The organism is Serratia sp. 22278 (genome assembly GCF_052045405.1).
In the GTDB taxonomy this organism is placed as follows: domain Bacteria; phylum Pseudomonadota; class Gammaproteobacteria; order Enterobacterales; family Enterobacteriaceae; genus Serratia; species Serratia marcescens.
In genome coordinates this window covers 1-56,352 of record NZ_JBQEOW010000014.1, presented here as the reverse complement: position 1 = coordinate 56,352, position 56,352 = coordinate 1, and the positions used below count along the sequence as shown (strand labels likewise).

Here is a 56,352-nt window from a genome sequence, read left to right as displayed (position 1 = left end):
TGGAGCGCACGCGCGAACTGTTCGCCAAAAGCCTTGGCTACGACAAGCCAGGCAGCTACGGCGATTACGCCATCGCCGCACGCTTTCTCAGCCGCCCGCCGGCCGATGCCGGGCAGTATTTGGTGTTTTTGCACGCGACAACCCGTGACGATAAGCATTGGCCGGAGCAAAACTGGCGTGAGCTGATCTCACTGACGGCGGACAGCGGGCTGAAGATCAAACTGCCGTGGGGAGCAGAGCATGAACATCAGCGCGCGCTGCGCTTGGCGGAAGGTTTTTCACATGTCGAAGTGCTGCCGAAGCTCAGCCTGCAGCAGGTGGCCGAGGTGCTGGCCGGCGCCAGGGGCGTGGTCTCGGTCGACACCGGGCTCAGCCATTTGACCGCCGCGCTCGACAAACCGAACATCACGCTGTTCGGGCCGACCGATCCCGGTCTGATCGGCGGCTACGGGCAAAATCAATACGCCTGTCGGCCAGAGCAGAGCAACAGCATGGCAGACATTTCCGCTCAGAAGGTGATGACGCTGATTCACGACAGGGTGCCGGTATAATGGGAACATTCTTCAAGCAAATATATCGTTATACGCATGCGCGCCCTTATAGGCATAACGAAAACCTCTGGCCTTACGTCAAGATAAAACGTGCCGCCAGCGGAGAGATCGTCGAGTTGAATTACCGTCGGCAGCGCGTGCCGCTCGTGAAATTGGCCGATCTGAAAGCGCGTTTCTCTGGCGATATATTGCTGACTGCCACCGGCCCCTCGGTGAAGAATCTCCACCTGGAAAAATTCCCGGCCATGCCTGCCATGGGCGTTAACGGCGCCTATTATCTGCATGATCAGGTAGATTTTAGATTCTATGTCATTGTTGATATGGGTTTTATCGATAAAAAGGCGGAAATAATCGGCGATATCATCACCGACTCTCGCCTGACGCTTTTCACGACGGTGCACGGCGTGGCTAAAATCATCGACAGATTCAGCCTGGAGAAAGTGAAGTGCCGTTTGGCAGTGATTGAAGATGCCGCCTTTAAAATCTACCAAGCCAGAATAGTCAACAAAGAACTGTGGGCGGCCTATCACGATAACAATAACGTCACGTTTGCCGCCGACAGACAGGATATCGCTTTTAGCCACGACATTCGCCACGGCGTCTTCGATGCTGGCACTGTCGCCTACTGGGCGCTGCAAATTCTAACGTTCTTGGGTTTCGAACAGGTGTATATCATTGGGTTGGATATGAACAACTTTCACCAACCCCGTTTTTATGAAGCAGCGGAAAATAAGCTGCCAACCGAGTTGGAGGACAAAATCACCAGTCTGATCATGCCGTCGCTGAGCCATGCCAGCAAAATGATGAAAGCCAAGAACATCATGGTAAAGAACCTTTCTGTCGCCAGCGCAGTCAGCAATGACATTTTCGACAAGATCAATCCCGATGAAATTTTCAAATAACGCTTTTCAGCCACGGCAACTTTATGTCGTGTTCCTGTTTCTGTTTTCTTTTTTCAGCGCTATTTTTTGTGGCTATACAAAAGTGAATAATCTGTTTCACCTTGCCGCAATTTTTTTCACGATCGCGCTGTATCGCAATGCAGATCTTCGGCTAACCTTTTCGCTGAATCATGAAGTCCGCCGCGGGCTGGGTCTGATTGCAGCGATGTTATGCTACTTCGCTTTCAGCAATCTTTGGTCTAACGATCCGGCCAATATCGAATCAACCCTGACGCACAGCGTTTACCTGCTGCTTTATCTGTCCATGCTGATCAGAGTGCTTAACGGCGCAAAACGCGATTTGCTGTTTACCGTCATCACGCTGGGGCTCACTCTCCTGTGCCTGTATTCGCTCGTTTTTGATCACCAAGAAATTCTAGTCAGCCGGCAGGTCTCGAAAAGCAATCCGGGTCCCGGAAACGTCATTGATTTAGCGGGAATGGCAGGGATCGGCATCTTCCTCAGCCTGATCGTATTTCGCGAGAAGCGGCGCCTGGTTATTCTGGCCGTCATACCCATTCTGCTCGGCACCATGCTGCTGACCCAAAGTCGCGGACCGATGATTTCCCTGCTTATTGCCTTGCTGGTCACGCAATCCTATAGGCACTTAAAACTGAAGCACGCCGCTTATTTTCTCATCGCGCTGGTCGCGGTTAGTGCAGTTATTTTATCTTCAGAAATAGGGCAATTGCTGCTGACCCGTTTCGAAGAAATGTATACCCAAAGCTCCCTTCGCCTGAGCATCTGGCACCATATTTTCGAGCTGGTCGGCCAAAGTCCTTACTTTGGTTATGGATTCAACTATGAGCTGTCTTTCACCAATTATTCCGGTGAGTATATACGCACCACCCACAGTCTCTATTGGGGGGCGTTACTGAAAGGCGGTATCGTGGGTCTGGCACTGTTCATGGCGGTATTGAGCTATAGCGGCTTGCTGGCCCTGCGGCGCCTGCGCGACGGCATGCGTCTGGAAGCCGCGCTGTTTATCTTTATTCTGCTGTTTTACACATCGCAGGGGATGTTCGTGGTAGGTAATCCGTCTGAATCCTGGTACTTATTCTGGTTCCCGTTGGCGGTGATCATGACGACCAGAGTGAAAGCCAACGCCGGTTAACTGCCCGGGGCGGTTCTATAGGCCGCCCCGGATTTTCAGCAATCTTATGCGGCACCGAGACTCAACATGACCTTCTCCATTACCTTCTGACTGGTGATAATGCTTAAAGGTTGCCGGCGCTGTATATCGCTCAGTTGCTGCGTCTCCGTTGGTACGTGCATGACCTGATGCAGCTCAGGGTTCTGATAAGGACCCGTTTGTTTCGGATCGGCGGTCACGAACAGGCTGACAGTTTTGGTTTTCAGCGCAATGGCCAAATGCAATGGCCCGGTATCACCGGTAACCAGCACATCCATATTGTCCATCACCCCCAACAATTGCGGCAACGTCGTTTTGCCAATATAACTGGCCACCCGACTCTGTTCTTCCGCCGTTAAACCCGCCATAAATTCACGCTCTATCACTTGCTCTTTTGGTGCACCGATCAAGGTAATTTGATACTCCGTCGAATGCGCCAGCAACATTTTCGCCAGGCCGATAAAGTGGCTAACCGGCCAACAACGCAAGGGCTCAGAAGCCCCCATTTGAAAACCAATCACCACCTTGCCCAATGGTTTCGGCTGTTGAGGAAAATCCACCGGAATAAACATTTCCCGATTCTGCGCATCGCATCCCAATTGGCTAACCAGATCCAGCTTGCGTTGAATCAGGTGGCCTCGATCGCGAATGCTGATGCCGGTCAACCACTGCTCCATACCGCTCAAATCGTTTTTATAGACATCTTTAAATAAGTACTCGCAGCCGGAACAGATCGCCGTGATAACATCATAGGGCGCTTTCGAATGCAGTATCACCGCCAACTGCGGGCGATTCTTTTTCAATCGACGGATGACACCGAGCATATCCTTGGCTTTGTGATCCCAATAAATGACGTCGGAAAAATAGCTGCTGGTTCCGACTAAACCGCCATTCTTGTAGCTGGATACCAACGTGAGTTTAGCGCGGGGATAACGTTCACGGATCGCACGGATCGCCGGGGTATTGAACATCAAATCGCCCAACGCGGTTGTCGAAAAAATAGCAATGCGCTCAAAATCGCGATTTTTATCAAACGAGCGCTTATCTTTGTAGTTACCGCCAAACTTCGTATAAAACCGGAGACAAGCGTTAGCCAGCTTGACTTTCCATTGTTTCGACATATTGGTTTAATTCGCTTTAAGTTGATAATACTCGGCCAGCGTCATGCCCACCGTGCGCTGCTGCAGCCAGTCAAACAGCTGCTCCAGATCGCGGTACAGCCCTTCGATATCCTGCTCGGTTTTGAACGTCGGGCTGCCGCCCGGCATAAATTCGGAGGAGTGCAGCATGAATTCAACGTAGTCATGCCCCTGCGCCAGCGATGCCTCAGCCACGCTTATCATCTTGGCCACATTGCCGCCACTCGGCCGCAGCCAGTTGACGGACGGCGAACGCCGCTTGCCGCGCAGCCGGTCATAGCCCTGCTTGAAGGCATTCATCAGCGCCGAATGCTTGTACTGGATGCTCATCGGCACTTCCAGCAGCGACGAAGCGCCCGGTTTGGCGATGTTCTGCGGATCGATGAAATAGGCCTGCGACGGGAACCGGCTGTAATCTGTGCCGCCGTCGCCCTGCGGATTGCCCGGCGAAAACTGCCAGTTGACCCGCGGCGTCACCGAACAGTCCACCTGATAGCCGTATTCCAGCAGCAGCGAGGCATAATATTCGTTGAACGCCCAACGGCCGGCGCGATGACTGAGCATTTTGGTCTGGAAGGCGTCTTCCAGCAGCTTGGTCATGTGATCGACCTTGGCGCGGATCTGATCGGCGGGATACTCGATCAAATAAGGCTTGTGGCGCCAGTCGTCGTCGGTGAGCGGCGCTAGCGGCGGGCTGTTCCAGGCATGCAGGTGCATGCCCACTTCACCCGTGCCGCGAGCGATCACGTCGCGCGCGAACTCGACATAAGCCGGGTCCACCGCCATTTCATAGTTGGTGAGATAAACCGGTTTGAAGGCGTATTTTTCGCACAATGCCTGAAAGCGCGGCAAGAAACGCGTGTTTTCGGTCGCGATGCGATCGTGGTTTTGCCACAGATTATCGCCTTCGGTATCAATGGTGATGAGAAACGCCGGTTTAGTCATGAATATCGAGCCTGATATCAACAGAATGCACTATGTTACGCAGGCCGTTTCGCCAGGGCAAACGACTTTGCTGCCTGGTTTGGACAACGTTGAAGCGCATTCGTCCCCGGCTCGGCGATTTTTTTACGACCAGGCAAGAAAACCTTGCAACAGTAGCCACATGCGATCGTGTCATTTAGAATCAAAGATTGGTTTCCCAGAAAGCGACCCATGATGAACGACGCGCCAGCCCCAACTTCCGCCCCATCCGTACAGCGTATTTTGATCATAAAACTGCGCCATCACGGCGATATGCTGCTGGTCACGCCGGTCATCAGCAGCCTGCGGCAAAACTACCCGCAGGCGCAGATCGATGTGCTGCTGTATCAGGAAACGCAGGAGATGCTGGCCAGTAATCCGGAACTGTCGACGCTGTTCGCCATCGACCGTCAATGGAAAAAACAGGGCGCCCGCGCGCATCTGGGGCACGAACTGGCGCTGCTGCGTCGCCTGAAGGCGCAACGCTACGATCTGGTGGTCAACCTGGCCGATCAGTGGCGCAGCGCCATCCTCACGCGCCTGACCGGTGCGCGTATCCGTCTGGGCTTCGATTTCCCCAAACGCCGCGGCTTCCTGTGGCGCCATTGCCATACGCAGCTGGTGCCGGTCGACAATCACGCCCACCTGCATACCGTCGAACAGAATCTTTCGCTGCTGGCGCCGCTGAACCTGCCCGCGCTCAATGAACATGTGACCATGAGTTACGATCCACAGGATTGGCAGGCTTGTGAGCAACGGTTGCAGAAACAGGGCGTCGCCGGCGGTTATATTGTGGTGCAGCCCACCTCGCGCTGGTTCTTCAAATGCTGGAGCGAAGAGAAAATGGCCGCCACCCTCACCGCCTTGCAGGCCGACGGCCACCAGTTGGTGATCACCTCCGGCCCCGACGCCAGAGAACAAGCCATGGTCGAGCGCATTTTGGCGCTCTGCCCGCCACAGGGTGTGATCTCGTTGGCCGGCCAGCTGACGCTGCGCCAACTGGCCGCCCTGATCGACCACGCCAAACTGTTTATCGGCGTGGATTCAGTGCCTATGCACATGGCCGCCGCGCTGCAAACGCCGTGCGTGGCGCTGTTCGGCCCTTCCAAGCTGACTTTCTGGCGGCCGTGGCAAGCTACCGGCGCCGTGATCTGGGCCGGCGACTTCGGCGAACTGCCCGATCCGGACGCCATCGATACCGGCACCGACGAACGGTATCTCGACCTTATTCCTACAGACGCGGTGATTGCAGCCGCGCGGAGCACGCTGGCATGAAAGCATTTCGTTTGGCGATCGTTCGCCAAAAATACCGCCCGGACGGCGGAGCCGAACGTTTCGTTTCCCGCGCCCTGGAAGCGCTGGAGCAACAGGATCTCGATCTGAACGTCATCACTCGCGAATGGCAGGGTGACGCCAATCCCAACTGGCATATCCACCTGTGCAATCCATTAAAGCTCGGCCGCATCAGCCGCGAACGGGGCTTCGCCGTGGCGGCCAGAGCGCTGTGGCAGAAAGAGCGCTTCGATCTGGTGCAAAGCCACGAGCGCATTCCCGGCTGCGACATCTATCGCGCCGGCGACGGCGTACACCGCCGCTGGCTGCTGCAACGCGCGCGGCTGCTGCCGGAATGGCGCCGCAAGTGGCTGTTCTCCAATCGCTATCACCGCTATGTGATGTGCGCCGAACGCGCCATGTACGCCGCGCCCGAGCTGAAAGCCGTCATCTGCAACGCCGAGATGATCAAGCAGGAAATCATCGCCGACTTTGGCGTGCCCGCCGACAAGATCACGGTGATCTATAACGCCATCGACAATCAAAAATTCCCGCCCGCCGACGAGGCCCAGCGTCAACGTCTGCGCGAGCAATATCAGATCCCGCAACAGGCGCACTGCCTGATCTTCGTCGGCTCCGGCTTTGAGCGCAAAGGGCTGGCCGCCGCCATCCGCGCCGTGGCGGCGACCGACAGCCACCTCCTGGTGGTCGGTAAAGACAAAGCCGAAAAACGCTATCGGGCGCTGGCGCAGTCGCTGGGCTGCGGCGATCGCATTCACTTTATGGGCGTGCAGAAGCAGACCCTGCCGTTCTATCAGGCCGCGGACGCGCTGCTGCTGCCGACGCTGTACGATCCATTCCCGAATGTGATTCTGGAAGCCATGTCATGCGGCCTGCCGGTTATCACCAGCACCACCTGCGGCGGCGCCGAGTTTATCACCCCAGGCCAGAACGGCTTCGTGACCGACGCGCTCGATGTACCGGCCATCACGGAGGCTATTCGGGCACTGCCGCGCCAGGCGCTGGGCTCATCCATGGGCGAAGCGGCGAGATTGCGCATTATGACGGCTACGCCGGCGCATCTGTCCGAACAGCTCATTTCCCTCTATAACCGGTTACTGGATTAGCTATGCGTATTCTGATGATCATCGATGGTCTGCCGGGCGGCGGCGCGGAAAAAGTGGTGCTGACCCTGTGTCAGGGCATGCAGCAACAGGGGCATGACGTCAGTCTGATCTCGCTGCGCGACGTCTGCAATTACCCTATCCCGTCAGGCATTGATTATCAGGTGGTAGCCGATCGCAGCCGTGCCCCCTGGCGCAAGCTGACCGAGCTGCCGCGCCGCGCCGCCGCGCTGGATCGCGCGATAGCCGAACACGAGCGCCAACGCGGCGCGTTCGATCTGGTGTTCTCCAACCTGCATAAAACCGATCGCATCGTCAGCCGCAGCAAGCGGCTGGCTTCGGACCGTCTGTGGTTCTGCATTCACGGCATTCTCTCCACCTCCTACCTCGGCCACCGCAAGGGTCTGGATCGCTGGCTGAAGCAACGCAAAATCGCCAACGTTTACCAGGGGAGAAATATCGTCGCCGTTTCACAGGCGGTCGGCGACGATCTGCAGCGGAACTTGCCGATCCGCCCGCGCCGCCTGGCGGTCATCAACAATCCGTTTGACCTCGACGCCATCCGGCAACAGGCGGCGGCGCCTTGCGAACTGGCCGGCCAGGACTATCTGGTGCACGTCGGCCGCTTTCACGCCACCAAGCGGCATGACCGCCTGCTGAAAGCCTATGCGCTCTCCGGCATTCAGGCGCCGCTGGCCTTGATCGGCACCGGGGATGACGCCCGCGTCGCCGAGGTCAAGCGTCTGGCGGCAGACTTGGGCATCGCAGAGCGCGTGCTGTTCCTCGGTTTCCAGACCAATCCCTATCCGTTTATCCGCCATGCCTCGCTGTTGGTGCTCAGTTCCGATAGCGAAGGGTTTGGCAATGTGCTGGTAGAATCGCTGTTGTGCGACACGCCGGTGGTCAGCACCCGCTGTCCGGGCGGCCCTGCGGAAATTCTGGAAAAAGCCGGCATGGCTAACGCGTTAGCGGAATTAAACGAAGCGTCGCTGGCAGAAAAAATGGCGGAAATTTACGCCAACCCGCCACAGATAAATCAACAGCAATTGCTGAGCTACGGGCTTGAGCCTATTTGCCATCAATATATTGAGCTGAAAGAAAAATAATAAAAAAATAAATAAGGCAGGGGATGCCTGCCTTATTTTCTTCGTTAGTTGAGCGCCTGCATTTTCTGCCAAACCTCATCGACAGAAACATCTTCACAGTGCCCCGACTCGCTCTGCAAAATATGATGACGGCCGGTCCATGGATGCCAGGACGTTTTATCGGTATCGCCAAAGAACACCACCATGTCCTTATTCAACGCAGCGGCAAGATGCATCTGCCCACCGTCGCTGCACAGCACCCGGTCGCATAAATCAAACCCGCCCAACAGCTCGCGCACCGACGCCGTCGGATAAAGCGCGACGCGTTCGTTTTGGCACAGCGCCAGCAGCTGTTCGGCGCGCTGCTGATCGCCGACGTCGTCCGGCGCCAGCGTGCCCTGCGGCGACCAAAAGATCAGCACGCCGGTGTGGGGATCGGCGGTCAGACGGTTGATGATTTCGGCATAGCGTTCAACCGGCCAGCGTCTTTTCGGGCTGCGGCTGCTGATATGCACGGCGCATACCCGTTCGACCGACGGCAGACGTTCCTGCAGCCGCTGCGCCGCCAATTGCCGCTCTTCAGGCGTCAGGAATACCCGCACCGGCGGGATCGGAATGGATTGATCGGTGATCGCCGATAAATAGCTGTAGGTGTGTTCGACCTGATGGAGGCCGCGGAAATCGTCCTTGCGGAACGGGCGATGAATATCTTTCGTGCCCAGATCGGCGCCGATGATATGGGTGGCGCCGGCCATTTTCGCTAAACGCAGGCTGTATTTGCATGGCACCGGGTTGGCCAGAATAACCGCATCGAACTTTATTTTGCGCAGCTTCAGGAAGATCATCAGACGTTCGAAATAAACGCCCAACGTCGTTTCATTTTTCGCCTTGTGCTTGGCCTTTTTATAGACAAAGACTTTCTCGAGATGAGGGTTGTTTTTAACAACGTCCTGGCTGACTTTATTGATCAGCAGATAAACTTTTGCGTCTGGATAGGCAATTTTCACCCCTTCAATCAGAGGCGTGGTACAAACAAGATCGCCGATGTTGTCGCGGCGAATAATTAAAATATTCTTCATTCCGAGCCTATCGGCGAAATCGCTCGCCGGTTGTCTGAAACTGACACCCAAGGTTACCAAATTAGCGCCTTTCCCTTCCAGTTATGGTACTATTCCGAATAACCCATATAAATGAAATTGATAGAATGTTGCTGCGTTTATATCAGGTACTACTCTACCTCATCCAACCCCTGATCTGGCTCCGCTTACTGCTGCGCAGCCGCAAAGCTCCAGCCTACCGTAAACGCTGGGCGGAACGCTATGGCTTCTGCGCCGGGAAAGTCGTGCCGGGCGGCATCATGCTGCATTCCGTCTCCGTCGGCGAAACGCTGGCGGCCATCCCGCTGGTGCGGGCGCTGCGCCATCGTTACCCCGCTTTGCCGATAACTGTGACCACAATGACCCCTACAGGTTCAGAACGCGTCCAGTCCGCTTTCGGCAAAGACGTGCATCATGTCTATCTGCCCTACGATCTGCCCGGTTCCATGAACCGCTTCCTCGACCAGGTGAATCCCAAGCTGGTGATCATCATGGAAACCGAGCTGTGGCCTAACCTGATCAACGCGCTGCATCAGCGGCAAATCCCTCTGGTGATCGCCAATGCGCGCCTGTCGGCCCGCTCCGCCGCCGGCTATAAGAAAATTGGCGGATTCATGCGCGATATGCTGCGCCGCATTACGCTGATCGCCGCACAGAACCAGGAAGACGGCGATCGGTTTATCGAACTGGGCCTGAAACGCTCGCAGCTGGCCGTAACCGGCAGCCTGAAATTCGATATCTCCGTCACCCCGGAACTGGCCGCCCGCGCCGTTACGCTGCGCCGCCAATGGGCGCCGCGCCGCCCGGTGTGGATCGCCACCAGCACCCATGACGGTGAAGAAACCATCCTGCTGGAAGCGCACCGCAAGCTGCTGGAAAAACACCCCGACCTGCTGCTGATCCTGGTGCCGCGTCACCCGGAACGCTTCCCGACCGCCAAGGAGCTGGTGCAGAAAGCCGGCTTCAGCTACACCCTGCGCAGCAGCGGCGAAATCCCGTCTGGCAGCACCCAAGTGGTGATCGGCGATACCATGGGCGAACTGATGCTGCTGTACGGCATCGCCGATCTGGCCTTTGTCGGCGGCAGCCTGGTGGAACGCGGCGGGCACAACCCGCTGGAAGCCGCCGCGCACGCCATCCCGGTGCTGATGGGCCCGCATACCTTCAACTTTAAAGACATCTGCGCCAAGCTCTCGCAGGCCGAAGGCCTGATCACCGTGGCCGACGTGGATTCGCTGGTGAAGGAAGTGGAAACCCTGTTGACTGACGAAGATTACCGTCGCTACTACGGCCGCCATGCGGTGGAAGTGCTGTATCAGAATCAGGGAGCGTTGCAGCGCCTGCTGCAGCTGCTTGAACCGCATCTGCCGCCCCGGAGCCACTGAATGAGCAGCCGCAAAAGCCTGTCGGTGGTGATGATCGCCAAAAACGAAGCCGGGCTGTTGCCGGACTGTCTGCGCTCGGTCGAGTGGGCCGATGAAATCATCGTGCTGGACTCCGGCAGCGAGGACGACAGCGTCGCCGTCGCCGAAAGCCTGGGCGCCAAAGTCTTCACGCACACCGACTGGCAAGGATTCGGCAAGCAGCGTCAGCTGGCGCAAAGCTACGCCAGCCATGACTACGTTTTGATGATCGACGCCGACGAACGCGTCACGCCCGAACTGCGGCAATCCATCGAACGGGTGTTGAACGCGCCGGACGACGGCGCCGTCTACAGCTGTGCGCGGCGCAACCTGTTCCTTGGCCGCTTCATGCGCCACAGCGGCTGGTATCCCGACCGCGTCAACCGCCTGTACGCCAACCCACGCTATCGCTATAACGACGATCTGGTGCACGAGTCGCTGAACATCGGCGACGCCAAAGTCATCCCCCTCAGCGGCGATATGCTGCACCTGACCTGCCGCGACTTCTTCGCCTTCCAGCGCAAACAGCTGCGCTATGCCGAAGAGTGGGCCACACAGCGTCATCGAGCCGGCAAGCGTTGCGGCTATCTGTCTATCCTGACCCACACGCTCGGCGCCTTCGTCAAAACCTGGCTGCTGCGCGCCGGCTTCCTGGATGGCAAACAGGGGTTGCTGTTGGCGGTGGTCAACGCGCAATATACCTTCAATAAATATGCCGCATTATGGGCATTGGGCCGCAACTACTCAGAGAAGTGAATCATGACCAGCAAAGCCATCTATCCCGGGACGTTCGATCCCATGACCAACGGCCACCTGGATTTAGTGACGCGCGCGTCGCTGATGTTCGATCACGTGATTCTGGCCATCGCCGCCAGCCCAAGCAAAAAGCCGCTGTTTAGCCTGGATGAGCGCGTGGCGTTGGCTACGCAGGTCACCTCGCATCTGGACAATGTGGAAGTACTGGGCTTCAGCGAGCTGATGGCGCACTTTGCCGCTCACCAGAATGCCAACATCCTGGTGCGCGGCCTGCGTGCGGTGTCTGACTTTGAATACGAACTGCAGTTGGCGAACATGAACCGCCATTTGATGCCGACGCTGGAAAGCGTGTTCCTGATGCCTTCCGAAGAGTGGTCGTTCATCTCCTCCTCACTGGTGAAGGAGGTCGCGCGTCACGGCGGCGATATTGCGCCTTTCCTGCCTGATGTGGTGACGCAAGCGCTGATGGCGAAGCTCGCCGCCGAGTGATGCTCAGCGCTGGCAGCGCCGGCAAAAGAAGGTGCTGCGCTGCCCGTGCTTGGCGGATTCGATCGGCGTGCCGCACGCGCGGCAAGGTTCTCCCGCCCGCCCGTAAACCTGCAACTCCTGCGCGAAATACCCCGGTTTGCCGTCCGACTGCAAAAAGTCGCGCAATGTCGTGCCACCCTGCTCGATAGAGCGCTGCAACACCGCCTTGATGGTCTTCGCCAGCAGTTCCGCTTCGGCTTTGCTCAACGAGCCCGCCGGACGATCGGGCAGGATCCCGGCGCTGAACAGCGATTCGCTGGCGTAAATGTTACCGACGCCGACCACCAGCTTGTTATCCATCAGCCACGGTTTGATCAGCGTGCGCTTATTGCGTGATTTTTCATACAGGTAGTCGCCGTTGAACGCTTCGCTCAGCGGTTCCGGCCCCAGATGCGCCAACACGCTGCTGGTCGCCAGGTCTTCGCACCACAGCCAGGCGCCGAAACGGCGCGGATCGGTATAGCGCAGGATCATGCCGTTGCTGATCACCAGATCGACGTGGTCGTGTTTGCCGGCCTCGTCTTCGTTTTCCTCGCGCAGCATGCGCAGGCTGCCCGACATGCCCAGGTGCACGATAATCCAACCGTTCTCCAGCTCGATCAGCAGGTATTTGGCCCGGCGCTGCACGCTGAGCACCGGCCGATCGCTCAGCGTCAGGATCTGTTCGGAAACCGGCCAGCGCAGGCGCGCGTTGCGCACCACCGCATACTGAATGCTGTGGCCGACAAGATAAGGCTCTATACCGCGTCTGCTCGTCTCAACTTCCGGTAATTCAGGCATCTGGCTTCCCCTCCGACGTTTTCTACCCTTTATAAAACAAAAAACCCGGCCAAGGCCGGGTTTTTCATTAATCCACTAAAATTATTTAATTTTAGCTTCTTTGTATACTACGTGCTGACGGACAACTGGATCGAATTTCTTCAGTTCCAATTTTTCCGGCTTAGTACGCTTGTTCTTCGTGGTGGTATAGAAGTGACCAGTACCAGCAGAAGAAACCAGCTTGATCTTCTCGCGAACACCTTTAGCCATGATTCAGTTCCTTAATACTTCTCACCACGGGCACGCAGATCGGCCAGAACCGTCTCAATACCCTTCTTATCGATAACACGCATACCTTTAGCAGATACACGCAGAGTTACAAAGCGCTTCTCAGCCTCAACCCAAAAACGGTGTGAGTGCAGGTTAGGCAGAAAACGGCGTTTGGTCGCGTTCATTGCGTGGGAACGGTTGTTACCGCTCACCGGGCGCTTGCCAGTAACTTGGCAGACTCGGGACATGTCTATTCTCCAAAAATCAAATCAGCTCGAGCTTCGTATAGGGTATGGCCGCCTCGTCAGGCTTTTAGAGCCCATCTCAGCAAACTTCATACTGAGGAGACTCTCGTCATCAGGTAGAAACCACACATCAGGTCAGAAACCTGCTGAGATAGGCTCTTGCGCCAAACCCAAGATTCTCAAAGGTGGCGTAGTATACGCTCTGAAGCGTAAGTGCTCAAGTCCCGAACAGCTAAAGATCCCACAAGGATCGCGAAAAAATCGCTTAAAGCCATCCGCGCTCGGCAAAAGAGACGCATTCACCCCGACCGATCACCAAATGATCAAGCACTCGGATCTCCAATAACTGACAGGCTTTCACCACCTGTTCCGTTATTAAACGGTCGGCATGACTGGGTTCAGCCTTACCCGAAGGGTGATTATGCGCGAGAATCAGCGCGGCGGCATTAGCCTTCAACGCTTCACGCACAATTTCTCTCGGGTAGACGACGACGCTGCTGATGGTACCAGCAAACATCTCCTGATGGCGAATAACCCGGTGCTGATTGTCTAAAAACAATACCAAAAAGACCTCTCGCTCGCGATGCGCCAGCAGGCTTTGCAGATAATGCTGGGTGACGCGCGGATTGAGCATGGCGTTTTCCTGCGACAAATGGCTGGAAAAGAAGCGCAGCGCCAGCTCGGCAATCGCCTGCAGCTGCGTATAGCTGGCGTCGCCCAGGCCTTTTTGACTGCAAAACGCCTGATGATCGGCCGACATCAGGTGGTAAAGCGAGCCGAACCGGCGCAGCAGCTGCTCCGCCAGCTGCATCACGTGCACGCCGGGCAACCCGGTGCGCAAGAAAATGGCCAACAGCTCCGCGTCGGACAGCGCCGCGGCCCCCTGCATCAACAGCTTTTCACGCGGCGCCAGCGCGCCCGGCCAGCACGCCACAGTCGGGTTGCTCATCGTGTTCCTCCCTGAAAGGGCTACAGCATGCCACGCGCCGCCCGGCGCGTTCGACAGGTGTTTGATAACATTGCGAAGTGTTTCGCAAAGCACAATGTAACGCCCTGCAGCCATTGCGGAATCACTCACCTGAACGGCGGATATGCTAAAATGGCGCATCTTTCGGCTTTCAATCGGACAATGATGATGACGGGACTTTCCGGCAAACATATTGTGCTTGGCATCAGCGGCGGCATCGCCGCCTACAAATGCCCAGAGCTGGTGCGCCGCCTGCGCGACAGGGGCGCAGAAGTGCGCGTGGTGATGACCCACGCCGCCAAGGCGTTCATTACGCCGCTGACGCTGCAGGCCGTTTCCGGCCACCCGGTGTCCGACGATCTGTTGGATCCCGCCGCCGAAGCCGCCATGGGCCACATCGAACTCGGCAAATGGGCGGATCTGGTGATTCTGGCGCCGGCAACCGCCGATCTGCTGGCGCGCGTCGCCGCCGGCATGGCCAACGATCTGTTGACGACCGTCTGCCTGGCGACCGACGCCCCCATCGCCGCCGCCCCCGCCATGAACCAGCAGATGTATCGCGCCGCCGCCACGCAGGCCAACCTGCAAACGCTGCAGGCGCGCGGCATGCTGCTCTGGGGGCCGGACAGCGGCAGCCAGGCCTGCGGCGACGTCGGCCCGGGCCGCATGCTGGATCCGCTGGACATCGTCGAGCTGGCGAACGGTCATTTCTCCGCCCCGCAGGATCTGCAACATTTGCAGGTTATGATCACCGCCGGCCCAACGCGCGAAGCGCTGGATCCGGTGCGTTTCATCAGCAATCACAGCTCCGGCAAAATGGGTTTCGCCATCGCCCGCGCCGCCGCCGCCCGCGGCGCGCAGGTGACGCTGATCGCCGGGCCGGTGAGCCTGCCGACGCCGCCATCGGTCACCCGAGTGGACGTCACCAGCGCGCTGGAGATGGAACAGGCGGTGCAACAGCGCGCCGCGCAGCAGCAGATTTTCATCTCCTGCGCCGCCGTGGCCGACTACCGCCCCGAGCGGATCGCCGATGAAAAAATAAAAAAACAGGGTGATGAAATCGTCCTCAAGATGGTAAAAAACCCCGATATCGTCGCCGGTGTGGCGGCGATGACCAAAAATCGACCGTTTGTCGTGGGGTTTGCCGCCGAAACCCAGAATGTGGAAGAATACGCGCGGCAAAAACTGGCGCGTAAGAAGCTGGATTTGATTTGCGCTAACGATGTTTCGCTTGCAGAGCACGGGTTCAACAGCGACACCAATGCCCTGCACCTTTTTTGGCAGGATGGAGAAAAGCGCCTGGCGCTGAGCGACAAGGCACTCCTTGGCCAACGTTTAATAGACGAGATAGTCAGCCGTTATGATGAAAAAAATCGACGTTAAGATCCTCGACCCGCGCATCGGTCAGGATTTCCCGCTACCGACCTACGCTACGCCGGGCTCCGCCGGTCTCGACCTGCGCGCCTGTCTGGATAGCGCGGTAGAGCTGGCGCCGGGTGAAACCACGCTGCTGCCTACCGGCCTCGCGATCCACATCGCCGACGCCGGCCTGGCGGCGGTGATCCTGCCGCGCTCAGGCCTCGGCCATAAGCACGGCGTCGTGCTGGGCAACCTGGTCGGCCTGATCGACTCCGATTATCAGGGCCAGCTGATGGTGTCCGTTTGGAACCGCGGCCAGAAGCACTTCACCATCGAGCCGGGCGAACGCATCGCGCAGATGGTCTTCGTGCCTGTGGTGCAGGCCGAATTCAACCTGGTAGAAGAGTTCGACAGCAGCGAACGCGGCGAAGGCGGCTTCGGCCACTCGGGGCGCCACTAAGCGCCACCCAATGCACGAGGGCCGGCAGGGAAACGTCGCCTGAACCTTGCTTTCCGGGGAGAGGGATGTCTCTGCGGCAAGGTTTTACCGCGACAATTGCAGCGCACACCAGGCAGCGCGGAAAAAGGCCGTTAAGGCCGCTGACCCCAGCATCGTAAAAAAGCTATCACATAAGCCGCACAGAGCCTGCTCTGCAGCGGCCGGTGCCCGGGTTTCCGTCAGTTAAGTTTTAGCAAGGGTCTAATCAGACATGGCAGAAAAAGAAAATACGAAAAGGAATCGGCGCGAGGAAATATTGCAGGCGTTAGCCCAGATGCTGGAATCCAGCGACGGCAGCCAACGCATCACCACCGCCAAGCTCGCCGCAAACGTGGGTGTTTCTGAAGCTGCGCTGTACCGGCATTTCCCCAGCAAGACACGGATGTTCGACAGTCTGATCGAGTTTATCGAAGACAGCCTGATCACCCGCATCAACCTGATCTTGCAGGACGAGAAAGAGACGTTCAATCGTCTGCGCCTGATTTTACTGCTGATTCTGGGCTTTGCGGAACGCAACCCGGGGCTGACGCGCATCATGACCGGCCACGCGCTGATGTTTGAACAGGATCGCCTGCAGGGCCGCATCAACCAGCTGTTCGAACGCATCGAGGCGCAGCTGCGTCAGGTGCTGAAAGAGCGCAAATTGCGCGAAGGCAAAGGCTTTATCGTCGATGAAACGCTGTTGGCCAGCCAGTTGCTGGCCTTCTGCGAAGGCATGTTGTCGCGCTATGTGCGTTCGGAATTCCGCTATCGCCCCACACAGGAATTCGACGCCCGCTGGCCGCTGTTGGCGGCACAGCTGCAATAACGAACACGCCGGGCATGCCCGGCGTTGTTATTTATACCCCGTACTGCTCGCGGTAAGCGCGTACCGCCGCCAGGTGGTCCGCCATCTCCGGTTTCTCTTCCAGATAGGCGATCAGATCCTTCAGCGTGACGATTGAAATCACCTTGCAGTGATAGTCGCGCTCCACTTCCTGAATGGCGGAGATATCCGCGCGGCCGCGTTCCTGACGGTCGAGGGAGATCAGCACGCCCGCCAGCGAAGCGCCGCTGGCACCGATGATTTCCATCGACTCGCGGATCGCGGTGCCGGCGGTGATCACATCGTCCACCAGCATCACGCGCCCCTGCAGCGGGCTGCCCACCAGCGAACCGCCTTCGCCGTGAGTCTTGGCCTCCTTGCGGTTAAAGCAGTAAGGCACGTCGCGCTCATGGTGTTCCGCCAGCGCCACCGCCGTGGTGGTGGCGATAGGAATGCCTTTATAGGCCGGGCCAAACAGCAGATCGAAATCGATGCCGGAATCCATCAGGGCTTCAGCGTAGAAGCGCCCCAACAGCGCAAGATCGCGCCCGGTATTAAACAGGCCGGCGTTGAAGAAATACGGGCTGGTGCGGCCGGATTTCAGGGTGAACTCGCCGAATTTCAATACCTGCTTGTTAAGCGCGAACTCGATAAACTGGCGCTGATAGGCTTTCATTACTGCTTCTCCTCGTCTGAATCTGCTTGGGTCTTGTCATTACTGCCGCCCGATCGCCGGGCATAAAAAAGGCGACTTCTCAGTCGCCTTGAAAAATCAGTCCGCCAGCGCCGCTTTCTGCGCCTGGAAGATGGTTTCGATGCCCCCTCGGGCCAGCGCCAACAGCGCCAACAGCTCATCGTGGCTGAACGGCTCGCCTTCGGCGGTGCCCTGCACTTCAATCATGCGGCCGTCTTCCATCATCACTACGTTCATGTCGGTTTCCGCCGCGGAATCTTCCACATACTCCAGATCGCACAGCGCTTCGCCATTGACGATGCCGACGGAAACCGCCGCCACCATGCCCTTCATCGGGTTGGCTTTCAGCTTGCCGTTGGCCACCAGCGTGTTCAGCGCGTCGGCCAGCGCCACGCAGGCGCCGGAGATGGAAGCGGTGCGGGTGCCGCCGTCGGCCTGCAGTACGTCGCAGTCGAGGGTGATGGTGAATTCACCGAGCTTTTTCAGATCCACCGCGGCGCGCAGCGAGCGAGCGATCAGGCGCTGGATCTCCAGCGTGCGGCCACCCTGTTTGCCTTTGGCGGCTTCACGGGCGTTGCGGCTGTGGGTGGAGCGCGGCAGCATGCCGTACTCGGCGGTGATCCAACCTTGCCCCTGGCCTTTCAGGAAGCGCGGAACGCCCTCTTCTACCGTGGCGGTGCACAAGACTTTGGTATCGCCAAACTCAACCAGCACTGAACCTTCAGCGTGTTTGGTATAGTGACGGGTCAGTGTCAGGGGGCGAACTTGCTGTGGTGCTCTGCCTGCAGGACGCATGGGCTCTCTCCGGCTTCAAATCAACTATTGGCTGCGCATTATACGGGCTTCGTGACGTAATGCCTATCCTGCCCGCAGCCGCGACGCTATAATCGCCCCATCTTTTCCTATTACGGGTACGCATCAATGATCCGCAGCATGACCGCCTACGCCCGGCGTGAAATCAAGGGTGAATGGGGCAGCGCAGCCTGGGAGCTGCGTTCCGTTAACCAGCGCTACTTAGAAACCTACATCCGCCTGCCGGAACAATTCCGCAGCCTGGAGCCGGTGATCCGTGAACGTATCCGTGGCCGCCTGACCCGCGGCAAAGTCGAATGCAACCTGCGTTTCGAACTGGATCCAAGCGCGCAAAGCTCGCTGATCCTGAACGAAAAACTGGCCAAACAGCTGGTCGAAGCCGCCAACTGGGTGAAAATGCAGAGCGACGAAGGGGAAATCAACCCGATCGACGTGCTGCGCTGGCCGGGCGTGATGTCCGCGCAGGAGCAGGATCTGGACGCCATCAGCGCCGAGCTGATGCAGGCGCTGGACGGCGCGCTGGATGACTTTATCGTCGCACGCGAAAGCGAAGGCGCCGCGCTGAAAACGCTGATCGAACAGCGCCTCGACGGCGTCAGCGCCGAAGTGGTCAAAGTGCGCGCCCAGATGCCGAACATCCTGCAATGGCAGCGCGAGCGCCTGGTCAGCAAGCTGGAAGAGGCGCAGGTGCAGCTGGAAAACACCCGCCTGGAGCAAGAGCTGGTGCTGATGGCGCAGCGCATCGACGTCGCCGAAGAGCTGGACCGCCTGGAAGCGCACGTGAAAGAGACGCACAACATCCTGAAGAAGAAAGAAGCCGTCGGCCGCCGCCTCGACTTTATGATGCAGGAGTTCAACCGCGAATCGAACACCCTGGCCTCCAAGTCAATCAATGCCGACGTCACCGCCTCCGCCATCGAGCTGAAGGTGTTGATCGAGCAAATGCGCGAGCAGATCCAGAACATCGAGTGATCCCGCTCCGCACTCCATCAAGCCCGCGCCAAGCGGGCTTGAGTAGTAACGTATAGATAACATTATCACTAAATGTTTTATTAAACTAAGCCTCTTTAGTTACAAAAAAATTAACTATTTTTTTCAACCAAACATCTTCATCCCTAATATGGATTTTAGATATATCTTTGGTGTAATTCTCTGATATTTTACTTTTCATAGAATTAGTCGTTAAATATTGGTAAAACGCATGACAACTTTCGTAGCCTTTTACATTTTTTGGACGTAAAAATGACAAACTGGCACTTAGATTTGTGAATTTTTTGCTTTCATCCAACTCATAATTGGAAAGGTAGTCTGCTAAATCACTATCTTCATCCGCAATTTTCACTATGGATTGATAAAATAAACTTGGCTCTAGTAAATCCTCCATCTCTGTATTTATCGCATTTGTATTCGCGACTGTGATTATGTCGGAGGAATCATTATCTATTAGCAAACGGAAAAAACCCAATTTATTCTTGTACAAAGATGCATTATACCCTTCATAACGAATAATGTTTTTAGTATCATTATCAATCAAGCACAAAACCTTTCCTTTTATCTCCTTATTCTCTTGCTTGTCAGAAAATGGCACATGCAAGAAATCGAAAATCTTCTTGATATTACCACAACCATTAAATGGCAATATAAATAAATTAGGTATACTATTCTTCAAATATGCATTTAAATATAAGTAGTCCTCACTCCCTTCACAAAAAATCCAGTTATACTCTCTTTTTTTTAGCAGCGTAAGCATCGATGCCATCAGGTCGAAGTAGCTTCTAATTTCTATTGAATTAGGAAACGAACGTCTGCTCTCCTGAATATTAATCAAAGGAAATGCTTGTATCTTTGTCGAATCATCATCTTTGACAATGTAATGTAACCCTGCTTTCATTGGACGTAAAATCAAACCATACCAATGAGTTGTCAAGAATATTTGCCTTTTGAAATTTTCAGATAGATCAATCAACGTTGAAAATTGCTCAAATCTATGTGCGGACTCCAATGAAACCTCAGGCTCGTCAATTGCCAGAATAACTTCTTTATTAGTTTTTTCTGACGTTGAAAGTAAAGTTGTTGCTATATCTATCAGCGCTATCCTTTGTTCACCAGAGCTCAAATTCCTTATATGCTTAGAGTTTTTTGACAATGGCCGTAAAGAGAAATACTTAGCAAAGATTGCATCCAGTATATCAGATGGTTTTATTTGTCTTTTGATAGCCCCTCGATACTCGAATTTATATCCATTAGGTATTTTCTTGTTTAACTCTTCTATGTAGCTATCTAGCTTATTATTTATTAGATCAATAACACTTACTTTCTTACTTCCTTGCTGAATATGAATTTGATCTTTTTTGGATAACAAAGTTCTTATTTCATCTGCAACACTTTTATCCATCATCCCTTGCAATTCATTAGCTTGCAGAGATAAAGCATCACTTATTTTATTCTCCACTGGTAAATAAATATATTTATATCTTTCGATTATCTTTTTAAAAATAGTGTTTATTTTATCCTTGGAAACGCCATCTTTTTTTGTAGAATTAGCTATTTTATTATGAAACGTTGTTGTTAATAATATATTCCCATCATAATCCTTTCCTATTGATATTAAGTAGTACTCTTCTGGATTATACCAGGTTTTAAGTTGACTCCTATATGCTAAGAATTTTTTCGTTGTGTCATTATTAGATGAATCAGAAAAATCATACTCCCAAAAATAATAAGATATTCTTGATAACTGCGGTATATTACTCCCATCTGAATCCCATTCATCTCTCTTGATCAAAAAAACCGGGAATATACTAACCCTATCTTTTTTCTGACCAATAGTTACTGCCCATTCTTTACTATCTAAGTTGTTCATCAAACAATTCATGCTTTCAAGAATTGCAGACTTCCCCGCTCCATTATCACCAGCGAAAATTGTCATTCTATCGCTACTTGATGTTAGGAACGGGATGAAATTATTATTTTCGTAGCTTTTAAAGTTTCTGATGAAAACACCAGCAATCATATTTCACATCCTTTTAGAAAATATGGAAACCCAAGGTAATATTATATCTAAATGACAACCTTAACCAATATAAATAGTTAGCAGCCCTAAATATTATTGATCAACATATCATTACCAACCAATCATAAAATCCAAAGCATAGCTAAAGCTGAAATAAAAATTAATTCAAAAATAAAGCCAGCCAAGTTCACTATCAAATTGAACATTGCTTATACTATCATGCTAGCGTCTATATAAAAATCTGTCAGGCAGCGTATGTGGATGACAATCGGCAAGATATCCCGCATGCCATAAGTATTTTGTTCTAATTATCACGCAAGGTAATGAAAGGACGGCGATGCTGTGGCTAAATGTGTTTTTTTCCTGCCCGTGAACCGTACGGACCGTTTATGCCACAAATTCTGCAATTTATTATGGCCCTGGTGGTGATCGTCGCCCTAGCGCTACTGGTCAGCAATAATCGCAAGAAAATCCGCCTGCGCTATATCATCCAGCTGTTGGTGATCGAAGGCGCGCTGGCCTATTTCTTCCTGCACTCCGCCAGCGGGCTCAGCGTGATCAAGCACGTCGCCGGCTTCTTCGACACCCTGCTCGCCTACGCCGCCCAAGGGTCGGAGTTCGTGTTCGGCGGCATGAGCAAAGATGGCCTGGCGTTTATCTTCCTCGGCGTTTTGTGCCCTATCATCTTTATTTCCGCCCTGATCGGCATTTTGCAGCATTTCCGCATCCTGCCGCTGATCATCCGCCTGGTGGGCACCCTGCTGTCCAAGGTCAACGGCATGGGCAAGCTGGAATCGTTCAACGCCGTCAGCACGCTGGTGCTGGGGCAGTCGGAGAACTTCATCGCCTACAAGGGCATCATCGGCGACATCTCGCCGCGCCGCATGTACACCATGGCCGCGACCGCCATGTCGACGGTTTCGCTCTCCATCGTCGGCGCCTACATGTCGATGATCGACGCGCAGTACGTGGTGGCGGCATTGATCCTTAATATGTTCAGCACCTTCATCATCCTGTCGATCATCAACCCGTATCAGGTCGAAGACGAGCCGGAGCTGAAGCTGAACAAACTGCATGAAGATCAGAGCTTCTTCGAAATGCTGGGCGAGTACATTCTGGCCGGCTTCAAGATTGCGATGATCATCGCGGCGATGCTGATCGGCTTTATCGCGCTGATCTCCGCCGTCAATGCGCTGTTCTCCGCGGTGCTTGGCATCAGCTTCCAGCAGATCCTCGGCTATGTGTTCTATCCGCTGGCCTGGCTGATCGGCATCCCGGCGGAGGAGGCCCTGAAGGCGGGCAGCATCATGGCGACCAAACTGGTGGCCAACGAATTCGTGGCGATGATTGAGCTGAAGAAGATCGCGGCGGAGCTGTCGCCGCGCGGGTTGGGCATTCTGTCGGTGTTCCTGGTGTCGTTCGCCAACTTCGCCTCCATCGGCATCGTCGCCGGCGCCATCAAGGGGCTGAACGAGCAGCAAGGCAACGTGGTTTCCCGTTTTGGTCTGAAGCTGGTTTACGGCTCAACCCTGGTGAGCCTGTTGTCGGCGGCCATCGCCGGCCTGGTGCTGTAATCCCCACTCCCGGCCGCAGGGCCGGGAGTTCATTTTAAAACGCCACGCACACCGGCGCATCCACCCGCATTACCGAATCCTGCGCAAACTGCTGCTTATAACCGCTGCGCAGCGCCTCGATATTCGCCTCGCTCTCTTTGCCCGGCGCATGGATCAACAGCAGCGCCTTACTGTTCTCGCGCGCCAGTTTGCCGTCGTGGCCCAGCCACTGGCCTTTGGCATCAAACACCGTCAGCCCGTCTTTAAAGCGCGGCGTCACCTGGCTATCGACGAAGGTTTGCCACTCGGCGGCGGTGATCGCCGGCCCCGCAGGGCGGTTCAGGCCGAAGTAGAGCGTTGTTTGCACCAGCGGATCACCGGTGCGGCAAACCGGGGCGGGTGACGTTGCCTGGTGGCCTGGCGCCACGCAGCCGCTCAGCAGCAGGGCGGCCACCACGGCGCCGGCGGCCAGTCTCGGGGAGTTTTTCATCTGCAATCTCGATTTTTCGGTTGAAGAATTCGCTGCAAAAATCATAGTCAGCGATGGAAATTAGCGCGAAATTTCTAATGCTTTCATTAACAGACAGATGTTAAAAAAGGCTGGTTATCGGCAATAAAAACGGAGTTTGGATTAGCTATATTAATCCGAAACGCCATCGGTGAAAAAAACTCAGTGGCGCGCGTCCTCGGCGGCGATTACCCTGCCGGCCATCATTCTGACGCAAGTACGCTGTGAACCCCTTATGTTACTGAGCATCCTTTATATCATCGGCATCACCGCCGAAGCCATGACCGGCGCGCTGGCGGCCGGCCGCCGCCAAATGGACATGTTCGGCGTGATCATCATCGCCTCTGTCACCGCAATCGGCGGCGGGTCGGTGCGCGATATGTTGCTCGGGCATTTTCCATTGGGCTGGGTCAAACACCCGGAATACATCGTCATCGTCGCGATAGCGGCGATCGTCACCACCTGGGTGGCTCCTCTGATGCGCCATCTGCGCCGCCTGTTCCTGGTGCTCGACGCCGTCGGCCTGATCGTTTTCTCGATCATCGGCGCCCAGGTGGCGCTGGATATGGGGCACAGCGCGATTATCGCCGCCATCGCCGCAGTGATCACCGGCGTCTTCGGCGGGGTGCTGCGCGATATGTTCTGCAACCGTATCCCGCTGGTTTTCCAGAGAGAGATCTACGCCGGCATCTCCTTCAGCGCCGCCTGGCTGTATATCGGCCTGCAGCACCTCAGCCTGCCGCACAATCTGGTGGTGATCCTCACGCTGGTCGCCGGCCTGAGCGCGCGTCTTATCGCCCTGCGCTTCCGCCTCGGCCTGCCGGTGTTCAACTACCAGCATCCGGATCACTGATCTCGGGGCGGCAACGCGCCGCCGCCGAGGCCAAAACTGCAAAAATGTCGCTCTTCAGCGCGCATATTCGCTCATTCGACGCTTTTTCCGCGCAAAGCCACGGGCAAAATGCGAGCTAACGCTGCACCCGGCGCGTTAGCCGTGTATACTGTGCGGAGAAAATACACATCCGCTGTTTTTGGCATATCAACCGTTATCAACGAACATCATCATGGCTCAAGGCACGCTTTATATTGTCTCTGCTCCCAGTGGCGCAGGTAAATCAAGTCTGATTCAGGCTTTGTTAAAGACGCAACCGCTGTACGACACGCAGGTTTCGGTTTCGCACACCACGCGCGACAGTCGCCCGGGTGAAAATCACGGCGAGCACTATTTCTTCGTCTCGAAAGACGAATTCCGCCGGATGATCGAGCAGGATGCGTTTCTTGAGCACGCCGAAGTGTTCGGCAACTATTACGGCACCTCGCGCGCCGCCATCGAACAAGTGTTGGCGACCGGCGTAGACGTGTTTCTGGATATCGACTGGCAGGGCGCGCAGCAAATCCGCGCCAAAATGCCGCAGGCGCGCAGCATCTTCATTCTGCCGCCGTCGAAGGAGGAACTGGGCCGTCGCCTGCGCGGGCGCGGGCAGGACTCCGAAGAGGTGATCGCCAAACGCATGGCTCAGGCCGTGGCGGAAATGACGCATTACGCGGAGTACGATTACCTGATCGTGAACGATGACTTCGATCTGGCGCTGTCCGATCTGAAGACCATCATTCGCGCCGAACGCCTGCGTTTGGGCCGCCAGTTGCTGCGGCATGACGCTTTAATCAGCAAACTATTGGCAGACTGAAGGCAGTTTCAGTATCATGCCCAGTCTTTTCGTCACCTGTGGAGTAGCACAAATATGGCACGCGTAACTGTTCAAGACGCTGTAGAGAAAATTGGTAACCGTTTTGACCTGGTGTTGGTCGCTGCTCGTCGGGCGCGTCAGATCCAGACCGGCGGCAAAGATGCACTGGTTCCGGAAGAGAACGACAAGTACACCGTTATCGCCCTGCGCGAAATCGAAGAAGGCCTGATCACCAGCCAGATCCTCGACGTGCGTGAGCGCCAGGAGCAGCAAGAGCAGGAAGCCGCAGAGATTCAAGCGGTTACCGCGATTGCTGAAGGTCGTCGTTAATTAGACAGCGAGTCCGCCTTGTACCTGTTTGAAAGCCTGAATCTGCTGATTCAACGTTACCTGCCCGAGGAGCAGATTAAGCGCCTCAAACAGGCATACCTCGTCGCGCGCGACGCGCACGAGGGCCAGACACGCTCCAGCGGTGAGCCCTACATTACTCACCCGGTCGCCGTGGCCTGCATCCTGGCGGAAATGCGTCTCGACCACGAGACGCTGATGGCGGCGTTGTTGCACGACGTCATCGAAGACACCCCGGCCACCTATCAAGATATGGAACAGCTGTTCGGCAAGAGCGTCGCCGAACTGGTTGAGGGCGTCTCCAAGCTCGACAAACTGAAGTTCCAGGACAAGAAAGAAGCGCAGGCGGAAAACTTCCGCAAGATGATCATGGCGATGGTGCAGGATATCCGCGTCGTGCTGATCAAGCTGGCCGACCGTACGCACAACATGCGCACCCTCGGTTCGCTGCGCCCCGACAAACGCCGGCGCATCGCGCGTGAAACCCTGGAAATCTACAGCCCCCTCGCCCACCGTCTGGGTATTCATCACCTGAAAACCGAGCTGGAAGAGCTGGGTTTCGAGGCGCTGTACCCAAACCGCTATCGCGTGATCAAGGAAGTGGTGAAAGCCGCGCGCGGCAATCGCAAAGAGATGATTCAAAAAATCCTCTCCGAGATCGAAGGGCGGCTGACCGAGGCCGGCATCGCCTGCCGCGTCAGCGGAAGGGAAAAACACCTCTACTCCATCTACCTCAAGATGCACCTGAAAGAACAGCGTTTCCATTCCATCATGGATATCTACGCGTTCCGGGTAATCGTCAAAGAGGTCGATACCTGCTACCGCGTGCTCGGCCAGGTGCACAGCCTGTATAAACCGCGCCCGGGGCGGGTGAAAGATTACATCGCCATTCCCAAGGCCAACGGCTATCAATCGCTGCATACCTCGCTGATCGGCCCGCACGGCGTGCCGGTCGAAGTGCAGATCCGCACCGAAGACATGGACCAGATGGCTGAGATGGGGGTGGCCGCGCACTGGGCTTACAAGGAAAGAGAACAGGGCGAAACCGGCACCACGGCGCAGATCCGCGCCCAACGCTGGATGCAAAGCCTGCTGGAGCTGCAGCAAAGCGCCGGCAGTTCGTTTGAATTTATCGAGAGCGTCAAATCCGATCTGTTCCCGGATGAGATTTACGTTTTCACCCCGGAAGGCCGCATCGTCGAGCTGCCCGCCGGCGCCACGCCGGTCGACTTCGCCTATGCGGTGCATACCGATATCGGCCATGCCTGCGTCGGCGCGCGCGTCGATCGTCAGCCGTACCCGCTGTCGCAGTCGCTGACCAGCGGCCAGACCGTCGAGATCATCACCGCGCCGGGCGCGCGGCCCAACGCCGCCTGGTTGAACTTCGTGGTCAGCTCGAAAGCGCGCGCCAAAATTCGCCAGATGCTGAAGAACCTCAAGCGCGACGATTCTGTCGGCCTCGGCCGCCGTCTGCTCAACCATGCGCTGGGCGGCAGCCGCAAGCTAGCCGAAATTCCGCAGGAAAACATTCAGCACGAGCTGGACCGCATGAAGCTGGCGACGCTGGACGATCTGCTGGCGGAAATCGGCCTGGGCAACGCCATGAGCGTGGTGGTGGCGAAGAACCTGCAGGGCGATCAGTCCAGCCTAGGCACCACCTCCGGCGTGCGTAACCTGGCCATCAAGGGCGCCGACGGCGTGTTGATCACCTTCGCCAAGTGCTGCCGTCCGATTCCGGGCGACCCGATTATCGCTCACGTCAGTCCGGGCAAAGGGCTGGTGATCCACCATGAATCTTGCCGCAATATTCGCGGCTATCAGAAAGAGCCTGAGAAGTTCATGGCGGTTGAGTGGGATAAAGAGACCGAGCAGGAGTTCATCGCCGAGATCAAGGTGGATATGTTTAACCACCAGGGCGCGCTGGCCAACCTGACGGCGGCGATCAACGCGGCCGAGTCCAATATTCAGAGCCTGAACACCGAAGAGAAAGACGGTCGGGTTTATAGCGCCTTTATCCGCTTGACCACCCGCGATCGCATCCATTTGGCAAACATTATGCGTAAAATCCGTATCATGCCGGATGTGATCAAAGTTAACCGCAACCGAAACTAGCGCTTATGAGTCCTGAACGCTATGCGCGGATTTGTGAAATGCTTGCGACCCGGCAGCCGGATCTGACGGTCTGCCTGGAGCAGGTGCACAAGCCGCATAACGTCTCCGCCATTATCCGCACCGCCGACGCCGTCGGCGTGCATCAGGTCCACGCCGTGTGGCCCACCACCCGCATGCGCACCCTGGTTTCCTCCGCCGCCGGCAGCAACAGCTGGGTCAGCGTTAAAACCCATCCCACTATCGGCGACGCGGTCGGTCACCTGAAAGCGCAGGGCATGCAAATTCTGGCCACCAACCTGTCTGCGCGCGCGGTCGATTTCCGCGAGGTGGACTACACCCGGCCAACCTGCGTGCTGCTCGGCCAGGAAAAAACCGGCATCACCGAAGAAGCGCTGGCGCTGGCCGATCAAGACATCGTCATTCCGATGATCGGCATGGTGCAATCGCTCAACGTCTCCGTGGCTTCGGCGCTGATACTGTATGAGGCGCAGCGCCAGCGGCAAAACGCCGGCCTGTACCGCCGCGACAACAGCATGTTGGACGAAGAAGAGCAGCAGCGTCTGCTGTTCGAAGGCGGCTATCCGGTGCTGGCCAACGTGGCCAAGCGCAAGGGGCTGCCGCGTCCGCAGATCGACGAACAGGGCCAGGTGGTCGCCAGCGCCGAATGGTGGGCGGCCATGCAGGCGACGGTGCGCAAATGAAAGGCCGCCTGCTGGATGCTGTCCCACTCACCACGCTTTCCGGGGTTGGCGCCAGCCAGGCGGGCAAACTGGCCAAGCTTGGCCTCGACACCATTCAGGATCTGCTGCTGCACCTGCCGCTGCGCTACGAAGACCGCACCCGCCTCTACCCGATCAACGATCTGCTGCCGGGCATCTACGCCACGGTAGAAGGGGAAGTGCTGCGCAGCGACATCAGCTTCGGCCGCCGCCGCATGCTGACCTGCCAGATCAGCGACGGCACCGGCATCCTCACCATGCGGTTCTTCAACTTCAACGCCGCAATGAAGAACAGCCTGGCCACCGGCCGCCGCGTGACCGCCTACGGCGAGATCAAACGCGGCAACCACGGTGCGGAGATCATCCATCCGGAATACCGTATTCAGGGCGAAACCAGCGAGGTTGAGCTGCAGGAGTCGCTGACGCCGGTTTACCCCACCACCGAGGGGGTGCGGCAGGCCACGCTGCGCAAGCTGACCGACCAGGCGCTGGCGCTGCTGGATACCTGCGCCATCGCCGAATTGCTGCCGCCGGAGCTGAGCGGCGGCCTGATGAGCCTGCCGCAGGCGCTGCACACCCTGCATCGCCCGCCGCCGGACATCCAGCTGGCGGATCTGGAGCTGGGCAAACACCCGGCGCAAAAGCGTCTGATCCTCGAAGAGCTGCTGGCGCATAACCTCAGCATGCTGGCGGTGCGCGCCGGCGCGCAGAGCTATCAGGCGCAGCCGCTGCTGCCGGACGATCGGCTGAAAAACCGTTTTCTCGCCCAGTTGCCGTTCTCGCCGACCGGCGCGCAAACGCGCGTGGTGGCCGACATCGAAGCCGATATGCAAAAAGACTTCCCGATGATGCGGCTGGTGCAGGGCGACGTCGGCTCCGGCAAAACGCTGGTGGCGGCGCTGGCGGCGCTTCGCGCCATCGCGCACGGCAAGCAGGTGGCGCTGATGGCGCCGACCGAGCTGCTGGCCGAACAGCATGCCAACAACTTCCGCCAGTGGTTCGAACCGCTGGGGTTGGAAGTCGGCTGGCTGGCCGGCAAGCAGAAAGGCAAGGCGCGCATTGCACAGCAGGAAGCCATCGCCAGCGGCCAGGTGTCGATGGTGGTCGGCACCCACGCCATCTTCCAGGAGCAGGTGCAGTTCAACGGCCTGGCGCTGGTGATCATCGATGAGCAGCACCGCTTCGGGGTGCATCAGCGGCTGGCGCTGTGGGAGAAAGGCGAAGAGCAAGGCTTCCACGCCCATCAGCTGATCATGACCGCCACGCCGATCCCGCGCACGCTGGCAATGACCGCCTACGCCGATCTCGATACCTCGGTCATCGACGAGCTGCCGCCGGGCCGTACGCCGGTGACCACCGTCGCCATTCCCGATACCCGCCGCGCCGACATCATTCAGCGGGTGAAAAGCGCCTGTCTGGAAGAGGGGCGACAGGCTTACTGGGTGTGCACGCTGATCGAAGAGTCCGAGCTGCTGGAAGCGCAGGCGGCGGAAGCCACTTGGGAAGAATTGAAAACCGCGCTGCCGGAGCTGAAGGTAGCGCTGGTGCACGGCCGCATGAAAGCGCAGGAAAAGCAGGCGGTGATGCAGGCGTTTAAACAGGGCGAACTGCAGCTGTTGGTCGCCACCACGGTGATCGAAGTCGGCGTCGACGTGCCGAACGCCAGCCTGATGATCATCGAAAACCCGGAACGGCTGGGCCTGGCGCAGCTGCACCAGCTGCGCGGCCGCGTTGGACGCGGCGCCGTGGCCTCACACTGCGTATTGCTGTACAAAACGCCGCTGAGCAAAACCGCGCAAACGCGCCTGCAAGTGCTGCGCGACAGCAACGACGGTTTCGTCATCGCGCAGCGCGATCTGGAGATCCGCGGCCCGGGCGAGCTGCTGGGCACCCGCCAGACCGGCAGCGCCGAATTCAAGGTGGCGGATCTGCTGCGCGACCAGGCGATGATCCCCGACGTGCAGCGCGTCGCTCGCCATCTCCATCAGCACTATCCGGAACACGCCCAGGCGCTGATCGAACGCTGGCTGCCGGAGAAGGCGCGCTACTCCAACGCATAAAAAAGGGCGCCTGCGGCGCCCTTTTCGTGATGACTCGCGATATCACCCCACCGCCGGGAACACCGGCAGCAGCAGATACAGCTTGATGACGATGGCGTTGGCGATATCGATAAAGAACGCCCCCACCATCGGCACCACCAGAAACGCCAGATGCGACGGGCCGAAGCGATCGGTGATCGCCTGCATGTTGGCGATCGCCGTCGGCGTGGCGCCCATGCCGAAGCCGCAGTGGCCGGCGGCCAGCACCGCCGCGTCGTAGTTCTTGCCCATCACCCGGTAAGTAACAAAGATCGCGTACAGCGCCATCACCAGCGTCTGCACCGCCAGGATCGCCAGCATCGGCAACGCCAGCGAAGCCAGCTCCCACAGGCGCAGGCTCATCAACGCCATCGCCAGGAACAGCGACAGGCTGACATTACCCAGCACCGATACCGCACGTTCGAACACGGTATAGAAACCGGTGAAGGCCAGGGTGTTGCTGAGGATCACCCCGACGAACAGCACGCAAACGAAGTTAGGCAGCTCAAACACCGTACCGTTCAGCAGGCCGGCAATCAGCTGCCCCAGGCTCAGACAGATGGCGATCATGGCGATGGTTTCGATCATCACCAGCGAGGTGATCAGGCGGCCGCTTTCCGGCTTCTCGAAACCGCTCGGCTGCACGCTGTCTTCCGGGGTGCCTTCCGGCGTAGAGGAGTGTTTGACCAGATAGCGCGCCACCGGGCCGCCGATCAGGCCGCCCAGCACCAGGCCGAAGGTGGCGCAGGCCATGGCGACTTCCGTCGCGTTTTCAAAGCCGTAGCGCTCGATGAACAGCTTGCTCCAGGCCGCCCCGGTGCCGTGGCCGCCCGACAGGGTGATCGACCCGGCGATCAGACCCATCAGCGGATCCAACCCCAGCATTTTCGCCATGCCGATGCCGATGGCGTTCTGCACCAGCAGCAGCCCCAGCACCACGAACAGGAATACCATCAGCGCCTTGCCGCCGGCGCGCAACCGCGCCAGGTTGGCGTTCAGGCCGATGGTGGCGAAGAAGGCCAGCATCAGCGGATCCTTCAGCGACATGTCAAAGCTGATTTCCCAGTTGGCGAACTTTTTCAGGGCTAACAGCAGGAGGGCCACCAGCAAACCACCGGCGACGGGAGCGGGAATGGTATATTTTCGCAGCAGGGGAATGCTTCTGACGCACTTGCCTCCGAGAAGCAAAACCAGCGTCGCCGCGACTAACGTGCCATAAGTATCAAGATGAAACATCCAGGTACTCCATGTAAGGGAAAAGATCCAAATAAAAATAATAAGTTATAGAAAACCACTTAGTTTTTAAACTTGATGAGTGCAGGATTAGAAGTAAAAAACGCTGAGATGACAAGAAAAAATGAATGAAAATGCGACATAAACGAGAAAGCCGGCAACATAATATTTGCGCGCAACCGTTTGCTTTTGCGGGGCGGGGCATTAAAATGCCTGCTTTGCCGTATCTGGAAACGCCACACCATGAGCATGTCATCCTCCGAGCTTGATGCCGCGCGCCAAGCCGCCTCAGAACCCCGCGCCAGTGAACTGATTTATCGCCTGGAAGATCGCCCGCCGCTGCCGCAAACGCTGTTTGCCGCCGGTCAGCATCTGCTGGCGATGTTCGTCGCGGTGATCACACCGGCTCTGCTGATCTGCCAGGCGCTGGGCCTGCCGGCACAGGATACCCAGCACATCATCAGCATGTCGCTGTTCGCCTCCGGTCTGGCTTCCATTCTGCAAATCAAAACCTGGGGACCGGTGGGTTCCGGGCTGTTGTCGATTCAGGGCACCAGCTTCAATTTCGTTTCGCCGCTGATCATGGGCGGTCTGGCGCTGAAAAACGGCGGCGCCGACGTGCCGACCATGATGGCCGCGCTGTTCGGCACCCTGATGGTCGCTTCTTGCACCGAAATTTTACTGTCGCGCGTGCTGCATCTGGCGCGCCGCATCATCACCCCGCTGGTTTCCGGCATCGTGGTGATGATCATTGGCCTGTCGCTGATTCAGGTCGGTCTGACCTCGATCGGCGGCGGTTATGCCGCGATGAACGATCACAGCTTCGGCTCACCGAAAAACCTGCTGCTGGCCGGTGCGGTGCTGGCGGTCATCATCCTGCTGAACCGCCAGCGCAACCCTTACCTGCGCGTCGCTTCGCTGGTGATCGCCATGGCGGTCGGCTATCTGTTGGCCTGGGCGATGGACATGCTGCCCGCCGACGCACCGGCAGCTCCAACGGCGGCGATCACCATCCCCACGCCGCTCTATTATGGCCTGGGCTTCGACTGGAACCTGCTGCTGCCGCTGATGCTGATCTTTATGGTCACCTCGCTGGAAACCATCGGCGACATCACCGCCACTTCCGACGTCTCCGAACAGCCTGTCAGCGGGCCGCTGTACATGAAGCGCCTGAAGGGCGGCGTACTGGCCAACGGCCTGAACTCGATGCTGTCGGCGGTGTTCAACACCTTCCCCAACTCCTGCTTCGGCCAGAACAACGGCGTGATCCAGCTGACCGGCGTCGCCAGCCGCTATGTCGGCTTCGTGGTGGCGCTGATGCTGATCGCGCTGGGGCTGTTCCCGGCGGTGGCCGGCTTCGTGCAGCACATCCCCGAGCCGGTACTGGGCGGCGCGACCATCGTGATGTTCGGCACCATCGCCGCCTCCGGCGTGCGCATCGTGTCGCGCGAGCGCCTGAACCGCCGCGCCATCATGATCATGGCGCTGTCGCTGGCCGTCGGCATGGGCGTCTCCCAGCAGCCGCTGATCCTGCAGTTCGCGCCGGACTGGCTGAAAACCCTGCTCTCTTCCGGCATCGCCGCCGGCGGCATTACCGCCATCGTGCTGAACCTGGTGTTCCCGCAGGAACACGAGAAAAAGTAACCCGCCCATTGGCGTTCAAACGGCCGCTTGCGGCCGTTTTTTATTGTCTATCAGACCATTGCCCTTGAGATGCCCAGCCAATTGCGGCATAAACAGGGTATCTTTTTTGACCGATGCGGATGTAGACGATGAAATTTATCGGAAAGCTGTTGCTGACGTTGCTGCTGCTGATCGTGCTGGCGGTGGTGCTGCTGTACCTGGTCGGGCAAACCCGCTGGGCGGCAGGCCGCCTGAGCGCCTGGATCAGCGACAACAGCGAATACCGCCTGTCGATAGGAAAAATCACCCATTCGTGGCGCCAACCGGACCAGATCGCTCTGGAAGACGTGCAGCTGGCGCGCAGCGGCCAGCCGCAGGCGCTGGCCGCCAAACGCGTCGATCTCGGCCTCAGCCTGCGCCAAATCACCGAACCGCGCTATTTCCACAGCGTCACGCTGCGTGACGGCACGCTGAACGTGCAGCCGCAGACTGCGGCGCTGCCTGTACAGGCCGACGTGCTGCAACTGAGCAATATGGCGCTGCAATCCAACGATAACGCGTGGCAGCTCAACGCGCAGCAGGTCAATGCCGGCATCACGCCGTGGCGCCCGCTGGCCGGCCATCTGCTGGGGGACAACAATCAGTTCCAGTTCAGCGCCGGTTCGATGACGCTGAACGGCATCCCCGCTTCGAAGGTGTTGGTGCAGGGGGAGCAAAAGCAGGGTCAGCTGCTGTTGAACAATTTCGGCGCCGATCTGGCGCAGGGCGACCTGACCGGCGTAGCCAGCCGCGCCGCCGACGGCAGTTGGCAGGTGGATCGCCTGCGGCTGAGCGGCGTGCGCCTGCAGACACCGATGACGTTGGCGGAATTCATGCGGCGCTTTACCGCCCTGCCGCCGGTCACCCTCAAGCGTTTCGATCTGATCGACGCGCGCCTGGAAGGCAAGGCGTGGGCGTTTAACGATCTCGATCTGTCGCTGCAAAACGTCAGCATCGAAAAAGGCGACTGGCGCAGCGAAGACGGCTCGCTCAACGTCAATGCCAGTGATGTGATCAACGGCGGTTTCCACCTGATCGACCCGATCGCCACCCTGCGCCTCTCCTCCGCCGGCATCGCCATTCAGCAGTTCACCACCCGTTGGGAAGGCGGGCTGCTGCGCACCTCCGGCAATTGGCTGCGCGCCGGCAAACGCCTGCAGCTGGATGAAGTGGCCATGGCGGCGCTGGAGTACACCCTGCCTATCGACTGGCGCGAGCTGTGGCTGAAACCGCTGCCGGACTGGCTGGCCGAGGTGTACGTCACCAAGCTGACCACCAACCGCAATCTGATCATCGACATCAACCCGGCGTTCCCGTTCCAGATCACCGCGCTGGACGGTTATGGCAGCAACCTGCTGCTGGCGCGCGACCACCAGTGGGGCATATGGTCCGGTTCGCTGAACCTGAACGGCAGCGAGGCGACCTTCAACAAGATCGACGTGCGGCGCCCTTCGCTGGCGCTGAACGCCGACGCCAGCCAGATCGCCGTCACCGAACTCAGCGCCTTCATGCCTAATGGGTTGCTTGAGGCCAAAGCGACCGTCGATCAGTTGCCGGGCAAGCCGTTCCAGCTGATGCTGCACGGCCGCTCGGTACCGCTCAATACCTTGCAGCAATGGGGATGGCAGCCGGTGCCGCTGACGGGCGACGGCAACCTTGAGCTGCAGTTGAAAGGGCTGCTGAACAGCGACGGGCCGTTCAAAGCTTCATTGAAGGGGACTCTGCAAGCCACCGCCGGCGACGGCCAGACGGTGAACCAACAGCTGCCGTAATGCACTGCGCGGCCCGCCCTCAGGCAGGGCCGCCGCCTTACTCCTCCAGCGCTTCAGAGCCGCCCTGATCCAGCGGTACATCCGGCTCGGCCGGCAGCACCATGTAAGTGCCTTCGAACACCGCGCCCTTATCCTCATCGCCGAACAGATGCACTTCGGCGTGCACGCGCGCGCGGCGGCCGCGCGCCAGACGCGCCAAATCACCGCTCAGCGAACCGAGATCCGCCACCGCCCGCGGCCTGCCGGTGATCGGTTTGCTGTAGCGAATGTGCGCGTCCGCCAGAATGATGGTGCCGCCGAGATGGCGCTCGCGCAACAGCAGCCAAATCAGCCCCCAAGCGGTCAGCGTCGCCAGTGAGAACAGGCTGCCGGCAAACAGCGTATGGTGCGGATTCTGGTTGCCGATCTCCGGCATGGTGGTGACGAAGCGCTGGCCGGTGTATTGGCTGATGCGCACGCCCATCTTTTCGCTCAGCGGGATATGTTCATACCAGGCCTGCTGCAATTGGCCGCACCAGTCGGGGCGATGCAGGATATCGTCCAGCGTCGCCACCGGTTTGATCATCAAGAAGTGACGGATCGGGGTGGTCTGCGGCGCGGTGATCTCGCCCTGATTGACGAACCCCAGCTTGGCGAAGAAATCCACAGCGTCTTCACGGGCGCTGCACACCACCCGCTTCACGCCTTCCTGCCGCGCGACGGACTCCAGCGTTATCGCTACCAGCGTCCCGAGCCCTTTATCCTGCAACGTCGGGTCTACCGCCAGAAAACGGATCGCCGCCTCGTTGTCGGCATTGATGTACAGCCGCCCGATGGCGACGATTTTACCGGCCTCGTCCACCACCATTTGGTGATGGGCCATGGCGTCATAGGCATCCTTTTCCGAACCCACCGGCTGGTGCAGCGGCTTGCGCAGCATTTCCCAGCGAAACTGGTAATATTCCTTCAGTTCTTGCTCTGTTACGGGTACTCGTAGGTGATACATAGACGCCTGTTCTCCGAATGCTTAGACCTGTAGCCAGAATGTCACCGGACCATCGTTGACCAGCGCCACCTGCATGTCGGCGGCGAACTCGCCGGTCTGGGTCTCTACGCCGCGTTCGCGGCATTGGCCAACAAAATATTGATACAACCGATCGGCGACCAAAGGCGCGGCGCCGCGCGAGAAGCTGGGCCGCATGCCCTTCTGGGTGTCCGCCGCCAGGGTGAACTGCGAAACGACCAGCACGCTGCCCCCGGCCTGCTGGACGTTGAGGTTCATCTTGTCGTTCTCGTCGCCGAAAATGCGGTATCCCAACACGCGTTCGCACAGGCGCTGCGCTTTTTGCTCGTTATCGCCCTGCTCCACGCCCAATAACACTAACAAACCGGGGCCAATTTTGCCTACCGTCTCGCCACCTACCGTGACGCTGGCGTTTAACACCCGTTGAATCAACGCAATCATTCCTGCTGCCCTTCTGGTTTTGGTTCCTGTTGCTCCGCCTTCTGCCGGCGGTAGTCGCGGTATTCGCCAATGGTCACGGTGATTTCCGCGCCGAGTAACACGATACACCAGCTCCAGTAGACCCACAGGAATAAAATCGGGATCACCGCCAGCACGCCGTAAATCAGCTGATAGGAAGGGAACATGGTGACGTACAGCGCGAATCCCTTCTTGCCCAGCTCGAACAGCAATCCGGCCACCACCGCGCCAATCAGCGCGTCTTTGGGCGGCACGCGCACCGTCGGCACGATGCAATACAGCAACCAGAAGGAGATACACGACAAAATCAGCGGGAAAATGCGCAGCACCTGATCCACCAGCCCGTTAACCCCGGTCTGCGCCAGCCAGTTGAGCGACAGCAGGTAGGAGCTGATGGCCATGCTGGCGCCCACCAGCAGCGGCCCCAACGTCAGCACCATCCAGTACACGGCGAAGGAGAAGACGATCGGCCGTTTGTTCTTGCTGCGCCAGATGGTGTTCAGCACGCTGTCCACCGAGGAGATCAGCAACAGCGCGGTGACAATCAGCCCGCAGGTGCCGACGGCGGTCATCTTGTTGGAGTTGGCGACGAACTGCTCCAGGTAGTTCTGGATCACATTGCCGGCGGCCGGCACGAAATTGGCAAAAACAAAGCGCTTCAGCTGTTCGCTGATGTCGGCAAACATCGGGAAAGCGGCGAACAGCGCGAACACCACGGTGACCAACGGCACCAGCGACAGCAGAGAAACATAGGCGAGATGGCCCGCCAGCATCGTCAGGCCATCGTGGTCGATGCGCTGGTACAGCAAACGCCCAAAAGTAACGCCGGGCTTAATCGCAGGGGGCAGCTTCTTGCGGCGGAAAAACGACATGGTCACTCCTTGATGTCCGTTGATACGCCTTAAGCTTAACGCGCCCTGCGCTCATTGGGCAAAATAGGCCGGCACCACGTCGCGATCGGTGACGTGCACCGTCTTGATCCCCAGCGCCTGCGCGGCGAGGACGTTCGCCGGGTGATCGTCGAAGAACACCGCGTCGGCGGCGGCGGTGTTTTCCGCGGCCAGCACATGTTGATAGATATCGGCCTCCGGCTTGCGCATGCCGAGATCTTGCGACAAATAGAGATGATCGGCGGCGGCGGCCACTTCAGGATAGTGCTGCGGCCAGTAGTTGCAGTGCAGACGGTTGGTGTTCGACAGCACCACCACCCGGTGGCCTTCGTTGCGCAGGCGCTGCATGATGTCGATCACTTCCGGACGCAGCGCGACGAATACCGCCTGCCAGCCGGTGGCGAATTGTTCGAAGCTGAGCGCGATGCCCATTTCATCGCACAGCTTGCCGGCGAAGTCTTCGTCGCTGATTTCACCGCGCTCATGTTGCTGGAACACCTCACCCATGGCGAAACGATCGGACAGCACCGCCAACGGCGTGCCGCTCAAATTGCTCCACACGCCCAGCACACGCTTGAAATCGATATCGACGATCACATTACCTAAATCAAAGATATACAGCATAGTCCTCTCCTGATGGGCCGGTGAGATTTCACTGTAGCGGGAAAAGGAACAGCTGAACAGGGAGCGAACGGAAAAGCGCATAGCGCGCCGCACAAACGGGGAACAACAGAGGAAAAAACTCAGGGCGCGAGAACCGCGCCCTAAGCATGAGACACTCAATCAGCGATTAAGCGTCTTTTGGACCGCGGCTGGCACGCTTACGATCGTTTTCCGTCAGGTGACGCTTACGGATACGGATCGAGGTTGGCGTCACTTCTACCAGTTCGTCGTCATCGATGAACTCCAGAGCTTGCTCCAGGGTCATTTTGATGGCCGGAACCAGGGTAGTCGCTTCGTCAGTACCGGAAGCACGCATGTTGGTCAGCTTCTTACCGGTCAGGCAGTTTACGGTCAGGTCGTTGGAACGTGAGTGAATACCGATGATCTGGCCTTCATACACTTCCGCACCGTGGCCCAGGAACAGCTTGCCGCGATCCTGCAGGCCGAACAGCGCGAACGCGACCGCTTTGCCCTGGCCGTTGGAGATCAGCACGCCGTTCTGACGCTGGCCCACTTCGCCCGGACGCACGTCGTCGTAGTGGCTGAAGGTGGAGTACAGCAGACCGGTACCCGAAGTCATGGTCATGAATTCGTTACGGAAGCCGATCAGACCGCGGCTTGGGATCACGTAGTCGAGACGCACGCGGCCCTTACCGTCCGGATCCATGTTTTTCAGGTCGGCTTTACGCTCGCCCATCGCCTGCATCACGGAACCCTGATGCTGCTCTTCGATATCCAGCGTCACGTTCTCGAATGGCTCCTGCTTGCGGCCATCGATTTCGCGGAAGATAACTTTCGGACGGGAAACCGCCAGCTCGAAACCTTCACGGCGCATGTTTTCGATCAGCACCGACAGGTGCAGCTCGCCACGACCGGATACGCGGAAGGCGTCCGCATCGTCGGTTTCTTCAACACGCAGCGCCACGTTGTGCACCAGCTCTTTGTTCAGACGGTCAAGGATCTGACGCGACGTCACGTACTTGCCTTCTTTACCGCAGAACGGCGAGGTGTTGACGTTGAAGAACATGGTGACGGTCGGTTCGTCGACGGACAGCGCCGGCAGCGCTTCTACGGCGTTGGTGTCGCAGATGGTGTCGGAGATGTTCAGCTCGCCCAGGCCGGTGATGGCGATGATGTCGCCCGCTTCCGCCAGGGTGCTGTCGATACGCTCCAGACCCAGGTGACCCAGCACTTTACCCACTTTACCGTTGCGAGTTTTGCCTTCGCTGTCGATGATGGTGACCTGCTGGTTCGGCTTCACTTTACCGCGCTTGATGCGGCCGATGCCGATAACGCCCAGGTAGTTGTTGTAGTCCAACTGGGAGATCTGCATCTGGAATGGCGCTTCCAGCTCAACCTGCGGCGCAGACACGTGGTCGACGATCGCCTGATACAGCGGGGTCATGTCTTCCGCCATGTCGGTGTGGTCGACGCCGGCGATGCCGTTCAGCGCAGAAGCGTAGATGATCGGGAAGTCGAGCTGCTCGTCGGTCGCGTCGAGGTTCACGAACAGGTCGAACACCTGATCCACAACCCAGTCAGGGCGCGCGCCAGGGCGGTCAACCTTGTTGATGACCACGATCGGCTTCAGACCATTGGCGAAGGCCTTCTTGGTCACGAAGCGGGTTTGCGGCATAGGGCCATCCATTGCATCCACAACCAGCAGCACCGAGTCAACCATCGACATCACGCGCTCTACCTCGCCGCCGAAGTCGGCGTGTCCTGGGGTATCCACGATGTTGATACGGTAACCGTTCCAATTAATGGCGGTGTTTTTTGCGAGGATGGTAATCCCACGCTCTTTCTCCAAATCGTTGGAGTCCATTACGCGTTCGGTGGCTTCCGCACGCTCTCCGAAAGTACCGGATTGTTGCAGCAGCTTATCAACCAGGGTGGTTTTACCATGGTCAACGTGGGCAATAATGGCGATGTTACGCAAATTTTCGATCACAGCTTTGCCTCGGGCATTAGAAATAGCGCGCTATTGTACACGTATTAAGCGAGGGACTAAACAAGATCACAACCATCTCTTATAAACAACCGCGTACCGGTCAGTTTGTGATCCCTTTCACGGTGCAAAAAGCCGCAATCGTTGCACTTTTGCACCATTTCAGTGCCCTCGCTCACTCCAATTGCACCATTTCGGTGCAATTTATCACTGATGGTGCATACTGGGGTTGGGTAAAACCCGCGCAGAAAGGCGATGAAAGCCTTTTTTAAAAGTTGGCACGCTTTTCGCTTTAGTCTTTTCAAGGCGAAAAAAAGCCAGTTCCACAGATTCGTTCCACGACGACGACAATGATAAACCGGGAGAGTTAAGTATGTCCGCTGAACACGTTTTGACGATGCTGAATGAGCATGAAGTGAAATTCGTAGACCTGCGTTTCACTGACACCAAGGGTAAGGAACAGCACGTGACTATCCCGGCTCACCAGGTAAACGCCGACTTCTTCGAAGAAGGTAAAATGTTTGACGGCTCCTCTATCGGTGGTTGGAAGGGCATCAACGAATCTGACATGGTGCTGATGCCGGACGCCAGCACGGCGGTTCTGGATCCATTCTTCGAAGAACCTACGCTGATCATTCGCTGCGACATTCTCGAGCCGGGCACCATGCAAGGCTATGATCGCGACCCGCGCTCCATTTCCAAACGCGCCGAAGACTTCCTGCGCTCCTCCGGCATCGCGGACACCGTGCTGTTCGGGCCAGAGCCTGAGTTCTTCCTGTTCGACGACATCCGCTTCGGCAGCAGCATCCGCGGTTCCCACGTGGCGATCGACGATATCGAAGGCGCCTGGAACTCCGGCACAAAATACGACGGCGGCAACAAAGGCCACCGTCCGGCGGTGAAAGGCGGTTACTTCCCGGTTCCACCGGTCGACTCTTCGCAGGATCTGCGTTCCACCATGTGTCTGACCATGGAAGAGATGGGCCTGGTGGTTGAAGCGCACCACCACGAAGTGGCGACCGCCGGTCAGAACGAAGTGGCGACCCGCTTCAACACCATGACCAAGAAAGCCGACGAAATTCAGATCTACAAGTACGTAGTGCACAACGTGGCGCACGCCTTCGGTAAAACCGCGACCTTCATGCCGAAGCCTATGTTCGGCGACAACGGTTCCGGCATGCACTGCCATATGTCGCTGTCCAAGAACGGCACCAACCTGTTCGCCGGCGACAAATACGGCGGCCTGTCTGAAACCGCGCTGTTCTACATCGGCGGCATCATCAAGCACGCCAAGGCGATCAACGCGCTGGCCAACCCGACCACCAACTCGTACAAACGTCTGGTGCCGGGCTACGAAGCGCCGGTGATGCTGGCTTACTCCGCCCGTAACCGCTCCGCGTCCATCCGTATCCCGGTGGTCGCCAGCCCGAAAGCGCGCCGCATCGAAGCCCGCTTCCCGGATCCGGCGGCTAACCCATACCTGTGCTTCGCCGCGCTGCTGATGGCCGGCCTGGACGGCATCATCAACAAGATCCACCCTGGCGACGCCATGGACAAAAACCTGTACGACCTGCCGCCGGAAGAAGAAGCCGAGATCCCAAAAGTGGCCGGCTCGCTGGACGAGGCGATGGCCGCACTGAACGAAGACCGCGAGTTCCTGACCCGCGGCGGCGTGTTCACCGACGATGCGATCGATGCCTACATCGAACTGCGCAAAGAAGAGATGGACCGCATTCGCATGACGCCACACCCGGTCGAGTTCGAACTGTACTACAGCGTCTAAGTTCTACCCGCGCCGTCTGCCCTGGCGGACGGCGCCCACAATTTTTGTTATCGCTTTTTTGTTGCCGTGGAAACTTTCAGCCCATCTTCGGATGGGTTTTTTTCTCCACCGTATTTTCTGCAAAACTATTCCATACCGTGTCGATCCCGGATGGAGTAGGATAGATGCACTAAAAAGGTGCAGGAGTCTGCTGTATGGCAACTGGCAAGCTGCCCGATGCTGGGCAGATCCTCAATTCACTCATCAACAGCATCCTGCTGTTGGATGACTCACTGGCGGTTCACTACGCCAACCCGGCGGCACAGCAGCTGCTGGCGCAAAGCTCCCGCAAGCTGTTCGGTACGCCGCTGCCCGATTTGCTCGGTTATTTTTCGCTGAACGTCTCTTTGATGCGCGAAAGCCTGCGCGCCGGGCAGGGCTTCACCGATAACGAAGTGACCCTAGTGGTCGACGGCCGCGCGCATATCCTTTCCCTGACCGCTCAGGCGCTGCCGGAAGGCTATATCCTGGTCGAGCTGGCGCCGATGGACAATCAGCGCCGCCTGAGCCAGGAACAGCTGCAGCATGCCCAACAGGTGGCGGCCCGCGATCTGGTGCGCGGTTTGGCGCACGAAATCAAAAACCCGCTGGGCGGCCTGCGGGGCGCGGCGCAGCTGCTGGCCAAGGCGCTGCCCGATCCGGCGCTGACCGAATACACCAAGGTGATCATTGAGCAGGCCGATCGGCTGCGCAATCTGGTGGATCGCCTGCTCGGGCCGCAACGGCCCGGCCAGCACATCACCCAAAGCATCCATCAGGTCGCGGAGCGCGTCTGCCAACTGGTGTCGCTGGAAATGCCGGATAACGTCACGCTGGTGCGCGACTACGATCCGAGCCTGCCGGAAATGGCCCACGATCCGGATCAGATAGAACAGGTGCTGCTGAACATCACCCGCAATGCGCTGCAGGCGTTGGGCGAGGCGGGCGGCACCATCACGCTGCGCACCCGCACCGCGTTTCAGATTACGTTGCACGGCACCCGCTACCGACTGGCGGCGCGCATCGACGTCGAAGACGACGGCCCCGGCGTGCCGGCGCAGCTGCAGGACACGCTGTTCTACCCGATGGTCAGCGGCCGTGAAGGCGGTACCGGCCTGGGATTATCCATCGCCCGCAATCTGATCGATCAGCATTGCGGAAAAATTGAATTCAACAGTTGGCCAGGTCATACCGAATTCTCGGTCTACCTGCCCATTCGTCAGTGAGGTTTGCAATGCAACGAGGGATAGTCTGGATCGTCGATGACGATAGCTCCATCCGCTGGGTGCTTGAGCGCGCGCTCACCGGCGCGGGCCTGAGCTGCGCCACCTTCGAAGGCGGCAATGACGTGCTGGAAGCCTTGGCCACGCAAACTCCCGACGTGCTGCTGTCCGATATCCGCATGCCGGGCATTGATGGTCTGGCGCTGCTCAAGCAGATCAAACAGCGTCACCCGATGCTGCCGGTGATCATCATGACCGCGCATTCGGATTTGGACGCCGCCGTCAGCGCTTATCAGCAAGGGGCCTTCGACTACCTGCCGAAGCCGTTCGACATCGACGAAGCGGTGGCGCTGGTCGAGCGCGCCATCAGCCATTATCAGGAACAGCAGCAGCCGGTGCGCAGCCAGCCGGCCAGCGATCCGGCGGCGGACATCATCGGCGAGGCGCCGGCGATGCAGGACGTGTTTCGCATCATCGGCCGGCTCTCGCGTTCGTCGATCAGCGTGCTGATCAACGGCGAATCCGGCACCGGTAAAGAGCTGGTGGCGCATGCGCTGCACCGCCACAGCCCGCGCGCCAAATCACCGTTCATCGCCCTGAACATGGCCGCTATTCCCAAGGATCTGATCGAGTCCGAGCTGTTCGGCCACGAGAAAGGCGCCTTCACCGGCGCTAACCAAATCCGCCAGGGGCGCTTTGAACAGGCCGACGGCGGCACGCTGTTCCTCGACGAGATCGGCGATATGCCGCTCGACGTGCAAACGCGCCTGCTGCGGGTGCTGGCGGACGGCCAGTTCTACCGGGTCGGCGGCTATGCGCCGGTGAAGGTCGACGTGCGCATCATCGCCGCCACGCACCAGAACCTGGAGCTGCGGGTACAGGAAGGCAAGTTCCGCGAGGATCTGTTCCACCGCCTGAACGTGATCCGCGTACACCTGCCGCCGCTGCGCGAGCGCCGTGAAGACATCCCGCGGCTGGCGCGCCACTTCCTGCAGATCGCCGCCAAAGAGCTGGGCGTCGAGGCCAAGAACCTGCATCCGGAAACCGAAACCGCGCTGACCCGCCTGCCCTGGCCGGGCAACGTGCGCCAGTTGGAGAACACCTGCCGCTGGCTGACGGTGATGGCCGCCGGCCAGGAAGTGCTGATTCAGGATCTGCCGGGTGAGCTGTTCGAAACCGCCGCGCCGGAGAGCCCCAGCCACAGTCTGCCGGACAGCTGGGCCACGCTGCTGGCGCAGTGGGCCGATCGCGCGCTGCGTTCCGGTCATCAAAACCTGCTGTCGGAAGCCCAGCCGGAAATGGAGCGCACGCTGCTCACCACCGCCCTGCGCCACACCCAGGGGCACAAACAGGAAGCCGCGCGCCTGCTGGGCTGGGGGCGCAATACCCTCACCCGCAAGCTTAAAGAGCTGGGCATGGAATAGGAACGGGGATGGATGATGAAAAACGCAGTCCGGCGCACAAAAAAACGCCAACCGCAGGCTTTACAGCCGGTGCGGGCGCAGTATGATCGTGTCGCACACTCTGGAGGTTGACGATGCTGGACTCGTTCATCGCATTCATTTCTCAGGGCGCGGAGCTGGGCTCCGCCGCCAGCCACACTCCGCAGGCGGCGGTCGCCGCGGTGCTGTGCGCCGCGCTGATTAACTTCTTCAGTTAAAAAAACAGCCGCATCAGCGGCTGTTTTTTCATCCTCAGATCACCCGAGAGAACTGCTGGCTGCGCGCCTGTTGCCGCAGATAGCGGTCGAAACACATGCAGATATTGCGGATCAGCAGACGCCCGCGCGGCGTAACGCGAATGCCCTGCTCATCGCGCTCCACCAGCCCATCGCGTTCAAACGGCGCCAGCAGCTGCAGGTCTTCGGCGAAATAGGCGGTGAAATCGATGCCGTATTGCCGTTCGAGCGGCTGATACGCCAACCGGAAGTTGCAGATCAGCGTTTTGATCAGATCGCGCCGCAGGCAATCGTCATCCGTCAGCGCCAGCCCGCGCCACAGGGCGTTGCCCTGCGCAGATACGCTGTCATAGTAATGCTTCAGCTCTTTCTGGTTCTGCGCATAGCTGTCGCCGAGCATGCTGATGGCCGACACGCCCAGCCCCAGCAGATCGCTGTCGCCCTGGGTGGTGTAGCCCTGGAAATTGCGGTGCAGCTTGCCTTCGCGTTGGGCGATCGCCAGCTCGTCGTCCGGATGTGCAAAGTGATCCATACCGATGAACTGATAGCCGGCGTCAGTCAGGAACGCGATGCTCTGCTGCAAGATATCCAACTTCTGCTGCGCGCTGGGCAGATCGGCGTCTTTGATTTTGCGCTGGGCGGCGAACAAATTCGGCATATGCGCGTAGTTGAACACGCTGAGGCGATCGGGATTCAGTTCGGCCACCCGCTGCAGCGTGAAAGCGAAGCTTTCCGGCGTCTGTTTCGGCAGGCCGTAGATCAGATCGATATTGGTCGAGCGAAAGCCCAGCGCTTTGGCCCGTTCGATCAGAGCGAAGATGAAGGCTTCGTCCTGCTCGCGGTTGACCAACTGCTGCACCTGCTTGTTGAAATCCTGCACCCCCATGCTCAAACGGTTAAAGCCTTCGGCGCGTAAATGATCGAGCACATCCAGCTCTATCTCGCGCGGATCGACTTCGATCGACATCTCCGCATCGGGCAGAAAATCAAAATGTTCGCGCAGCAGCGCCACCAGCCGGCTGATTTGCGCTTTGTCCAGGTAGGTTGGCGTACCGCCGCCCCAGTGCATCTGGCCAACCTTGCGGCCGGCGAACAGCGGCGCACGGCTGGCGATCTCTTGCGCCAAAACGTTCAGGTATTCGTCGGCCTTGTGCGTCTGGCGCGTCACCAGCTTGTTGCAGCCGCAGAAATAGCACAGCTTATGGCAGAAAGGGATATGCACGTACAGCGACAGCGGCCGCTCAGGGTAGCGCGCCGCGGCGCGTTGAAACGCCGCTTCGTCGTAGCGCTGGTTAAACTCCAGCGCCGTGGGGTATGAGGTATAACGCGGCCCTGAGTAGTTATATTTTTGGATCAGGGCCAAATCCCAGACAATCGTCTGCTCTGACATGCTCACTCCTTCCGATATCTTTTTCTACCGGGCCGGGAGAGGGGCGGTTGTCTGCGCTGTCTGGCCACGGAAGCGCTGCGAAAACGCGCTTTGCGCTTAGACAGCCGCCATAGTTTACCGAATAACCACAGCAGATAACACATCAAGAGTAGGGCTATTGTCGGGATCAGCCACATGGCGCGTTAAAAGGCGTCTTTCGGGTTGCCGCCTTTCAGCAGCTTCAGAATATCTTCCTGCTTCTCTTCTTCTTCCTCGTCGTCTTCATCGCCCAGCTCGATGCCCAGCACGTCCATCAGCACATCGATACGATCCAGCGTCTTATCGACATACGCCTGTTCTTGCGCGTTCAGCGTTTCGCCATCGTCGATGCGATCCAGCAGCGCGTTCAGGCGTTCGTCATTTTCGAGCTTCGCCAGCTCTTCTTCCGGCGACAGGCGCGGTTTCGCTTCGGCCTTTGGCTTCGGCTGCGGTTTGGCCTTCACTTTGGTTTCGTCGACCACCAGCGCAACCGGCACTTTACTGCCGATACGCGGATCTTTGGCTTCCGCCGCCGATTTGTTTTTTTGGCTGCCGGACTCAACCTGGGTGCGTGAACCGGAAGCGTGGCCGCGGCGCTTTTTCAGGCGTTTGCGCTCGCGCGCTTCCTGATCGAGCTCCATACGGCTTTTCTTTTTCGTTTTTGACTTCGCCGCGCTGCCGCGAGGTGCTTTTGATGGCTGGTTCATAGCGTGTGCTCTTAGGTATGTAGATTCAGTATAGAATTGCGGCGGAATCTAGCAGAAAGCGGACAAAGAAAAAAGGCGGCAGGTTAAACCTGCCGCCTATTTCGCACCTTCTTGCGAAGGGTATTCCTGTTACGCGCTCCTTGCGCACATGCAACATCCCGGTTTTTCCTTCTGCTATAACCGCATTCCCTGCCACTACGTCCTTCATCCTGAAAGGAAAATCGTCCATGGCGCAATCCATTCGCATCCGCTCTTCCCGAGCGTGCTTCCTGCGGGCATCCAAACTGCCGATACTTCACCATCCGATGTGCCTGCCGCCTATTCCGGTGCGAAAGGGTCACTTCCTTTTGCGTTCATCCTGGCACTCATTGCACGCCCTGTGCATTCCCTGAGATTTGTCATCCTTCCCGGATGTTCCCTAATCCTGCGCAACCCTGCGTTAACGAGTACTTTACGTTATTGTTGCGAAGGCTCAAGGCACCTGACGCCGATTTGACTGACATTTCCACACAACGAAAAAACAACACATTGTTTTTAAAATAGAAACAGAAATATCGCTTTCGAATAAAGCGACATTACCCGCGATTCGAATGGCAAATGTCTCACAACGTACGGTCGGCATAACTGCCGTTTTATCGCGCCCCGCCGCTTAAAAACGGAGAAACACGCCATTTTTACCGCTGATGCAGTTATAATCGCCAACCAGTTAGCCATCCTCACGGAGACGAAAAATTTTGACCAGCAAGAACTACAACTATCATGTGACCCATTTCGTCACCAGCGCACCCGATATTCGCCATCTGCCGGGGGATGCAGGAATTGAAGTCGCCTTTGCCGGCCGTTCCAACGCCGGTAAATCCAGCGCGCTGAATACGCTGACCAATCAAAAAAGCTTGGCGCGCACCAGTAAGACGCCGGGGCGCACCCAGCTGATCAACCTGTTCGAAGTGGAAGACGGCATTCGTCTGGTCGACCTGCCGGGTTATGGCTACGCCGAAGTGCCGGAAGAAATGAAGCGCAAATGGCAACGCGCGCTGGGCGAATACCTGCAGATGCGCAACAGCCTGAAAGGGCTGGTGGTGCTGATGGATATCCGCCATCCGCTGAAAGATCTCGACCAGCAGATGATCCAGTGGGCGGTCGACGTCGGCACGCCGGTGCTGGTGTTGCTGACCAAGGCCGACAAGCTGGCCTCCGGCGCACGCAAGGCGCAGCTCAACATGGTGCGTGAAGCGGTGCTGCCGTTTATGGGGGATATCCAGGTCGAAGCCTTCTCATCGCTGAAAAAGATCGGCGTCGACAAGTTGCGCCAGAAGCTGGACACCTGGTTTAACGAGATCCCGCCGGAAGTGCTGCCGGAAGAGGACATCGGCGAATAAGCCCTGATCGCACGTTTGAGCCGATGCCTCGCCGCATCGGCTTTTTTATGCCCGCAGATCGGCCGCAGGCGGGATTTTTCGTTATCTAATTACATTTTTGAAATAAAGCCATCATAAAGACTTATTGCCAAAACGGGCTTGTCTCGCCGAATTACGCGGATTGAGGGAGCGGAAGCTGAAATGAAAAGCGGAGCCGAGCGATAGGAAAAACGTATGGTTTGCTGCTGTTTTTACAATAAAAAACGCCCCAGTCAATACTGACTGGGGCGGCTAAATATTCAGCCAAATCCGATTACGTGAAGTAAAAGGTCTGAAAGATAGAACATCTTACCTCTGTACCCTACGCCTGTAACTCTACATCATTTTTTCGCAGGGAAAAAGAATTTTTTGTAGTTTACTTACACAATTTGCGGCGCAAGAACGGCGAAGTTGGGGAAACTATCGCCGCATCTTGTAGCTTAATTACGAAAAGTGCTTAGCTTCTAGCCAGTTAGCGCATACGGCGATAACCCGGCGATCAGTGCGCCTCATCCCAGTTCATGCCGACGCCCACATCGACCTTCAGCGGCACCGCCAGCGTCATGCTGCCTTCCATCAGTTGGCGGATACGCTGGCTGGCTTCGTCGATCACCGATTCATGCACCTCGAACACCAATTCATCGTGCACCTGCATGATCGCGCGCACCAACGGCTTCTCCTGCCCCTGCAGCCAGGCGTCGACCTCGATCATCGCACGCTTGATGATATCGGCCGCCGTGCCCTGCATCGGGGCGTTGATGGCGGCGCGCTCGGCCGCCTTGCGGCGCATGGCGTTGCTGGAGCGGACGTCCGGCAGATACAGACGGCGGCCGTCCAGCGTGCTGACATAGCCCTGCTCGGAAGCCTGCTGACGGGTGCGCTCCATGTAATCCAGCACGCCCGGGTAACGTTCGAAGTAGAGATCCATATAGCGCTGGGCTTCCCCACGCGGGATCCCCAGCTGACGCGCCAGGCCGAAAGCGCTCATGCCGTAAATCAAACCAAAGTTAATCGCCTTGGCGCTGCGGCGCTGCTCGCCGGTCACTTTATCCAGCGGCACGCCGAAGACTTCCGACGCCGTGGCGCGGTGAATGTCTTTCCCTTCGGCAAAGGCCTTCAGCAGCCCTTCATCCTGTGACAGATGCGCCATGATGCGCAGCTCGATCTGCGAGTAGTCGGCCGCGACGATGCGGTAACCTTCCGGCGCAATAAAGGCCTGGCGAATGCGCCGCCCTTCTTCGTTGCGCACCGGGATGTTCTGCAGGTTCGGATCGCTCGAGGAGAGGCGGCCAGTGGCGGTCACCGCCTGATGGTACGAGGTATGCACCCGGCCGCTGACCGGATTGATCATCAGCGGCAGCTTGTCGGTATAGGTGGTCTTCAGCTTCGCCAGGCCACGGTATTCCAGGATCACCTTCGGCAGCGGGTAGTCCAGCGCCAGCTCGGCAAGCACCTCTTCGTTAGTGGACGGCGCCCCGCCCGGGGTTTTCTTCAGCACCGGCAGCTTTTGTTTTTCGTACAGGATCGCCTGCAGTTGCTTGGTCGACGCCAGGTTGAACGGCTCTTCCGCCAGCTCGTGGGCCTGCGCTTCCAGCTCAGCCAGACGCTTGGCCAGCTCTTGGGAATGGGCCGACAAAATGGCCGGATCGATCAGCACCCCGGTGCGTTCGATATGCGACAGCACCGGCAGCAGCGGCATTTCAATCTCATTGAATACCGTCAGCAGTTCCGCGCTCTGTTTCAGCTGCGGCCACATCGCCAGGTGCAGCTGCAGCGTGACATCGGCGTCTTCAGCGGCGTAAGGCGCCGCCTGCTCCAGCGCGATCTGGTTGAACGTCAGCTGGTTTTTGCCCTTGCCGGCGATCTCTTCAAAGGTGATGGTTTTGTGGCCCAGATAACGATCGGCCAGGCTGTCCATATCGTGACGGCCGCCGACGCTGTCCAGCACATAGGACTCCAGCATGGTGTCGTAGGCGATGCCGCGCATCTCGATGCCGTAGCGCGCCAGCAGGCTCATGTCGAACTTCAGGTTTTGCCCGACCTTGAGCGCCTTCTCGTCCTCCAGCAGCGGCTTGAGCGCTTCCAGCACATAAGCGCGATCCAGCTGCGCCGGCGCATCCAGATAATCGTGCGCCACCGGCAAATAAGCCGCTTCGCCCGGCGCGATCGCGAAGGACAGGCCGATCAGGTTGGCGGTCAGGGTATCCAGACCGTCGGTTTCGGTATCAAAGGCAAATACGTCAGCCTTTTTCAGCCGCGCCAGCCAGTCGGTAAAGGTCGCTTCGTCCAGGATAGTGACATACCCATCCTGGGACAGCTTGGCTTCCGCCAAGGCTTTCGGCGCTTCCACGGCGGCAGCCGGTTTGGCGGCGCCGGCAGCTTTCACGCCCGCGCCTTTCTTGTGTTCCAGCCAGACGCCGGCTTCCACGTCCGCCAGCCAGCGTTTGAACTCGTACTGTTTGAACAGCTGTTGCAACGTGTCGACATCCGGCGCGGAGACCGTCAGGTCCGCGCAGGTCAGATCCAGTTCGACGTCGGTTTTGATCGTCGCCAGTTTATAGGAGAGGTACGCGACCTCTTTGTTCTGCTCCAGCTTGGCCGCCATGGTTTTGGCGCCGCGGAAGCTCAGCGTGGCGATGTTCTCCAGATTACCGTACAGCGCATCCAGCCCGCCGATACCCTGCAGCAACGCCTGGGCGGTTTTCTCGCCCACGCCCGGTACGCCGGGAATGTTGTCCGATGAATCGCCCATCAGCGCCAGGAAGTCGATGATCAACTCCGGCGGAATGCCGTACTTGTCGCACACTTCCTGCGGACCGAGGATCGTGTTGTTCATGGTGTTGATCAGGGTGACGTTCGGCGTCACCAGCTGCGCCATGTCTTTGTCGCCGGTGCTGATCAGCACCGCATGGCCGGCCTTTTCGGCCTCCAGCGCCAGCGTACCGATAACGTCGTCCGCCTCAACGCCGGGCGTCACCAGCAGCGGCAGGCCCATCGCCTTGACCATGCTGTGCAGCGGCTCGATCTGCGCGCGCAGATCGTCCGGCATCGGCGGCCGGTGTGACTTGTATTCAGCGAAGAGATCATCGCGGAAGGTCTTCCCTTTGGCATCAAACACCACGGCAACGTGGCTCGGTTGATACTGCAGCAGCAGGCTGCGCAGCATATTCAGCACGCCGTACATCGCGCCGGTCGGCTCGCCCGCCGAGTTGGTCAGCGGCGGGAAGGCGTGATAAGCGCGGTAGAGGTAGGAGGAACCGTCAACCAGGATTAGTGGGTTTTCTGCAATCTGGGCCATAGCGTTTCTTTATCGTGATCGGACATAGGGGTAAGCATGCCATAGCTGGCCGTCGGAGACGAACCTTAGCGTGCATCGCGGACGAAAATGATGTGATTGTGTGCGAGGATCCGCAAGATCTTACCTGTGGATAACTTTGTGCATAGAAAAGAGACCGAATTATAACGCTGCGATTATCGTTATAACGGCGAATAAAATTCCTATTTAAATCACCGCGTTAAAAGAACGAATTCCGGCGACGCTTTATTATTGGCTTTTATTGGATTTGTGGATATAACTTTCGCCGGATTTTAATCGCACTATTCATCAAATTCGGCGCCTCAATTACCATAGCACAAGCTGGACAAGTTGCACGAAAACTCAGCAACTGGTTATCCGATGAGACGAAAAACAGTGATTTTTAGCGGCGCTTTACCCCGGCGATTTCTGTTAAAATGCGTTTTTGTTCATGCGTTTTGGCATGCAACGATGTTCCCAACAACCGTCAGCCCATAATCATGCCAAGATTGTTAACGCCTGTTATCTTTATCATTTCCGTCATACTTACCATTCTGGTGACGGTGTTGTGCTCCATCCCCATCACGCTGGCCGGCATCGTGAAACTCCTGGTGCCCATTCCCGCCGTCTGGCGATATATCTCGGCTTTCGCCGATTTCATGATGTGGTGTTGGTGCCAAGGGTTGGCGCTGTTATTGCGCATTAACGGGCAATTGCGTTGGGATATTGAAGGGCTGGAAGGGCTGGACCGCAAAAACTGGTATCTGCTGATCAGCAACCACGAAAGTTGGTCGGACATTGTCGTACTGTGCGTGCTGTTCAGAAATCATATTCCAATGAATAAGTATTTTCTCAAACAACAGCTCGCCTGGGTGCCTTTTGTCGGCCTGGCCTGCTGGGCGCTGGATATGCCATTCATGAAGCGTTACTCCCGCGCCTATTTGCTCAAGCATCCGGAAAAGCGCGGCAAGGATATCGAAACGACGCGCCGTTCCTGCGAAAAATTCCGCCAGCGTCCAACCACCATCGTCAATTTCGTCGAGGGTTCACGCTTCACCGAAGCCAAGAAAATTAAAAGCAATTCGCCGTATCGCAATTTGCTGGCGCCTAAAGCCGCCGGCATCGCGTTTACGCTCAGCGCGTTGGGCAATCAGTTCGACAAAGTATTGAACGTTACTCTGCTCTATCCGGAAAATAACCAACGGCCTTTTAGGGATATGCTGTGCGGGCGGCTGACGCGTATCGTGGTGAGAATAGAGACGCTGCCGATCGATGAAACCCTGCACGGGGACTACTTCAACGACAAGCAGTTCAAGCGGCGCTTCCAGCTGTGGCTGAATACGCTATGGCAGGAAAAAGATCGGTTGCTGGATAAATTGAAACGGCAATATGGATAAAAAAACGCCGGCGATGCCGGCGTTTTCGCATGGGGTCTGGCTTATTTCTGCTGGCTGAGGAATTTAACCACATCGGCGAACTGCTTCACGTAAGCGTCCATCGAGCTGGTGTCCAGGCCATCGTTCTTAACCATGTATTTGCCGTTGACGAATACCGCCGGCACGCCGCGCAGCTGCAGATCTTCTGCGGCTTTCTCTTGTTGAACCACCAGAGATTTCACCACGAAGCTGTTCCAGGCCGCATCATAATCTGCTGCGGTCACACCTGCTTTCACGAAGACATTACGGATATCATCCGGCGTTTGCACGGTCTGGGTTTTCTGCACCGCTTCAAACATCAGCGGGCTCACCTTGTCTTCCACGCCCAGCGCCATCGCCACCGCCCATGCCTGAGTCAGCTGTTTGCCCAACGGCCCCAGGAATTCAACGTGGTACTTGGTCATTTTGGTGCCGGCAGGCAGCGCTTTCTTTACGTTCTCAGACACATGATAGACCTGCTCGAACTGGTAGCAGTGCGGGCAGTAGAAGGAGAAGAACTCCAACACCTGCGGCTCGCCGGTCACCGGTTTGTCCAGAGTCACATACTGAGCGCCATCGCTAAACTGTGCCGCCGAGGCACTGAATGCCATCACCATGCCAACGAGCGCCAACCATATTTTTTTCATAAGACTAAACTCTCCATTGTGTTAAAGCTTCAATACATTGGCGTCAGCTGCAGAGGGGGCTCCTGCAACAGCTTAACCTGTTCGGTGAAGGCCGCAGTCTGAGACAACCAGAAATCAGACTCCGCCATCCACGGAAAACTCTTAGGGAAGGCCGGATCCTGCCAGCGGCGAGCGACCCAGGCCAGGTAATACACCATGCGCATCGCCCGCAGTGGTTCAATCAACGCCAGCTCGCGCTGATCGAACTCGGCAAATTCGCTATACGCCTCCAGCAAGACATCCAGCTGCATCAGTTGATCGCGACGTTCGCCGTGCAGCAACATCCACAGATCCTGCACTGCCGGGCCGTTGCGCGCGTCATCAAGATCGACGAACAGCGGGCCATCGCGCCACAGAATATTGCCCGGATGGCAATCACCGTGCAAACGGCGCGGCTGCCAGTTCAGATGCCAGTGCGACTTGATCGCCGCAATCAGATTATCCGTCGCCTGCAGGAACGCGTCATGCTGCGTTGCCGGTAGCAGCTCGCAATCGGCCAGCACCTGGCGCGGGGCGGTGAGGTACTCTTCAATCCCCATCGTTGGCCGCTCGGCGAACAAACGCTCACCGCCGACCTGGTGGATACGCCCCAGAAAACGGCCCACCCATTCCAACTGATCCAGATTGTCTATCTCGTATTGCCGGCCCCCCACGCTGGGGAACAGGGCAAAGAAAAAGCCGCCGTGCGTATGCAGCGTAGCGCCTTGCAGCGCCAACGGCGCCACCGCCGGGATCTCCGCGCCGGCCAGATCCAGAGCGAACTGATGTTCCTCACCGATCTGTGCGGCGCTCCAGCGCTCCGGGCGGTAAAACTTCACCACGTAGCGCCGGCGATCTTCGTCCATAAACTGATAGACACGGTTCTCGTAGCTGTTCAGCGCCGTCAGGCCGGAATCGACGCGCAGGCCAACTCCTTCTAGCGCGTCCATAATCAAATCGGGCGACAGGGTGTCGAAATTAAAAGCAGAGTTATTCATAACGTTCGTTTGATCGCTGACAGCACGGTGCCGGGAATGAGAAATAGTAGCATTAATGGCGCATTTCACGCGCTATGCTTTCTCGCACCGCACGAGGATCAGTCCTTGATAACGCCGCGCGCGCGCAGCAGCGCCGTCTTAAAATCTTCTTCGTAATCTTTCTTCAGACCCGGGATCTGATCCGTGCCGGCGCTACCGCGCATTTTCAGGTGATAAATGAGAATGTCGTCGCTCAGTTCGGACAACTCGCCCTGGAAGCCCGCTTCCTTCGCCAGCTTTTGCAAAAACTGCATCAAATTGAGATCGGGATCTTCCTGCCAGGCCGGGTGCAACAGCTCGATCAACTCGTTTACGCGATGCGTTTTCATCTCAATATCGTCCAATAGCATGAATAAACTCACAAAGTAACAGGCTTACCCACGCAGTGAAAGAACCGGCTTGTCAATAAAGGTAAATCCTGATGTCACGTCTGCTTTAGCGCTACAATCAGCCCATCGACAAGGCGGGATAAACGAGATGCATAAAGAAATCAGCGGCGTCATTTTGGCCGGCGGACGGGCCACGCGCATGGGCGGTGAAGACAAAGGCCTGGTGTCGATTGGCGGGATCGCACTCTATCAACACGTATTGGCTCGGTTACGGCCGCAGGTGACTTCCATCGTCATCAGCGCCAATCGCAATCAGGCATGTTATCAGGCGAGCGGTTTGCCGGTGATTGGAGATCTGACGCCCGATTTCGCCGGGCCGCTGGCCGGCATGCTGGCCGGGCTCAAGCAATCTTCCAGCGAATGGGTGGCCTTCGTCCCTTGTGATGTCCCCGACTTTCCCGCCGACTTAGTCGCTCAGCTATGGCAGCAAAAAGGCGCGGCGCAGGCGGCCTTTGCCAGCGATGGCGAACGTGATCACCCCACCCTGGCGTTACTGCATAGCCAAATAGCACCGCAGCTGGCCGACTATCTGGCGCGCGGTGAACGCAAGCTGATGCTGTTCTTGCATCAAATTGGCGCACAACGCGTAGTGTTCAGCGGGCAACAAGCGGCATTTCATAACCTGAATACGCCGGCAGACTGCCGACATTGGCAACAAACACGAGAGCTAAAGAAATGAATCCTGTATTGCCCCCCTTGCTGGCCATCGGCGCTTACAGCGGTACGGGGAAAACCACCCTGCTCAAACAGCTGATCCCGTTGCTGAAACAGCGCCAGATACGGGTTGGGCTGATAAAGCATACGCACCACGATATGGATGTGGATACGCCGGGTAAAGACAGCTATGAGCTGCGTAAAGCGGGCGCAGACCAAACGCTGGTCGCCAGCGATCGGCGTTGGGCATTAATGACCGAAACGCCGGAGCAACAACCGTTGGATCTGCATTATCTGGCGGGGCGCTTTGACGCCGATAAGGTCGATTTGATCCTGGTGGAAGGGTTCAAACATGAACCGGTCAGCAAGATCCTGCTTTATCGGGCCGAGATCGGCAGACCGTTGGAAGATATGCTGGATCAGTTTGTTATAGCGGTAGCCAGCGACCGATCGCTATCCATCACGGTTAAGCAGCTGGATCTCAACCGACCGGAAAGCATCGCCGACTTTATTGTCGAGTGGTTGAAAGGCGCAGCGTAGCTGCGCTTTTTGACGTTTTACGCATAGCAAAAAGCCCTGAACGTCAGTTCAGGGCTTTCGGCTTTGTTTGATGCCTGGCAGTGTCCTACTCT

54 protein-coding genes (1 of these 54 only partly in view) are annotated in these 56,352 nt (G+C 57.6%); 30 read left to right on the top strand and 24 right to left on the bottom strand.

The features are described 5' to 3' along the window. The 3 genes in view from rfaC to ACTJJ6_RS20440 are tightly spaced (each overlapping or abutting the next) and all read left to right on the top strand, a layout consistent with a single transcriptional unit that may run on beyond the window. Positions 1-551, top strand: partial view of a lipopolysaccharide heptosyltransferase RfaC gene (gene rfaC, locus ACTJJ6_RS20450; protein ID WP_016929694.1) — the 3' portion only. It extends 421 nt beyond the left edge of the window; the window shows 551 of its 972 coding nt (coding positions 422-972); its start codon lies off the left edge, out of view; its stop codon occupies positions 549-551. Then, on the top strand, positions 551-1,453 hold the full coding sequence (locus tag ACTJJ6_RS20445) for a sugar glycosyltransferase (protein WP_440804375.1): 903 nt from the start codon (positions 551-553) through the stop codon (positions 1,451-1,453). The genes rfaC and ACTJJ6_RS20445 overlap by 1 nt, the downstream gene beginning before the upstream one ends. Next, the gene (locus ACTJJ6_RS20440) at positions 1,437-2,606 is read left to right on the top strand and encodes an O-antigen ligase family protein (protein WP_440804372.1); all 1,170 of its coding nucleotides are present in this window, start codon (positions 1,437-1,439) and stop codon (positions 2,604-2,606) included. The genes ACTJJ6_RS20445 and ACTJJ6_RS20440 overlap by 17 nt, the downstream gene beginning before the upstream one ends. Before the next feature lie 44 nt (positions 2,607-2,650). Here the strand turns inward: ACTJJ6_RS20440 and ACTJJ6_RS20435 are convergent, their stop codons facing one another. Together ACTJJ6_RS20435 and ACTJJ6_RS20430 are read right to left on the bottom strand one after the other, a co-directional pair. Then, the gene (locus ACTJJ6_RS20435) at positions 2,651-3,745 is read right to left on the bottom strand and encodes a glycosyltransferase family 9 protein (protein ID WP_049299569.1); all 1,095 of its coding nucleotides are present in this window, start codon (positions 3,743-3,745) and stop codon (positions 2,651-2,653) included. A 6-nt stretch (positions 3,746-3,751) separates the two neighbouring features. Then, positions 3,752-4,708, bottom strand: a complete 957-nt coding sequence (locus tag ACTJJ6_RS20430) for a polysaccharide deacetylase family protein (RefSeq protein ID WP_016929690.1) — start codon at positions 4,706-4,708, stop codon at positions 3,752-3,754. A 210-nt stretch (positions 4,709-4,918) separates the two neighbouring features. Between ACTJJ6_RS20430 and rfaQ the strand changes: the two genes are divergently transcribed. The 3 genes from rfaQ to ACTJJ6_RS20415 are packed head-to-tail and all read left to right on the top strand — an operon-like array spanning position 4,919 to position 8,228. Continuing rightward, complete coding sequence (rfaQ, locus tag ACTJJ6_RS20425; protein WP_049299568.1) at positions 4,919-6,001, top strand: putative lipopolysaccharide heptosyltransferase III; 1,083 nt, start codon at positions 4,919-4,921, stop codon at positions 5,999-6,001. Further along, entirely contained in the window at positions 5,998-7,125 is a 1,128-nt protein-coding gene (locus tag ACTJJ6_RS20420) for a glycosyltransferase family 4 protein (RefSeq protein WP_016929688.1), read from the top strand. Before rfaQ ends, ACTJJ6_RS20420 begins: the two co-directional genes overlap by 4 nt. A gap of 2 nt (positions 7,126-7,127) precedes the next feature. Beyond that, positions 7,128-8,228: a glycosyltransferase gene (locus ACTJJ6_RS20415; RefSeq protein ID WP_079450581.1), complete on the top strand. Its 1,101-nt coding sequence runs from the start codon at positions 7,128-7,130 to the stop codon at positions 8,226-8,228. 44 nt (positions 8,229-8,272) lie between these two features. On the opposite strand, the gene ACTJJ6_RS20410 is transcribed toward ACTJJ6_RS20415, so the two are convergent. Further along, entirely contained in the window at positions 8,273-9,286 is a 1,014-nt protein-coding gene (locus tag ACTJJ6_RS20410; protein ID WP_016929686.1) for a glycosyltransferase family 9 protein, read from the bottom strand. A gap of 125 nt (positions 9,287-9,411) precedes the next feature. Here ACTJJ6_RS20410 and waaA point away from each other — a divergent pair, with 125 nt between their 5' ends. The 3 genes from waaA to coaD are packed head-to-tail and all read left to right on the top strand — an operon-like array spanning position 9,412 to position 11,952. After that, positions 9,412-10,689, top strand: a complete 1,278-nt coding sequence (gene waaA / locus ACTJJ6_RS20405) for a lipid IV(A) 3-deoxy-D-manno-octulosonic acid transferase (protein ID WP_016929685.1) — start codon at positions 9,412-9,414, stop codon at positions 10,687-10,689. Continuing rightward, positions 10,690-11,463, top strand: a complete 774-nt coding sequence (locus tag ACTJJ6_RS20400) for a glycosyltransferase family 2 protein (protein WP_016929684.1) — start codon at positions 10,690-10,692, stop codon at positions 11,461-11,463. It begins immediately after the preceding gene. A gap of 3 nt (positions 11,464-11,466) precedes the next feature. Further along, positions 11,467-11,952 carry a pantetheine-phosphate adenylyltransferase gene (gene coaD, locus ACTJJ6_RS20395; protein WP_004931181.1) on the top strand — a complete coding sequence of 162 codons (486 nt, stop codon included), beginning with the start codon at positions 11,467-11,469 and terminating at the stop codon, positions 11,950-11,952. 3 nt (positions 11,953-11,955) lie between these two features. On the opposite strand, the gene mutM is transcribed toward coaD, so the two are convergent. The 4 genes from mutM to radC form a co-directional block, all read right to left on the bottom strand. Continuing rightward, positions 11,956-12,771 (bottom strand): bifunctional DNA-formamidopyrimidine glycosylase/DNA-(apurinic or apyrimidinic site) lyase, encoded by an 816-nt coding sequence (mutM, locus tag ACTJJ6_RS20390; protein WP_028128080.1) that lies wholly within the window; start codon positions 12,769-12,771, stop codon positions 11,956-11,958. A gap of 81 nt (positions 12,772-12,852) precedes the next feature. Continuing rightward, complete coding sequence (gene rpmG, locus ACTJJ6_RS20385; RefSeq protein WP_002442576.1) at positions 12,853-13,020, bottom strand: 50S ribosomal protein L33; 168 nt, start codon at positions 13,018-13,020, stop codon at positions 12,853-12,855. Between the two features lie 11 nt (positions 13,021-13,031). Then, complete coding sequence (gene rpmB / locus ACTJJ6_RS20380) at positions 13,032-13,268, bottom strand: 50S ribosomal protein L28 (RefSeq protein ID WP_004931195.1); 237 nt, start codon at positions 13,266-13,268, stop codon at positions 13,032-13,034. 262 nt (positions 13,269-13,530) lie between these two features. Then, positions 13,531-14,214, bottom strand: a complete 684-nt coding sequence (radC, locus tag ACTJJ6_RS20375) for a RadC family protein (protein WP_016929682.1) — start codon at positions 14,212-14,214, stop codon at positions 13,531-13,533. 183 nt (positions 14,215-14,397) lie between these two features. Between radC and coaBC the strand changes: the two genes are divergently transcribed. The 3 genes from coaBC to slmA all read left to right on the top strand — a co-directional run bounded on the left by coaBC (position 14,398) and on the right by slmA (position 16,898). Then, positions 14,398-15,615, top strand: a complete 1,218-nt coding sequence (coaBC, locus tag ACTJJ6_RS20370; RefSeq protein ID WP_079450593.1) for a bifunctional phosphopantothenoylcysteine decarboxylase/phosphopantothenate--cysteine ligase CoaBC — start codon at positions 14,398-14,400, stop codon at positions 15,613-15,615. Next, on the top strand, positions 15,593-16,051 hold the full coding sequence (gene dut / locus ACTJJ6_RS20365; RefSeq protein ID WP_016929680.1) for a dUTP diphosphatase: 459 nt from the start codon (positions 15,593-15,595) through the stop codon (positions 16,049-16,051). Before coaBC ends, dut begins: the two co-directional genes overlap by 23 nt. Positions 16,052-16,301: 250 nt before the next feature. After that, on the top strand, positions 16,302-16,898 hold the full coding sequence (slmA, locus tag ACTJJ6_RS20360; RefSeq protein ID WP_025304700.1) for a nucleoid occlusion factor SlmA: 597 nt from the start codon (positions 16,302-16,304) through the stop codon (positions 16,896-16,898). A gap of 31 nt (positions 16,899-16,929) precedes the next feature. On the opposite strand, the gene pyrE is transcribed toward slmA, so the two are convergent. Both pyrE and rph read right to left on the bottom strand, forming a co-directional pair. Continuing rightward, positions 16,930-17,571: an orotate phosphoribosyltransferase gene (gene pyrE / locus ACTJJ6_RS20355; protein WP_004931204.1), complete on the bottom strand. Its 642-nt coding sequence runs from the start codon at positions 17,569-17,571 to the stop codon at positions 16,930-16,932. A 96-nt stretch (positions 17,572-17,667) separates the two neighbouring features. Then, a complete protein-coding gene (gene rph / locus ACTJJ6_RS20350) occupies positions 17,668-18,384 on the bottom strand; it encodes a ribonuclease PH (protein ID WP_025160305.1) in 717 nt (238 codons plus the stop codon). A 126-nt stretch (positions 18,385-18,510) separates the two neighbouring features. Here rph and ACTJJ6_RS20345 point away from each other — a divergent pair, with 126 nt between their 5' ends. Then, positions 18,511-19,374, top strand: coding sequence for a YicC/YloC family endoribonuclease (locus ACTJJ6_RS20345; RefSeq protein WP_015379441.1), 864 nt, complete (start codon positions 18,511-18,513; stop codon positions 19,372-19,374). Between the two features lie 85 nt (positions 19,375-19,459). Here ACTJJ6_RS20345 and ACTJJ6_RS20340 read toward each other — a convergent pair whose 3' ends face one another. Then, complete coding sequence (locus ACTJJ6_RS20340) at positions 19,460-21,415, bottom strand: AAA family ATPase (protein ID WP_440804360.1); 1,956 nt, start codon at positions 21,413-21,415, stop codon at positions 19,460-19,462. A gap of 389 nt (positions 21,416-21,804) precedes the next feature. On the opposite strand from ACTJJ6_RS20340, the gene ACTJJ6_RS20335 reads away from it, so the two are divergent. Continuing rightward, a complete protein-coding gene (locus ACTJJ6_RS20335) occupies positions 21,805-22,989 on the top strand; it encodes a NupC/NupG family nucleoside CNT transporter (RefSeq protein WP_028128070.1) in 1,185 nt (394 codons plus the stop codon). A 34-nt stretch (positions 22,990-23,023) separates the two neighbouring features. On the opposite strand, the gene ACTJJ6_RS20330 is transcribed toward ACTJJ6_RS20335, so the two are convergent. Next, a complete protein-coding gene (locus ACTJJ6_RS20330; RefSeq protein WP_049299565.1) occupies positions 23,024-23,458 on the bottom strand; it encodes a DUF3574 domain-containing protein in 435 nt (144 codons plus the stop codon). Between the two features lie 253 nt (positions 23,459-23,711). Here ACTJJ6_RS20330 and ACTJJ6_RS20325 point away from each other — a divergent pair, with 253 nt between their 5' ends. The 6 genes from ACTJJ6_RS20325 (at position 23,712) to recG (ending at position 30,403) form a co-directional block, all read left to right on the top strand. Continuing rightward, a complete protein-coding gene (locus ACTJJ6_RS20325) occupies positions 23,712-24,329 on the top strand; it encodes a trimeric intracellular cation channel family protein (RefSeq protein WP_440804355.1) in 618 nt (205 codons plus the stop codon). Between the two features lie 211 nt (positions 24,330-24,540). Then, on the top strand, positions 24,541-25,164 hold the full coding sequence (gmk, locus tag ACTJJ6_RS20320; protein ID WP_004931218.1) for a guanylate kinase: 624 nt from the start codon (positions 24,541-24,543) through the stop codon (positions 25,162-25,164). A gap of 54 nt (positions 25,165-25,218) precedes the next feature. Next, the gene (gene rpoZ, locus ACTJJ6_RS20315) at positions 25,219-25,494 is read left to right on the top strand and encodes a DNA-directed RNA polymerase subunit omega (protein ID WP_004931221.1); all 276 of its coding nucleotides are present in this window, start codon (positions 25,219-25,221) and stop codon (positions 25,492-25,494) included. Between the two features lie 18 nt (positions 25,495-25,512). Continuing rightward, entirely contained in the window at positions 25,513-27,624 is a 2,112-nt protein-coding gene (gene spoT / locus ACTJJ6_RS20310; RefSeq protein WP_015379445.1) for a bifunctional GTP diphosphokinase/guanosine-3',5'-bis pyrophosphate 3'-pyrophosphohydrolase, read from the top strand. Between the two features lie 5 nt (positions 27,625-27,629). Further along, entirely contained in the window at positions 27,630-28,325 is a 696-nt protein-coding gene (gene trmH, locus ACTJJ6_RS20305) for a tRNA (guanosine(18)-2'-O)-methyltransferase TrmH (protein ID WP_033639122.1), read from the top strand. Next, on the top strand, positions 28,322-30,403 hold the full coding sequence (gene recG / locus ACTJJ6_RS20300) for an ATP-dependent DNA helicase RecG (RefSeq protein WP_049299563.1): 2,082 nt from the start codon (positions 28,322-28,324) through the stop codon (positions 30,401-30,403). Before trmH ends, recG begins: the two co-directional genes overlap by 4 nt. A gap of 42 nt (positions 30,404-30,445) precedes the next feature. On the opposite strand, the gene gltS is transcribed toward recG, so the two are convergent. Next, entirely contained in the window at positions 30,446-31,657 is a 1,212-nt protein-coding gene (gltS, locus tag ACTJJ6_RS20295) for a sodium/glutamate symporter (protein ID WP_025304708.1), read from the bottom strand. Positions 31,658-31,897: 240 nt separating this feature from the next. On the opposite strand from gltS, the gene ACTJJ6_RS20290 reads away from it, so the two are divergent. After that, positions 31,898-33,298: a nucleobase:cation symporter-2 family protein gene (locus ACTJJ6_RS20290; RefSeq protein ID WP_019452186.1), complete on the top strand. Its 1,401-nt coding sequence runs from the start codon at positions 31,898-31,900 to the stop codon at positions 33,296-33,298. Between the two features lie 128 nt (positions 33,299-33,426). After that, entirely contained in the window at positions 33,427-35,088 is a 1,662-nt protein-coding gene (locus ACTJJ6_RS20285) for an AsmA family protein (RefSeq protein WP_079452478.1), read from the top strand. 37 nt (positions 35,089-35,125) lie between these two features. Here the strand turns inward: ACTJJ6_RS20285 and fabY are convergent, their stop codons facing one another. From fabY to typA, 5 genes are all read right to left on the bottom strand, one after another. Continuing rightward, entirely contained in the window at positions 35,126-36,073 is a 948-nt protein-coding gene (gene fabY / locus ACTJJ6_RS20280) for a fatty acid biosynthesis protein FabY (RefSeq protein ID WP_025304711.1), read from the bottom strand. 21 nt (positions 36,074-36,094) lie between these two features. Then, positions 36,095-36,532 (bottom strand): D-aminoacyl-tRNA deacylase, encoded by a 438-nt coding sequence (gene dtd, locus ACTJJ6_RS20275; RefSeq protein WP_016929644.1) that lies wholly within the window; start codon positions 36,530-36,532, stop codon positions 36,095-36,097. Further along, positions 36,529-37,422, bottom strand: a complete 894-nt coding sequence (locus tag ACTJJ6_RS20270) for a virulence factor BrkB family protein (protein ID WP_097101169.1) — start codon at positions 37,420-37,422, stop codon at positions 36,529-36,531. Before ACTJJ6_RS20270 ends, dtd begins: the two co-directional genes overlap by 4 nt. A 51-nt stretch (positions 37,423-37,473) precedes the next feature. Continuing rightward, positions 37,474-38,064 carry a glucose-1-phosphatase gene (yihX, locus tag ACTJJ6_RS20265; RefSeq protein ID WP_004931242.1) on the bottom strand — a complete coding sequence of 197 codons (591 nt, stop codon included), beginning with the start codon at positions 38,062-38,064 and terminating at the stop codon, positions 37,474-37,476. 166 nt (positions 38,065-38,230) lie between these two features. Next, positions 38,231-40,054, bottom strand: a complete 1,824-nt coding sequence (typA, locus tag ACTJJ6_RS20260; RefSeq protein ID WP_004931243.1) for a ribosome-dependent GTPase TypA — start codon at positions 40,052-40,054, stop codon at positions 38,231-38,233. Positions 40,055-40,424: 370 nt separating this feature from the next. Here typA and glnA point away from each other — a divergent pair, with 370 nt between their 5' ends. The 4 genes from glnA (at position 40,425) to ACTJJ6_RS20240 (ending at position 44,735) form a co-directional block, all read left to right on the top strand. Further along, the gene (gene glnA / locus ACTJJ6_RS20255) at positions 40,425-41,834 is read left to right on the top strand and encodes a glutamate--ammonia ligase (RefSeq protein WP_004931244.1); all 1,410 of its coding nucleotides are present in this window, start codon (positions 40,425-40,427) and stop codon (positions 41,832-41,834) included. Positions 41,835-42,028: 194 nt separating this feature from the next. Beyond that, on the top strand, positions 42,029-43,078 hold the full coding sequence (gene glnL / locus ACTJJ6_RS20250; protein WP_004931246.1) for a nitrogen regulation protein NR(II): 1,050 nt from the start codon (positions 42,029-42,031) through the stop codon (positions 43,076-43,078). An 8-nt stretch (positions 43,079-43,086) separates the two neighbouring features. Then, the gene (gene glnG / locus ACTJJ6_RS20245) at positions 43,087-44,499 is read left to right on the top strand and encodes a nitrogen regulation protein NR(I) (protein ID WP_015379452.1); all 1,413 of its coding nucleotides are present in this window, start codon (positions 43,087-43,089) and stop codon (positions 44,497-44,499) included. A gap of 113 nt (positions 44,500-44,612) precedes the next feature. After that, positions 44,613-44,735, top strand: a complete 123-nt coding sequence (locus tag ACTJJ6_RS20240) for a YshB family small membrane protein (protein ID WP_004931250.1) — start codon at positions 44,613-44,615, stop codon at positions 44,733-44,735. A 34-nt stretch (positions 44,736-44,769) separates the two neighbouring features. On the opposite strand, the gene hemN is transcribed toward ACTJJ6_RS20240, so the two are convergent. Together hemN and yihI are read right to left on the bottom strand one after the other, a co-directional pair. Next, a complete protein-coding gene (hemN, locus tag ACTJJ6_RS20235; RefSeq protein ID WP_049299559.1) occupies positions 44,770-46,143 on the bottom strand; it encodes an oxygen-independent coproporphyrinogen III oxidase in 1,374 nt (457 codons plus the stop codon). Between the two features lie 182 nt (positions 46,144-46,325). Then, positions 46,326-46,868, bottom strand: coding sequence for a Der GTPase-activating protein YihI (yihI, locus tag ACTJJ6_RS20230; RefSeq protein WP_015379455.1), 543 nt, complete (start codon positions 46,866-46,868; stop codon positions 46,326-46,328). A gap of 734 nt (positions 46,869-47,602) precedes the next feature. Here yihI and yihA point away from each other — a divergent pair. Continuing rightward, positions 47,603-48,247: a ribosome biogenesis GTP-binding protein YihA/YsxC gene (yihA, locus tag ACTJJ6_RS20225; protein WP_004931258.1), complete on the top strand. Its 645-nt coding sequence runs from the start codon at positions 47,603-47,605 to the stop codon at positions 48,245-48,247. Between the two features lie 278 nt (positions 48,248-48,525). Here the strand turns inward: yihA and ACTJJ6_RS20220 are convergent, their stop codons facing one another. Together ACTJJ6_RS20220 and polA are read right to left on the bottom strand one after the other, a co-directional pair. After that, positions 48,526-48,573 carry a spot 42 RNA, inhibition of DNA synthesis gene (locus tag ACTJJ6_RS20220; protein ID WP_071892919.1) on the bottom strand — a complete coding sequence of 16 codons (48 nt, stop codon included), beginning with the start codon at positions 48,571-48,573 and terminating at the stop codon, positions 48,526-48,528. A gap of 191 nt (positions 48,574-48,764) precedes the next feature. Then, the gene (polA, locus tag ACTJJ6_RS20215; protein WP_193843162.1) at positions 48,765-51,563 is read right to left on the bottom strand and encodes a DNA polymerase I; all 2,799 of its coding nucleotides are present in this window, start codon (positions 51,561-51,563) and stop codon (positions 48,765-48,767) included. 497 nt (positions 51,564-52,060) lie between these two features. Between polA and ACTJJ6_RS20210 the strand changes: the two genes are divergently transcribed. After that, on the top strand, positions 52,061-52,957 hold the full coding sequence (locus ACTJJ6_RS20210; protein WP_028128069.1) for an acyltransferase: 897 nt from the start codon (positions 52,061-52,063) through the stop codon (positions 52,955-52,957). Positions 52,958-52,998: 41 nt separating this feature from the next. Here ACTJJ6_RS20210 and dsbA read toward each other — a convergent pair whose 3' ends face one another. The 3 genes from dsbA to ACTJJ6_RS20195 form a co-directional block, all read right to left on the bottom strand. Continuing rightward, the gene (gene dsbA / locus ACTJJ6_RS20205) at positions 52,999-53,622 is read right to left on the bottom strand and encodes a thiol:disulfide interchange protein DsbA (RefSeq protein WP_004931264.1); all 624 of its coding nucleotides are present in this window, start codon (positions 53,620-53,622) and stop codon (positions 52,999-53,001) included. A gap of 29 nt (positions 53,623-53,651) precedes the next feature. Continuing rightward, a complete protein-coding gene (locus tag ACTJJ6_RS20200) occupies positions 53,652-54,638 on the bottom strand; it encodes a serine/threonine protein kinase (protein ID WP_049299557.1) in 987 nt (328 codons plus the stop codon). 98 nt (positions 54,639-54,736) lie between these two features. After that, complete coding sequence (locus ACTJJ6_RS20195) at positions 54,737-55,006, bottom strand: YihD family protein (RefSeq protein WP_004931268.1); 270 nt, start codon at positions 55,004-55,006, stop codon at positions 54,737-54,739. A 148-nt stretch (positions 55,007-55,154) separates the two neighbouring features. On the opposite strand from ACTJJ6_RS20195, the gene mobA reads away from it, so the two are divergent. Continuing rightward, positions 55,155-55,745 carry a molybdenum cofactor guanylyltransferase MobA gene (mobA, locus tag ACTJJ6_RS20190; RefSeq protein WP_049299556.1) on the top strand — a complete coding sequence of 197 codons (591 nt, stop codon included), beginning with the start codon at positions 55,155-55,157 and terminating at the stop codon, positions 55,743-55,745. Further along, positions 55,742-56,260 (top strand): molybdopterin-guanine dinucleotide biosynthesis protein MobB, encoded by a 519-nt coding sequence (gene mobB, locus ACTJJ6_RS20185; protein ID WP_049299555.1) that lies wholly within the window; start codon positions 55,742-55,744, stop codon positions 56,258-56,260. The genes mobA and mobB overlap by 4 nt, the downstream gene beginning before the upstream one ends. Positions 56,261-56,352: the final 92 nt, after the last annotated feature.

Coding starts and splice junctions, on each gene's coding strand:
- ACTJJ6_RS20445 (WP_440804375.1), top strand. CDS start 551: ATGGGAACATTCTTCAAGCAAATATATCGTTATACGCATGCGCGCCCT.
- ACTJJ6_RS20440 (WP_440804372.1), top strand. CDS start 1,437: ATGAAATTTTCAAATAACGCTTTTCAGCCACGGCAACTTTATGTCGTG.
- ACTJJ6_RS20435 (WP_049299569.1), bottom strand. CDS start 3,745: ATGTCGAAACAATGGAAAGTCAAGCTGGCTAACGCTTGTCTCCGGTTT.
- ACTJJ6_RS20430 (WP_016929690.1), bottom strand. CDS start 4,708: ATGACTAAACCGGCGTTTCTCATCACCATTGATACCGAAGGCGATAAT.
- rfaQ (WP_049299568.1), top strand. CDS start 4,919: ATGATGAACGACGCGCCAGCCCCAACTTCCGCCCCATCCGTACAGCGT.
- ACTJJ6_RS20420 (WP_016929688.1), top strand. CDS start 5,998: ATGAAAGCATTTCGTTTGGCGATCGTTCGCCAAAAATACCGCCCGGAC.
- ACTJJ6_RS20415 (WP_079450581.1), top strand. CDS start 7,128: ATGCGTATTCTGATGATCATCGATGGTCTGCCGGGCGGCGGCGCGGAA.
- ACTJJ6_RS20410 (WP_016929686.1), bottom strand. CDS start 9,286: ATGAAGAATATTTTAATTATTCGCCGCGACAACATCGGCGATCTTGTT.
- waaA (WP_016929685.1), top strand. CDS start 9,412: ATGTTGCTGCGTTTATATCAGGTACTACTCTACCTCATCCAACCCCTG.
- ACTJJ6_RS20400 (WP_016929684.1), top strand. CDS start 10,690: ATGAGCAGCCGCAAAAGCCTGTCGGTGGTGATGATCGCCAAAAACGAA.
- coaD (WP_004931181.1), top strand. CDS start 11,467: ATGACCAGCAAAGCCATCTATCCCGGGACGTTCGATCCCATGACCAAC.
- mutM (WP_028128080.1), bottom strand. CDS start 12,771: ATGCCTGAATTACCGGAAGTTGAGACGAGCAGACGCGGTATAGAGCCT.
- rpmG (WP_002442576.1), bottom strand. CDS start 13,020: ATGGCTAAAGGTGTTCGCGAGAAGATCAAGCTGGTTTCTTCTGCTGGT.
- rpmB (WP_004931195.1), bottom strand. CDS start 13,268: ATGTCCCGAGTCTGCCAAGTTACTGGCAAGCGCCCGGTGAGCGGTAAC.
- radC (WP_016929682.1), bottom strand. CDS start 14,214: ATGAGCAACCCGACTGTGGCGTGCTGGCCGGGCGCGCTGGCGCCGCGT.
- coaBC (WP_079450593.1), top strand. CDS start 14,398: ATGATGACGGGACTTTCCGGCAAACATATTGTGCTTGGCATCAGCGGC.
- dut (WP_016929680.1), top strand. CDS start 15,593: ATGATGAAAAAAATCGACGTTAAGATCCTCGACCCGCGCATCGGTCAG.
- slmA (WP_025304700.1), top strand. CDS start 16,302: ATGGCAGAAAAAGAAAATACGAAAAGGAATCGGCGCGAGGAAATATTG.
- pyrE (WP_004931204.1), bottom strand. CDS start 17,571: ATGAAAGCCTATCAGCGCCAGTTTATCGAGTTCGCGCTTAACAAGCAG.
- rph (WP_025160305.1), bottom strand. CDS start 18,384: ATGCGTCCTGCAGGCAGAGCACCACAGCAAGTTCGCCCCCTGACACTG.
- ACTJJ6_RS20345 (WP_015379441.1), top strand. CDS start 18,511: ATGATCCGCAGCATGACCGCCTACGCCCGGCGTGAAATCAAGGGTGAA.
- ACTJJ6_RS20340 (WP_440804360.1), bottom strand. CDS start 21,415: ATGATTGCTGGTGTTTTCATCAGAAACTTTAAAAGCTACGAAAATAAT.
- ACTJJ6_RS20335 (WP_028128070.1), top strand. CDS start 21,805: ATGCCACAAATTCTGCAATTTATTATGGCCCTGGTGGTGATCGTCGCC.
- ACTJJ6_RS20330 (WP_049299565.1), bottom strand. CDS start 23,458: ATGAAAAACTCCCCGAGACTGGCCGCCGGCGCCGTGGTGGCCGCCCTG.
- ACTJJ6_RS20325 (WP_440804355.1), top strand. CDS start 23,712: ATGTTACTGAGCATCCTTTATATCATCGGCATCACCGCCGAAGCCATG.
- gmk (WP_004931218.1), top strand. CDS start 24,541: ATGGCTCAAGGCACGCTTTATATTGTCTCTGCTCCCAGTGGCGCAGGT.
- rpoZ (WP_004931221.1), top strand. CDS start 25,219: ATGGCACGCGTAACTGTTCAAGACGCTGTAGAGAAAATTGGTAACCGT.
- trmH (WP_033639122.1), top strand. CDS start 27,630: ATGAGTCCTGAACGCTATGCGCGGATTTGTGAAATGCTTGCGACCCGG.
- recG (WP_049299563.1), top strand. CDS start 28,322: ATGAAAGGCCGCCTGCTGGATGCTGTCCCACTCACCACGCTTTCCGGG.
- gltS (WP_025304708.1), bottom strand. CDS start 31,657: ATGTTTCATCTTGATACTTATGGCACGTTAGTCGCGGCGACGCTGGTT.
- ACTJJ6_RS20290 (WP_019452186.1), top strand. CDS start 31,898: ATGAGCATGTCATCCTCCGAGCTTGATGCCGCGCGCCAAGCCGCCTCA.
- ACTJJ6_RS20285 (WP_079452478.1), top strand. CDS start 33,427: ATGAAATTTATCGGAAAGCTGTTGCTGACGTTGCTGCTGCTGATCGTG.
- fabY (WP_025304711.1), bottom strand. CDS start 36,073: ATGTATCACCTACGAGTACCCGTAACAGAGCAAGAACTGAAGGAATAT.
- dtd (WP_016929644.1), bottom strand. CDS start 36,532: ATGATTGCGTTGATTCAACGGGTGTTAAACGCCAGCGTCACGGTAGGT.
- ACTJJ6_RS20270 (WP_097101169.1), bottom strand. CDS start 37,422: ATGTCGTTTTTCCGCCGCAAGAAGCTGCCCCCTGCGATTAAGCCCGGC.
- yihX (WP_004931242.1), bottom strand. CDS start 38,064: ATGCTGTATATCTTTGATTTAGGTAATGTGATCGTCGATATCGATTTC.
- glnA (WP_004931244.1), top strand. CDS start 40,425: ATGTCCGCTGAACACGTTTTGACGATGCTGAATGAGCATGAAGTGAAA.
- glnL (WP_004931246.1), top strand. CDS start 42,029: ATGGCAACTGGCAAGCTGCCCGATGCTGGGCAGATCCTCAATTCACTC.
- glnG (WP_015379452.1), top strand. CDS start 43,087: ATGCAACGAGGGATAGTCTGGATCGTCGATGACGATAGCTCCATCCGC.
- ACTJJ6_RS20240 (WP_004931250.1), top strand. CDS start 44,613: ATGCTGGACTCGTTCATCGCATTCATTTCTCAGGGCGCGGAGCTGGGC.
- hemN (WP_049299559.1), bottom strand. CDS start 46,143: ATGTCAGAGCAGACGATTGTCTGGGATTTGGCCCTGATCCAAAAATAT.
- yihI (WP_015379455.1), bottom strand. CDS start 46,868: ATGAACCAGCCATCAAAAGCACCTCGCGGCAGCGCGGCGAAGTCAAAA.
- polA (WP_193843162.1), bottom strand. CDS start 51,563: ATGGCCCAGATTGCAGAAAACCCACTAATCCTGGTTGACGGTTCCTCC.
- ACTJJ6_RS20210 (WP_028128069.1), top strand. CDS start 52,061: ATGCCAAGATTGTTAACGCCTGTTATCTTTATCATTTCCGTCATACTT.
- dsbA (WP_004931264.1), bottom strand. CDS start 53,622: ATGAAAAAAATATGGTTGGCGCTCGTTGGCATGGTGATGGCATTCAGT.
- ACTJJ6_RS20200 (WP_049299557.1), bottom strand. CDS start 54,638: ATGAATAACTCTGCTTTTAATTTCGACACCCTGTCGCCCGATTTGATT.
- ACTJJ6_RS20195 (WP_004931268.1), bottom strand. CDS start 55,006: ATGAAAACGCATCGCGTAAACGAGTTGATCGAGCTGTTGCACCCGGCC.
- mobA (WP_049299556.1), top strand. CDS start 55,155: ATGCATAAAGAAATCAGCGGCGTCATTTTGGCCGGCGGACGGGCCACG.
- mobB (WP_049299555.1), top strand. CDS start 55,742: ATGAATCCTGTATTGCCCCCCTTGCTGGCCATCGGCGCTTACAGCGGT.